At 36.4% G+C, this 57,671-nt stretch carries 61 protein-coding genes, 1 tRNA gene and 3 riboswitches (2 of these 65 cut by a window edge); of the genes, 36 read left to right on the plus strand and 26 right to left on the minus strand.

What is annotated here, in order from left to right; all coding sequences use genetic code 11:
* Together I6751_RS12255 and I6751_RS12260 are read right to left on the minus strand one after the other, a co-directional pair.
* Nucleotides 1-1,160, minus strand: partial view of a homocysteine S-methyltransferase family protein gene (locus tag I6751_RS12255; protein WP_196590894.1) — the 5' end (the start) only. The gene continues 1,234 nt to the left of window position 1, outside the view; only the first 1,160 of its 2,394 coding nucleotides appear in the window; its start codon is at nucleotides 1,158-1,160; its stop codon lies off the left edge, out of view.
* Between the two features lie 39 nt (nucleotides 1,161-1,199).
* Nucleotides 1,200-1,874 (minus strand): methionine synthase, encoded by a 675-nt coding sequence (locus I6751_RS12260; protein WP_196590893.1) that lies wholly within the window; start codon nucleotides 1,872-1,874, stop codon nucleotides 1,200-1,202.
* Between the two features lie 366 nt (nucleotides 1,875-2,240).
* Between I6751_RS12260 and I6751_RS12265 the strand changes: the two genes are divergently transcribed.
* The 10 genes from I6751_RS12265 (at nucleotide 2,241) to I6751_RS12310 (ending at nucleotide 11,603) form a co-directional block, all read left to right on the plus strand.
* Nucleotides 2,241-2,999, plus strand: coding sequence for a ParA family protein (locus I6751_RS12265; RefSeq protein ID WP_196590892.1), 759 nt, complete (start codon nucleotides 2,241-2,243; stop codon nucleotides 2,997-2,999).
* Complete coding sequence (locus I6751_RS12270; protein WP_182187388.1) at nucleotides 2,992-3,903, plus strand: ParB/RepB/Spo0J family partition protein; 912 nt, start codon at nucleotides 2,992-2,994, stop codon at nucleotides 3,901-3,903. The genes I6751_RS12265 and I6751_RS12270 overlap by 8 nt, the downstream gene beginning before the upstream one ends.
* 126 nt (nucleotides 3,904-4,029) lie before the next feature.
* Nucleotides 4,030-4,536, plus strand: coding sequence for a DUF4446 family protein (locus I6751_RS12275; protein ID WP_182187387.1), 507 nt, complete (start codon nucleotides 4,030-4,032; stop codon nucleotides 4,534-4,536).
* A 486-nt stretch (nucleotides 4,537-5,022) separates the two neighbouring features.
* Nucleotides 5,023-6,237 carry an SAM-dependent methyltransferase gene (locus I6751_RS12280; RefSeq protein WP_196590891.1) on the plus strand — a complete coding sequence of 405 codons (1,215 nt, stop codon included), beginning with the start codon at nucleotides 5,023-5,025 and terminating at the stop codon, nucleotides 6,235-6,237.
* Nucleotides 6,238-6,829: 592 nt separating this feature from the next.
* Nucleotides 6,830-7,198: a ferritin family protein gene (locus tag I6751_RS12285; protein WP_182187385.1), complete on the plus strand. Its 369-nt coding sequence runs from the start codon at nucleotides 6,830-6,832 to the stop codon at nucleotides 7,196-7,198.
* Nucleotides 7,199-7,237: 39 nt separating this feature from the next.
* Nucleotides 7,238-8,053, plus strand: coding sequence for a family 1 encapsulin nanocompartment shell protein (locus tag I6751_RS12290; protein WP_182187384.1), 816 nt, complete (start codon nucleotides 7,238-7,240; stop codon nucleotides 8,051-8,053).
* Between the two features lie 81 nt (nucleotides 8,054-8,134).
* Nucleotides 8,135-8,509, plus strand: a complete 375-nt coding sequence (locus I6751_RS12295; RefSeq protein ID WP_196590890.1) for a desulfoferrodoxin — start codon at nucleotides 8,135-8,137, stop codon at nucleotides 8,507-8,509.
* Nucleotides 8,510-8,575: 66 nt separating this feature from the next.
* Nucleotides 8,576-8,658, plus strand: a riboswitch (ZMP/ZTP riboswitch).
* Nucleotides 8,659-8,738: 80 nt separating this feature from the next.
* On the plus strand, nucleotides 8,739-9,977 hold the full coding sequence (locus I6751_RS12300) for an L-lactate MFS transporter (RefSeq protein WP_196590889.1): 1,239 nt from the start codon (nucleotides 8,739-8,741) through the stop codon (nucleotides 9,975-9,977).
* Nucleotides 9,978-10,168: 191 nt separating this feature from the next.
* Nucleotides 10,169-10,852, plus strand: coding sequence for an ABC transporter ATP-binding protein (locus tag I6751_RS12305; protein ID WP_196590888.1), 684 nt, complete (start codon nucleotides 10,169-10,171; stop codon nucleotides 10,850-10,852).
* 1 nt (nucleotide 10,853) lies between these two features.
* Nucleotides 10,854-11,603: an ABC transporter permease gene (locus I6751_RS12310; protein ID WP_196590887.1), complete on the plus strand. Its 750-nt coding sequence runs from the start codon at nucleotides 10,854-10,856 to the stop codon at nucleotides 11,601-11,603.
* Nucleotides 11,604-11,710: 107 nt separating this feature from the next.
* On the opposite strand, the gene thiE is transcribed toward I6751_RS12310, so the two are convergent.
* The 4 genes from thiE to thiS form a co-directional block, all read right to left on the minus strand.
* Complete coding sequence (thiE, locus tag I6751_RS12315) at nucleotides 11,711-12,373, minus strand: thiamine phosphate synthase (protein ID WP_196590886.1); 663 nt, start codon at nucleotides 12,371-12,373, stop codon at nucleotides 11,711-11,713.
* Nucleotides 12,374-12,593: 220 nt separating this feature from the next.
* Entirely contained in the window at nucleotides 12,594-13,706 is a 1,113-nt protein-coding gene (gene thiH, locus I6751_RS12320) for a 2-iminoacetate synthase ThiH (RefSeq protein ID WP_196590885.1), read from the minus strand.
* A 1-nt stretch (nucleotide 13,707) separates the two neighbouring features.
* Complete coding sequence (locus I6751_RS12325; RefSeq protein ID WP_414153172.1) at nucleotides 13,708-14,505, minus strand: thiazole synthase; 798 nt, start codon at nucleotides 14,503-14,505, stop codon at nucleotides 13,708-13,710.
* Entirely contained in the window at nucleotides 14,502-14,708 is a 207-nt protein-coding gene (thiS, locus tag I6751_RS12330; protein WP_182187377.1) for a sulfur carrier protein ThiS, read from the minus strand. Before thiS ends, I6751_RS12325 begins: the two co-directional genes overlap by 4 nt.
* A gap of 69 nt (nucleotides 14,709-14,777) precedes the next feature.
* Nucleotides 14,778-14,886, minus strand: a riboswitch (TPP riboswitch).
* A 315-nt stretch (nucleotides 14,887-15,201) separates the two neighbouring features.
* Between thiS and I6751_RS12335 the strand changes: the two genes are divergently transcribed.
* The 9 genes from I6751_RS12335 to ilvN (I6751_RS12375) all read left to right on the plus strand — a co-directional run bounded on the left by I6751_RS12335 (nucleotide 15,202) and on the right by ilvN (I6751_RS12375) (nucleotide 24,314).
* Complete coding sequence (locus I6751_RS12335) at nucleotides 15,202-15,993, plus strand: transporter substrate-binding domain-containing protein (protein ID WP_182187375.1); 792 nt, start codon at nucleotides 15,202-15,204, stop codon at nucleotides 15,991-15,993.
* Between the two features lie 75 nt (nucleotides 15,994-16,068).
* Entirely contained in the window at nucleotides 16,069-16,734 is a 666-nt protein-coding gene (locus tag I6751_RS12340) for an amino acid ABC transporter permease (RefSeq protein WP_196590884.1), read from the plus strand.
* Complete coding sequence (locus I6751_RS12345) at nucleotides 16,727-17,461, plus strand: amino acid ABC transporter ATP-binding protein (RefSeq protein ID WP_182188768.1); 735 nt, start codon at nucleotides 16,727-16,729, stop codon at nucleotides 17,459-17,461. Before I6751_RS12340 ends, I6751_RS12345 begins: the two co-directional genes overlap by 8 nt.
* Nucleotides 17,462-17,596: 135 nt before the next feature.
* Nucleotides 17,597-18,475, plus strand: a complete 879-nt coding sequence (locus I6751_RS12350) for a DMT family transporter (RefSeq protein WP_182187371.1) — start codon at nucleotides 17,597-17,599, stop codon at nucleotides 18,473-18,475.
* Between the two features lie 148 nt (nucleotides 18,476-18,623).
* On the plus strand, nucleotides 18,624-19,154 hold the full coding sequence (ilvN, locus tag I6751_RS12355; RefSeq protein WP_196590882.1) for an acetolactate synthase small subunit: 531 nt from the start codon (nucleotides 18,624-18,626) through the stop codon (nucleotides 19,152-19,154).
* 43 nt (nucleotides 19,155-19,197) lie between these two features.
* Complete coding sequence (gene ilvB, locus I6751_RS12360; RefSeq protein ID WP_196590881.1) at nucleotides 19,198-20,853, plus strand: biosynthetic-type acetolactate synthase large subunit; 1,656 nt, start codon at nucleotides 19,198-19,200, stop codon at nucleotides 20,851-20,853.
* A 146-nt stretch (nucleotides 20,854-20,999) separates the two neighbouring features.
* The gene (ilvC, locus tag I6751_RS12365; RefSeq protein WP_182187365.1) at nucleotides 21,000-22,004 is read left to right on the plus strand and encodes a ketol-acid reductoisomerase; all 1,005 of its coding nucleotides are present in this window, start codon (nucleotides 21,000-21,002) and stop codon (nucleotides 22,002-22,004) included.
* A 121-nt stretch (nucleotides 22,005-22,125) separates the two neighbouring features.
* Nucleotides 22,126-23,817 (plus strand): biosynthetic-type acetolactate synthase large subunit, encoded by a 1,692-nt coding sequence (gene ilvB, locus I6751_RS12370; protein WP_196590997.1) that lies wholly within the window; start codon nucleotides 22,126-22,128, stop codon nucleotides 23,815-23,817.
* Nucleotides 23,814-24,314, plus strand: coding sequence for an acetolactate synthase small subunit (gene ilvN, locus I6751_RS12375; protein WP_182187363.1), 501 nt, complete (start codon nucleotides 23,814-23,816; stop codon nucleotides 24,312-24,314). The genes ilvB (I6751_RS12370) and ilvN (I6751_RS12375) overlap by 4 nt, the downstream gene beginning before the upstream one ends.
* 161 nt (nucleotides 24,315-24,475) lie before the next feature.
* Here ilvN (I6751_RS12375) and I6751_RS12380 read toward each other — a convergent pair whose 3' ends face one another.
* Nucleotides 24,476-24,997: an LptA/OstA family protein gene (locus I6751_RS12380; RefSeq protein WP_196590880.1), complete on the minus strand. Its 522-nt coding sequence runs from the start codon at nucleotides 24,995-24,997 to the stop codon at nucleotides 24,476-24,478.
* A gap of 199 nt (nucleotides 24,998-25,196) precedes the next feature.
* On the opposite strand from I6751_RS12380, the gene I6751_RS12385 reads away from it, so the two are divergent.
* The 4 genes from I6751_RS12385 to aroB are packed head-to-tail and all read left to right on the plus strand — an operon-like array spanning nucleotide 25,197 to nucleotide 28,969.
* Complete coding sequence (locus tag I6751_RS12385) at nucleotides 25,197-26,204, plus strand: deoxyguanosinetriphosphate triphosphohydrolase (protein ID WP_182187359.1); 1,008 nt, start codon at nucleotides 25,197-25,199, stop codon at nucleotides 26,202-26,204.
* 31 nt (nucleotides 26,205-26,235) lie between these two features.
* Complete coding sequence (gene aroC, locus I6751_RS12390) at nucleotides 26,236-27,384, plus strand: chorismate synthase (RefSeq protein WP_196590879.1); 1,149 nt, start codon at nucleotides 26,236-26,238, stop codon at nucleotides 27,382-27,384.
* A complete protein-coding gene (locus I6751_RS12395; protein WP_196590878.1) occupies nucleotides 27,381-27,887 on the plus strand; it encodes a shikimate kinase in 507 nt (168 codons plus the stop codon). The genes aroC and I6751_RS12395 overlap by 4 nt, the downstream gene beginning before the upstream one ends.
* Nucleotides 27,884-28,969 (plus strand): 3-dehydroquinate synthase, encoded by a 1,086-nt coding sequence (aroB, locus tag I6751_RS12400; protein WP_196590877.1) that lies wholly within the window; start codon nucleotides 27,884-27,886, stop codon nucleotides 28,967-28,969. Before I6751_RS12395 ends, aroB begins: the two co-directional genes overlap by 4 nt.
* An 80-nt stretch (nucleotides 28,970-29,049) precedes the next feature.
* On the opposite strand, the gene iadA is transcribed toward aroB, so the two are convergent.
* Entirely contained in the window at nucleotides 29,050-30,240 is a 1,191-nt protein-coding gene (iadA, locus tag I6751_RS12405) for a beta-aspartyl-peptidase (protein ID WP_196590876.1), read from the minus strand.
* 272 nt (nucleotides 30,241-30,512) lie between these two features.
* A complete protein-coding gene (locus tag I6751_RS12410) occupies nucleotides 30,513-30,722 on the minus strand; it encodes a DUF1858 domain-containing protein (RefSeq protein WP_196590875.1) in 210 nt (69 codons plus the stop codon).
* A 155-nt stretch (nucleotides 30,723-30,877) separates the two neighbouring features.
* Between I6751_RS12410 and I6751_RS12415 the strand changes: the two genes are divergently transcribed.
* Nucleotides 30,878-31,678, plus strand: a complete 801-nt coding sequence (locus tag I6751_RS12415; protein WP_196590874.1) for a prolipoprotein diacylglyceryl transferase — start codon at nucleotides 30,878-30,880, stop codon at nucleotides 31,676-31,678.
* Nucleotides 31,679-31,725: 47 nt separating this feature from the next.
* Complete coding sequence (locus I6751_RS12420; protein ID WP_182187339.1) at nucleotides 31,726-32,070, plus strand: ASCH domain-containing protein; 345 nt, start codon at nucleotides 31,726-31,728, stop codon at nucleotides 32,068-32,070.
* 80 nt (nucleotides 32,071-32,150) lie between these two features.
* Here I6751_RS12420 and I6751_RS12425 read toward each other — a convergent pair whose 3' ends face one another.
* From I6751_RS12425 to I6751_RS12470, 10 genes are all read right to left on the minus strand, one after another.
* On the minus strand, nucleotides 32,151-32,405 hold the full coding sequence (locus I6751_RS12425) for an SHOCT domain-containing protein (RefSeq protein WP_196590873.1): 255 nt from the start codon (nucleotides 32,403-32,405) through the stop codon (nucleotides 32,151-32,153).
* 404 nt (nucleotides 32,406-32,809) lie between these two features.
* Nucleotides 32,810-33,919, minus strand: coding sequence for a rod shape-determining protein RodA (rodA, locus tag I6751_RS12430; RefSeq protein ID WP_196590872.1), 1,110 nt, complete (start codon nucleotides 33,917-33,919; stop codon nucleotides 32,810-32,812).
* Nucleotides 33,920-34,065: 146 nt separating this feature from the next.
* Nucleotides 34,066-34,623: a phosphodiesterase gene (gene yfcE / locus I6751_RS12435; protein ID WP_196590871.1), complete on the minus strand. Its 558-nt coding sequence runs from the start codon at nucleotides 34,621-34,623 to the stop codon at nucleotides 34,066-34,068.
* Nucleotides 34,624-34,651: 28 nt separating this feature from the next.
* A complete protein-coding gene (ribH, locus tag I6751_RS12440) occupies nucleotides 34,652-35,116 on the minus strand; it encodes a 6,7-dimethyl-8-ribityllumazine synthase (protein WP_182187329.1) in 465 nt (154 codons plus the stop codon).
* Between the two features lie 44 nt (nucleotides 35,117-35,160).
* Nucleotides 35,161-36,309: a bifunctional 3,4-dihydroxy-2-butanone-4-phosphate synthase/GTP cyclohydrolase II gene (locus I6751_RS12445; RefSeq protein ID WP_231037872.1), complete on the minus strand. Its 1,149-nt coding sequence runs from the start codon at nucleotides 36,307-36,309 to the stop codon at nucleotides 35,161-35,163.
* A gap of 125 nt (nucleotides 36,310-36,434) precedes the next feature.
* The gene (gene ribE, locus I6751_RS12450; RefSeq protein WP_196590869.1) at nucleotides 36,435-37,088 is read right to left on the minus strand and encodes a riboflavin synthase; all 654 of its coding nucleotides are present in this window, start codon (nucleotides 37,086-37,088) and stop codon (nucleotides 36,435-36,437) included.
* A complete protein-coding gene (gene ribD, locus I6751_RS12455; RefSeq protein WP_196590868.1) occupies nucleotides 37,073-38,200 on the minus strand; it encodes a bifunctional diaminohydroxyphosphoribosylaminopyrimidine deaminase/5-amino-6-(5-phosphoribosylamino)uracil reductase RibD in 1,128 nt (375 codons plus the stop codon). Before ribD ends, ribE begins: the two co-directional genes overlap by 16 nt.
* A 185-nt stretch (nucleotides 38,201-38,385) precedes the next feature.
* Nucleotides 38,386-38,499, minus strand: a riboswitch (FMN riboswitch).
* A 186-nt stretch (nucleotides 38,500-38,685) separates the two neighbouring features.
* The gene (locus I6751_RS12460; protein ID WP_196590867.1) at nucleotides 38,686-38,925 is read right to left on the minus strand and encodes a Txe/YoeB family addiction module toxin; all 240 of its coding nucleotides are present in this window, start codon (nucleotides 38,923-38,925) and stop codon (nucleotides 38,686-38,688) included.
* Complete coding sequence (locus I6751_RS12465; protein ID WP_196590866.1) at nucleotides 38,926-39,156, minus strand: type II toxin-antitoxin system Phd/YefM family antitoxin; 231 nt, start codon at nucleotides 39,154-39,156, stop codon at nucleotides 38,926-38,928.
* A gap of 213 nt (nucleotides 39,157-39,369) precedes the next feature.
* Complete coding sequence (locus I6751_RS12470) at nucleotides 39,370-41,403, minus strand: DUF4357 domain-containing protein (protein ID WP_196590865.1); 2,034 nt, start codon at nucleotides 41,401-41,403, stop codon at nucleotides 39,370-39,372.
* Nucleotides 41,404-41,647: 244 nt separating this feature from the next.
* On the opposite strand from I6751_RS12470, the gene I6751_RS12475 reads away from it, so the two are divergent.
* From I6751_RS12475 to I6751_RS12485, 3 genes are all read left to right on the plus strand, one after another.
* Nucleotides 41,648-42,250 (plus strand): class I SAM-dependent methyltransferase, encoded by a 603-nt coding sequence (locus I6751_RS12475; RefSeq protein WP_196599107.1) that lies wholly within the window; start codon nucleotides 41,648-41,650, stop codon nucleotides 42,248-42,250.
* 175 nt (nucleotides 42,251-42,425) lie between these two features.
* A complete protein-coding gene (locus I6751_RS12480; protein WP_196590863.1) occupies nucleotides 42,426-44,147 on the plus strand; it encodes a methyl-accepting chemotaxis protein in 1,722 nt (573 codons plus the stop codon).
* A gap of 295 nt (nucleotides 44,148-44,442) precedes the next feature.
* A complete protein-coding gene (locus tag I6751_RS12485) occupies nucleotides 44,443-46,263 on the plus strand; it encodes a sensor domain-containing diguanylate cyclase (RefSeq protein ID WP_196599108.1) in 1,821 nt (606 codons plus the stop codon).
* A 26-nt stretch (nucleotides 46,264-46,289) separates the two neighbouring features.
* On the opposite strand, the gene I6751_RS12490 is transcribed toward I6751_RS12485, so the two are convergent.
* Entirely contained in the window at nucleotides 46,290-46,523 is a 234-nt protein-coding gene (locus I6751_RS12490; RefSeq protein ID WP_196590860.1) for a (2Fe-2S)-binding protein, read from the minus strand.
* Between the two features lie 321 nt (nucleotides 46,524-46,844).
* On the opposite strand from I6751_RS12490, the gene I6751_RS12495 reads away from it, so the two are divergent.
* On the plus strand, nucleotides 46,845-47,291 hold the full coding sequence (locus I6751_RS12495; RefSeq protein WP_196590859.1) for a nuclear transport factor 2 family protein: 447 nt from the start codon (nucleotides 46,845-46,847) through the stop codon (nucleotides 47,289-47,291).
* Nucleotides 47,292-47,661: 370 nt separating this feature from the next.
* Nucleotides 47,662-48,627 (plus strand): alpha/beta hydrolase, encoded by a 966-nt coding sequence (locus I6751_RS12500; protein ID WP_196590858.1) that lies wholly within the window; start codon nucleotides 47,662-47,664, stop codon nucleotides 48,625-48,627.
* 64 nt (nucleotides 48,628-48,691) lie between these two features.
* Here the strand turns inward: I6751_RS12500 and I6751_RS12505 are convergent, their stop codons facing one another.
* Nucleotides 48,692-49,210, minus strand: a complete 519-nt coding sequence (locus tag I6751_RS12505; protein ID WP_196595520.1) for a hypothetical protein — start codon at nucleotides 49,208-49,210, stop codon at nucleotides 48,692-48,694.
* A 312-nt stretch (nucleotides 49,211-49,522) separates the two neighbouring features.
* Here I6751_RS12505 and I6751_RS12510 point away from each other — a divergent pair, with 312 nt between their 5' ends.
* Nucleotides 49,523-50,170: a CatA-like O-acetyltransferase, family 3 gene (locus I6751_RS12510; RefSeq protein WP_196590996.1), complete on the plus strand. Its 648-nt coding sequence runs from the start codon at nucleotides 49,523-49,525 to the stop codon at nucleotides 50,168-50,170.
* A gap of 249 nt (nucleotides 50,171-50,419) precedes the next feature.
* The gene (locus I6751_RS12515) at nucleotides 50,420-51,235 is read left to right on the plus strand and encodes a helix-turn-helix domain-containing protein (protein WP_196590855.1); all 816 of its coding nucleotides are present in this window, start codon (nucleotides 50,420-50,422) and stop codon (nucleotides 51,233-51,235) included.
* A gap of 416 nt (nucleotides 51,236-51,651) precedes the next feature.
* Here the strand turns inward: I6751_RS12515 and I6751_RS12520 are convergent, their stop codons facing one another.
* From I6751_RS12520 to I6751_RS12540, 5 genes are all read right to left on the minus strand, one after another.
* Nucleotides 51,652-52,263: a DJ-1/PfpI family protein gene (locus I6751_RS12520; RefSeq protein ID WP_196590854.1), complete on the minus strand. Its 612-nt coding sequence runs from the start codon at nucleotides 52,261-52,263 to the stop codon at nucleotides 51,652-51,654.
* Between the two features lie 294 nt (nucleotides 52,264-52,557).
* On the minus strand, nucleotides 52,558-53,106 hold the full coding sequence (locus tag I6751_RS12525) for an isochorismatase family protein (RefSeq protein WP_196590853.1): 549 nt from the start codon (nucleotides 53,104-53,106) through the stop codon (nucleotides 52,558-52,560).
* A gap of 105 nt (nucleotides 53,107-53,211) precedes the next feature.
* Nucleotides 53,212-53,604 carry a winged helix-turn-helix transcriptional regulator gene (locus I6751_RS12530; RefSeq protein WP_196590852.1) on the minus strand — a complete coding sequence of 131 codons (393 nt, stop codon included), beginning with the start codon at nucleotides 53,602-53,604 and terminating at the stop codon, nucleotides 53,212-53,214.
* A 243-nt stretch (nucleotides 53,605-53,847) separates the two neighbouring features.
* Nucleotides 53,848-53,923 (minus strand) — tRNA-Thr (locus I6751_RS12535).
* 173 nt (nucleotides 53,924-54,096) lie between these two features.
* Complete coding sequence (locus I6751_RS12540) at nucleotides 54,097-54,525, minus strand: OmpH/Skp family outer membrane protein (protein WP_182187262.1); 429 nt, start codon at nucleotides 54,523-54,525, stop codon at nucleotides 54,097-54,099.
* Between the two features lie 199 nt (nucleotides 54,526-54,724).
* Here I6751_RS12540 and I6751_RS12545 point away from each other — a divergent pair, with 199 nt between their 5' ends.
* From I6751_RS12545 to metA, 4 genes are all read left to right on the plus strand, one after another.
* Nucleotides 54,725-55,387 carry an HAD family hydrolase gene (locus I6751_RS12545; RefSeq protein ID WP_196590851.1) on the plus strand — a complete coding sequence of 221 codons (663 nt, stop codon included), beginning with the start codon at nucleotides 54,725-54,727 and terminating at the stop codon, nucleotides 55,385-55,387.
* Nucleotides 55,388-55,408: 21 nt separating this feature from the next.
* Complete coding sequence (locus tag I6751_RS12550; RefSeq protein ID WP_196590850.1) at nucleotides 55,409-56,593, plus strand: iron-containing alcohol dehydrogenase; 1,185 nt, start codon at nucleotides 55,409-55,411, stop codon at nucleotides 56,591-56,593.
* 77 nt (nucleotides 56,594-56,670) lie between these two features.
* The gene (locus tag I6751_RS12555; protein WP_231037852.1) at nucleotides 56,671-57,555 is read left to right on the plus strand and encodes a radical SAM protein; all 885 of its coding nucleotides are present in this window, start codon (nucleotides 56,671-56,673) and stop codon (nucleotides 57,553-57,555) included.
* Nucleotides 57,556-57,586: 31 nt separating this feature from the next.
* Nucleotides 57,587-57,671: the 5' portion of a homoserine O-acetyltransferase MetA gene (metA, locus tag I6751_RS12560; protein WP_196590849.1), read on the plus strand. Its footprint extends 875 nt past the window's final position; only the first 85 of its 960 coding nucleotides appear in the window; its start codon is at nucleotides 57,587-57,589; its stop codon lies off the right edge, out of view.

Below are 57,671 nucleotides of genomic sequence, written 5' to 3' on the forward strand. Positions count from 1 at the left end.
GTATCAATAGATAAAGGAACGTCGACTATTTGTGCTATTTCTTTTATTGCTTTTTCCATAGCTGCAGCTTGATTAATGCCGCCCACACCCATATTTACATCGAGAATATCGGCACCGGCGTTAGTTTGTTCTACAGCTTCTTTTTTTACTGAAATGAAAGACTGGTTTTTTATTTCAGCAGCGAGTTTTTTTCGACCGGTTGGGTTTATTCTTTCACCGACGAGACGTGTCGGGAAATTTGAACCTATGAATACAGTTTTTGTTCTGCTGGTTAAAACTAAGTCATTGGGAAATTGCTGATGCCGTATCGGTTCAGCAATATTTTTGATGGATCGATTGATAGCAGCTATATGATCAGGTGTTGTACCACAGCAGCCACCAATAAAAGTAGCTCCGGCAGCTATAAGCATGGGTGCCCACTTGGCCATATCGGCAGGTGTCATCGGGAAAACAGTTTTTTTATTTATCAAATGCGGCATGCCTGCATTAGGTTGGACACTTATGGGGCAATGTGTATTTTCTGACAGAATTTTGATGATAGGAATAAGTTCTTCAGGTCCGGTGGAACAGTTGGCACCTATTATATCAGCTCCCATAGCTGTCAATGTAATGGCTGCAGTCTGCGGGTCGGTACCAGTTACGGTTCGGCCATCTTCGGAATAGGACATTTGGCAGAAAATGGGCAAAAGAGGTGCTGCGGCTTTAGCTGCCAATAAGGCGGCACGCATTTCCTGTATATCAATGCAGGTTTCGATGAGAATATAATCTGCACCCCCTTCAGCTAAAGCTTGTGCCTGTTCAAAGTATATGTCATATACTTCATCAAAACTAATATCACCTAACGGCTCAATAAATCGACCTAATGGTCCCATAGCGCCGGCAACTTTACCATGTCCCTGCATAGCAGTTTTTGCATTTTTTACTCCGGCTTTGTTTAAAAGCCGGATATCGTTTTCTAATCCATAGTGGGATAATTTTATACGATTGGCACCAAAAGTATTGGTTTCAATAATAGTAGAACCGGCTGCTATATATTTTTTATGTATATCTATTATAGCTTGAGAATTTTTTACGTTTAGCAGCTCTGGGCAGGTACTGGGTTGTAAAATTCCTTGTGATTGCAGGATGGTTCCCATAGCACCGTCAAATAGATTGATCATGTGGTTTACCTCTTTGTTGCACGTGAAACATGCGATAAATTATTTATGGAATTTTATTCGAGAAAGGCAGTTTTTTTGTTGACAATTATTGCATGATGGTTTTTCAGGAGAAAAATTATCTGTTTGTGGAATTAGCCCAATTATTGCAGTAACTGATTTCCTTGGTATGAGCATCATGGAAGAAGTATGAGAAACATCGATGGCAGCAGCATTTGCCAGTTTTAGCATCTGGGGTTGGCAGCTTATATTCCAGTCACCATAACCGGGACTGAATCTCCATATACGTTTATATCCCATGGAGGTAATAAAAGGATCAATATTTTTTTCTAAATTGTCAGCAGTTTGTTCTACGGCAGTTGTGGCTGCGGCATCTAAAAGTAAAGCATGGGTGTATTTACCGGTTTGGAAGGTGGTTTCAATTATATGTTCTATGTTGCTGCCAATCGTAACAGCAAGAACAATAACCTTATTACAGTGGTTGAGATGCTGACGAATTTTATTGCCGTTTAGTGTAAAGGGGTTAGCTGACAATATGGTATAAGTAAGCGTGTCATAATCATATATTTCCCAGCTGCCGTGTGGCTCGGCCGTATAAAGCATTTCAGTACAAGCATCATGGATAGCTTTGCTGCTGAAATCGGCAGCTGCCAGTCCGGCATAGCGACGCGTTTGTGTTTCATCAATTTTTTTTAAGGGAGCGTTGTATATAGGCATAATATCACCTCACAGGCAGAAATTAGATTATTTATATATTATATAGTATAACAATTTTATGAAATATAATATATTTTAGCATGAAATATATTTTTTGGTAATGATATAAAAATTTTAGTATGATAATTGTTCGAATAAAGCAGGAAAGTAAATCTATATTGTGGAAATTGTTTCTATTACAATATAAACATGAAAGATTATTGATTATTGCATGTATTTATTTCATACGGCATTAATTGAGTACTGATCTGTAAAAATGCAGACTAATATGTTTGGGTTTTACTATTTGCATAGTAAATAATAAATGAGTATGAAGGTAACCTGCTGTAATAAACTATATGATATTTATGATAGGAGAGTGATTATATGGCTAAGATTATCGCTATAGCCAATCAAAAAGGCGGTGTTGGAAAAACAACAACGGCGGTAAATTTGAGTGCAGCAATTACCGGTCTGGATAAAAAGGTCATATTAGTTGATACTGATCCGCAGGGAAATGCTACAAGCGGATGTGGTATTGACAAGGGTCATATCAAACAATCATTGTATGATTTGTTGCTGCGTGATGCGGATGTTAATGATGCTATATTGTGTACTAGTGCGGGTAATTATCTTATACCAGCTATGATAGATTTGGCGGGGGCAGAGGTAGAATTGGTATCAATGTTTTCACGTGAAACACGTCTAAAAAAAATATTAAGTAAAATAAAAATGAAATGGGATTATATTTTAATTGATTGTCCACCGTCATTAGGATTGCTGACTATAAACGCCTTGGCAGCCGCAAATTCTGTCATTTTGCCATTGCAATGCGAATATTATGCGTTGGAGGGAATGACACAGATTTTGAACACGATAAATCTGGTTCAAAAAAATCTTAATGAAGAACTTTCGTTAGAAGGAATAGTATTGACCATGTATGATGCCAGAACTAATTTATCGGCACAAGTGGCTCAGCAAGTCCGAAGCCATTTTCCCAATAAATTGTACAATGCAGTAATTCCACGTAATGTGAGATTAAGTGAAGCACCTTCTTACGGTTGTTCAATAATTGAATATGATCCATTGTCAAAAGGTGCAGCGGCATACAAGTCATTAGCCAAAGAGGTGATAAAAAATGGTTAAAAAAACACATAATGGTTTGGGAAAAGGACTAGATGCACTTTTAAAAGATGTGAAGATTACTGATGATACAAGTATAAGACAGATAGCTGTCAGCAGGATTGTTCCTAATCCTTTTCAACCGCGTATGGATTTTGCTGACGCAGCTATTGAAGAATTGGCTCAGTCCATAAAGAAGCATGGTGTGCTGCAGCCAATTTTGGTGCGAAAACGAGAAAATATTTATCAAATTATAGCAGGTGAACGACGGTGGCGGGCTTGTAAGAAAAATAATATGGCGGAAATTCCGGCTATATTATGTGATTATAATGATAGTGAGACAGCACAGATAGCACTTATTGAAAATTTACAGCGAGAAAATCTTAATGCTATAGAAGAAGCAGCAGCTTATGGGCAATTGATTAAAGAAACAGGAATAAAACAAAGTGAGATAGCACAATATGTGGGGAAGAGCCGTAGTCATGTAGCTAATTTTTTGAGACTGTTGCAACTGCCGGAAATGGTGCAGCAGTTTATTAAAGAAGGGGCATTAAATATGGGGCAGGCAAAACCTCTTCTTTCGCTTAATACTGAAAAACTGCAAATAAAGGCAGCTGTATATATCATAGCTAAATCTTTGTCAGCGAGAAATGTAGAAATGCTGGTGAAAAAATTATTAAATAATCCCGAGTATCTTTCTCAAAAGTTGGTTAATAATATACAAGCGAAAGATGTTTTCATAAATGATACAGAGGATAAATTGACAGCATTTTTGGGAACTAAAGTCAATATAAGGAAAGGAAAGAAAAAAAGTAAAATAGAGATTGAATTTACTTCAGTAGAAGAACTTAATCAGATAATTGAGACATTATTGCCAGTGGAAAAAAAATATATACAGGAAAAAAATAATGGAGATTTTTTTGTTTAATCTTTGATAATAAAAATATTTTTATGGTATAATATGGCGTACTTATTAATAAATAATTGATATAAGGAATATTTCAAATGAATATATAAGTATACCTTATGTCATTGTGAGAGGATGAAGCAATAAATGATGTACGGGACAATAAATGGCCTGAATAATGAAATGCTATTATATATTATAATTGCAATGGCTGTATTGATTTTACTGGCATATGTGATCGCAGTGGTATTGGTGGTAAGAATCAACAATATGAAAAAAACATATAAACAAATGATGACGGGGAGTAATTCGGTTGATCTTGAAAAAATGCTGATGGAGCATATTGATAAAGTAGAAAAAGTAATGGAAGAAAATGCTGAGATAGAAGCGGACAATAGACATATTCATAATGTTTTAAAAACGGTTATACAAAAAGTTGGGATAGTAAGATTTTCAGCATTTAAGGATGTTGGGGGTGATTTGAGCTATGCAGTCGCTCTCTTGGATGAAACAAATACAGGGATAATATTGTCAAGTATATTCAGCCGCAGCAGCTCAAACACATACTTAAAGCCAATCGACAGAGGAAATTCTACATATAAGCTTTCTGACGAAGAACAGGAAGCTTTAAATAAGGCAATGATGTGTCATTAAATGAATAAGTGGCAGGGTCGGATATTTTGTCCGGCCTTATTTTTTTTTGCTGATTGGTTGAAAAATAAATACAAAATAATGGCGTAATATATGATATTGCATCACGAAGACGATTGCTGTTGAGGGATTTGCAGAAAATATTGAAGATTGTTTTATTAAAATGAATTTGTATTACTCCAGGAAGAAAGTATGCAGTATATAATTACAGTATGCTTGTAATATTGAAAATATAGTGATAAACTTATAATTAATAATATATATACTACTATTATAAGTAAGAGTAATGTATTATGGTTTTTACAAAAAACAGTATGCATCCGGGGTATGGTTAGTTTAACCATGAGTAATGCTTATTAAAGTCAGGCTTGTTTATTTTTAAAATGTTATTATCTGGATATGGGCTAATTTTGTTAATCGGTTTGGTGGGTGAAATTATATGTTATACTGCCCGGCCGATGAATTGAATTAATCAGTGAGGCGATGTTTATGTTAAAAAAAGCTGCGTTGAAGGCTGCGCTCAGCCATTGGAACAAGGGCGGATTTAGTGTTAGATTCTGGGATGGTGAAGAAAAAAGTTATGGTACGGAACCCCCAAAATTTACAATAATTTTTAGTCGGGAACCTAATTTGAAAGATGTTAAAAATATAAGCTCGGATTTAATATTGACATTAGGTGAAGCTTATATGGATGGTAGTATAGATTTTGAAGGTTCTATCGATGATGTTATTGCGGTGATGTTTCAAAATCAGGAACATGATATAAAAAAACATGCTATTGATGACTTACGGAAAAAGCTGTTTGCAGGAATTGAAGAACAGAAAAAAGAAAAGATTGAAGAACAAGAAAAGAAAAATATACACAGTCATTATGATATCGGCAATGACTTTTATTCTGAATGGCTGGATGAAACGATGTCCTACTCTTGCGCTTATTTTAAGCATACCACTGATACATTAAAGGATGCCCAATTAAATAAAATAGATCATTCTTTACAAAAACTATTGCTTAAAAAAGATGAAACATTATTGGATATTGGCTGTGGCTGGGGTTGGCTGGTGATTCGTGCGGCGCAAAAATACGGAGTAAAAGCTACAGGTATAACTTTGAGTGAAGAACAGTATATTGGTGCCACGGAAAGAATAAAGAAATTAGGGTTGTCAGACCGGGTAGAAATACTATTATTGAATTATATGGATTTAGATCCCAAAAAATATCAATTTGATAAAATAGTAAGCATTGGCATGTTTGAACATGTTGGAAAGGAATTTTTACCGTTATATCTGCATAAGGTCAACACATTATTGAAAAAACAGGGACTGTTTTTACTTCATTCCATAATGGGCTTTACTGAAGCACCGACAAATAGTTGGATGAAAAAATATATTTTCCCGGGCGGATATGTTCCGACAGTTCATGAAACAGTGGGATATTTCCCCGATTTTAATTTTTATTTACTTCATTTGGAAAGTTTGCGGCGTCATTATGCGCTTACGTTGGATGAATGGTATAAAAGGTTTATGGCTTGTAGGGATATTTTACCGGAAAAGTATGATGAAAAATTCAAACGAATGTGGAGACTGTATCTTTCCGGCTGTGCTGCTGCTTTTAGGACTGGAAATATTGATGTAGTGCAATTCCTTTTAAGTAAGGGTGTCAATAATACGTTGCCGATGACTAATAAATACATGTATGAAGAATAGAATGCTGCTTTGATCTATGATAGGCCATTATGATAAGAATTTATCATAATGGCCTTTTTTTTCAGTTGTTGCAAGATATTTTTATGGTTAAATTTAATTTTATTAAAAATATAGAGAAAATTTTTACCAAACTGTATAAATTATCCTCACTATCGGATATAATATATACAGAATCAATTGTTATTACGAAGGAGTTTTTGTTATTTTAAAATTATTTTCCGATGTAGAAAAACAAAAAAAAGAATTAGAAAATATATTATTATATGTGAGGACAGATGAAATTATTTATCGACAGAAAAATGAAATAAATTTGGCTAATAGGCTCAGGCTTTTAGAACAACAATTAAACTTAGCCATAAAAAATTTGGATGATGCATTGAAGATAAAATAATTTTATTTATAATGAATTTTACGGGTAATCATGTTTTTCGATATATTTATCATGAGTTGCAGCCTGTAGAAGGATTTTATTCATTAGCGAAGAATATACCTAACATTGAGTAAATGATTTAAGTGTATGGCATTAATTACACATACAAATAAATTCATTTAGTTTTATTAGTGAAACTTTTTATTGTGAGGAGGATTGGTGATGGCTGAATTTGCAAATCCCTTTAATGGGAATGTTAATCGTAAATTGACACAGGAGGAATTGGTACAGGCGGTTCGTTTGGATATTTCTTCGGAACTTGAGGCAATATATCTTTATGATGCCCATGTACAGGCTACAGACAATGAGGCAGCTAAAAAGATTCTTGCGGATATACGCGATGAAGAAAAAGCACATGTGGGTGAATTAATGACACTGCTGCGTATTCTTGATCCTCAAGAGGCAGATCATTTTGCATCCGGTGAGGCTGAAGTTAAGGAATTAATGGAAGAGCTTGCAAAAGAAAATGCACAGAAACCAGTTAGCCATGGTAATGAGGCAGAAACTACTATAGGCAGTTTGATAAAATGAGCAAGCTATTTTAAACAAAAAATTGGGAGGGATGTTTATATGGAATATTTGTCTAGAGATGCGGCAGCATTGAGTACTGAACTTTGGCAGCAAATAGATCAGACTGTTGTGGAAACAGCCAGCAGAATCTTAAACGGACGAAGATTTATTCCGGTTTTTGGACCACTGGGTATAGGAGTTACTGATATTGCTGTTGATGATGCAGATAAATTGGAAGAAGTTGCTAAAAATGGCGTAATGATGACTTCTGGTCGAAAATTAGTTGAACTTCCAACATTGTATGAAGATTTTACTTTATTGGCAAAAGACATGCAGTCTTCACTCCATGCGGGGTATCCCATTGATTTATCAAGGGTGATCAGTGCGGCGGAAGGCTGTGCATTAAAAGAAGACAGGCTTGTTTTCTTTGGTAATAGTGATTTTGCTATTGATGGATTATTTAGTGTCGCAGGGGCTAATACTATTAAAAAATCAGATTGGAAAACAGGTGAAAATGCTTTCAGTGATATATCTGGTGCCATTAATATATTGGTGGGAAAAGGTATATATGGAGCTTATTGTTTAGCATTAAGTCCCGATTTATATTTGCAGTTGCAACGGTTACAGCCAGGTACGGGAATGTTAGAGGCTGATCGGATAAAAAAATTATTGAATAAGAAAATATATGTTTCACCTGTCTTAGGTAGGGAAAAGGCTGTATTAGTCTGCGCCGACAGTCGTAATGTGGATTTGGTTGTCGGTCAGGATATGAAAACAGCTTATTTGGAACAAATCGACTTAAATCATAAATTCCGCATTCTGGAAACAATTCGTCTTAGAATAAAAAGGCCGCAGTCTATAGTCATTTTTCAGTAAGGGTATAAAATGAATTAGTATCAGTAAAAAGCATTTTATATATAAATTATGTATTTTTATGTATATGGAGGTATGATGAAGATGGAAAAGGTTGTTTTTTATCGTTGTGAAAAATGTGGTAATATAGTAGCTTTGATTAATAATGGCGGGGGTACGCTTTCTTGCTGTGGTCAGCCGATGACAAAGCTCAATCCCAATACGACCGATGCTGCCCAGGAAAAGCATGTTCCTGTAGTGACTAAAAAAGATGGGAAAATCGAAGTTGCGGTGGGAGCTACATTGCATCCGATGCAGCCGGAACATTATATTCAGTGGATTGCTTTGGCCGCTGATTCACGTGTGCGCATTCAATTTTTGCAGCCGGGCGAAGAACCTAAGGCTGAATTTTGTACTGCACAAAATGGTACTGTGTATGAATATTGCAATTTGCATGGATTATGGAAGACCGATTTCTAATTTTGTGGCAAAGTGTTGACACAGGAAAAGCTGCTTGTTATAATATGCACATATCAGCAATTTAATATTGCAGTACAGGACTGACGGATAATGTGGAATAGACCACATGGACTGTATTGTAGTTTAAGCCGACCGTCTGGGCAAGAGAATTATTATGCCTGGGCGGTTTTTTGCGTTCGGTAATAGTTCTCTTTGATATATCTTTTATTGAAAAAGGAGAAGAGATATTATGCGAAATCGTTGGCTTATTGCTTTAGCAGCAATTGGAATTCATATCTGTATTGGCAGTGTTTATGCTTGGAGTGTTTTAACGAAACCAATAATGCAGCAAATGGGATTATCCCTTAAGCAAACAACATGGGCGTTTTCTCTGGCAATTTTATTTTTGGGTTTGTCAGCGGGTTTCTTGGGAAGTTTTGTGGAAAAATATGGACCTAAAAAAAGTGGTTTGACGGCAATGATATTTTTCGTAAGTGGGATGTTTGGTACGGCCTTAGCAATTAAAATGAATAATTTATCATTGTTATATATTTTTTATGGAGTAATTGGCGGTGTTGGGTTAGGTATTGGCTATATAACTCCCGTCTCTACTTTAGTTAAGTATTTTCCCAATAATCGTGGATTTGCCACTGGACTGGCAATAATGGGGTTTGGTTTTGCCAGTCTTATTGCCGGGCCGTTAATGCAGTATCTTACGGCACAGTACGGATTAATCAATAATTTTTTGATATTAGGCTGCATATATATGATCATAATGGCAGTATCAGCTGCTTATTTGAAACCACCGGTAAATAATGTTTCCGAAAGCAGTTTGGCGGTTATAAGGGGCAGCCGGGGTATTTCCGCTAATGAAGCTTTAAAAACATGGCAGTTTGGAGCATTATGGTGGATATTTTTTATAAATATTACCTGCGGGATAGGCTTGCTGGCAGTAGCGTCACCAATGGCACAAGATGTAGTAAAAATGACACCTGCAGCTGCTGCTTCAATGGTGGGAATTATTGGGTTATTGAATGGACTGGGCAGAATTTTTTGGTCGACGCTTTCGGATTATTTGGGGCGCGGTTATACATATGTGGTGTTTTTTGCAATAGAAATAGTCGCGTTCTGGCAATTGGCACAGGTTAGCAGTATGATGGCTTTTGAGGCATTGATTTTTTTGATTATTACTTGTTATGGCGGAGGATTTTCTTGTATGCCGGCTTATTTGAGTGACATATTTGGTACCAGACAGCTTAGCGCTATTCATGGACGAATCTTAACGGCATGGGGAATAGCAGGGGTAGTAGGCCCATTTCTTGTATCTTGGCTGCGGGAATCCACTAATAGTTATTCAATAACGCTTTATTTCTTCTCAGTTTGTTTTATATTGAATCTCATTATTGCATTGGTATTGAAATATAAAGGGAAAAAATTGCAGTCAGGTAATTTAGCAAAAATCAAGGAAAAAATGATAAAAGCTTTGTAATAAATATTTGAGTAAGGGTGCTGCTCGGAACTTTGCGGGCAGCATTATTTATGATATTAAGTAATATTATAAAATAAGAGAGTATAGTATTTTGTTTAATATAATAGAATAATGGTATAATAATAGTCGGATTATTTGACGAATTTTTATGATAAAACTATCTGCGATAAATTAAGGATTAGGTGACATAAGTGAATATTATCGAATGTGACAAGGTCGCTTTTGTAAAAAATGGCAACACTATTTTGCAAAATGTATCTTTTGTAGTTGGTGAAGGAGATATAGTGGGGATTACCGGCCCATCCGGCTCAGGAAAATCATCACTCCTGCGTTTGGTAAATCTGTTGCAAAGTCCTACGAAAGGAAATATTTTTTATAAGGGGAAAAATATTTTAGATTATAATCCTATGCTGCTGCGGCGGGAAATCGGTTATGTACTACAAAAACCGTATATTTTTGCGGGAACAGTATATGAAAATCTGGTTTACTCGTATACTGTGAGAAATCTGCAGCCAGATAAGGCGGAGATGCTGGCTTTTATGGATAAAGTGAATCTCACGCCTGATTTTTTAGACAAAAAGCGTAATGAGATGTCAGGGGGAGAACAGCAAAGAGTGGCTTTTGTCAGATCTTTATTAGTAAAGCCGGAAGTGTTGCTGCTTGATGAGATAACAGCCGCATTGGATGAAGCAAATACGGAAATCTTGGAAAATTTTATTCGTCAACAGACTGAAACAAAAAATATTACAATTATTTTTATTACACATAATATCGAACAACTTAGGCGTTTAGCACAAAACGTAATTTGTATAAAAGATGGACAAATTGATTTTCAAGGTACAGCACAAAAATATTTTTCTTCCAGGGAGCAGTGAAATGAGTAATTGGGCATTGGCATTGACATATATATTGCCGACAATAGCGATAATTATTTCCTATCGAGAAAGACTGGGTTTGGAAAGAGATATTATAATTGGCAGTATAAGGGCTGTAATCCAGCTTTCAATAATAGGTCTTATTCTGAAGTTCATATTTAGTTTAGATAATGTTTTTATCACTAGTTTAATTTTATTGATAATGGTTTATAATGCTACTTTAGTGGCAGCTAAAAGAGGTGAAAAAATAGTTCATGCTAAAAGAATATCTTTCGTATCAATATTATTATCTCTTATAATTACGTTAGGAGCACTGATATTGGTAAAAGCTATTTCTTATACACCTGGTGAAGCCATACCGATAAGTGGTATGGTAGTCGGAAATTCAATGATTGCGTTAGGTGTTTTGTATAAAAATTTAGCTGACAGTTTTTTTGACAGACGTGACGAAGTTGAAGTTAAATTATGTTTAGGAGCAAAGCCACGTGAAGCAGCCAGGGGACTTATCAGAAATAGTATTAAATTGGCTATGGCACCAACGGTTGATTCAATGAAGACTATGGGAATAGTTCAGCTGCCGGGTATGATGACAGGGCTTATATTGGCAGGAACAGCACCAGAAATAGCTATTAAATATCAAATTATGGTAATGTTCATGATAACCGGTTCTGTTACTATAGCCGGATTTTCAGCCAGTTATTGGGCTTATCGCAGCTTTTTTAATGATAAAGCCCAATTGTACGATATATAATATATTTGATGAGGACGAACGTAATTATATAAATAAAGCGGACATCAAAAATTGAGTTTTTATTTTTGATGTCCGCTTTATTTATCAATAGATACTTGAATATTTTGTTAATCAAACATGTGAGAAAAAATTTTTCCCCGTAGACGTTTGACCTTTTCTTTTATATTATCAGTAGTTACAATATCACTTACAATAGCTATGGTTTTTGTCCCTGCTTGGATGATTTCGTCGATATTTTGTTCTTTTATTCCACCAATTGCTACCAAGGGCAATTGAGAATGCTTTATGGAGTAATTAAGATATGTCAAACCTACTGGTTCGGCATTGGGTTTAGTAGATGTGGAATGAATGGGACCGACACCGATATAGTCAATATATCTTTTTAATCCATTGGCATGCTCGAGTTGCTCAGAATTATGCGTTGATAAGCCGATTATTTTATCATTACCAAGTATTCTTCTGACAGTTCGTGCAGGTAAATCAGATTGGCCGATATGTACACCATCAGCATCAACAGCTAGTGCCAAATCAATAAAATCATCAATGATAAAAATACCACCGGCTTGTTTTATCATATCACGCAAGATGAGACATTCCTCATATCGCGAAAGTGCATCTTTTTCTTTTTCGCGATATTGAATGAATTTTATGCCTCCATCAAGCATTTCACGGACAACCTCAATATTATCACGGCCATTTGATAGATTTTCAGCAGTTATTCCGTAAATTCCTGTATTAAAGAAAGTTTCCATACCTGCTCTTAAATTCATATAAATATCCTCCTGGGTGACTTGATAGTATATGATGATAAATTGTATAATATTTTTATATTTCGCGTACAGGAGAAATATTCCTGCATATATTTTGATTTAATACAATCATTTCACGTTTATCGTGTTAATGATAAAAACGGTGAAATTTATTTGCAGAAAAATATATTCATTATTTATGCAGGCAGAATTAAAAAATACTGCTTTTGATCAATTGTGGTTAAATCAAGGTCTGCCAATCTTTATACACCGGCTGATAACCTTGCGCGTAAAGCATTTTAGCCATTTGCGGGATAGAACGTTCATCAGAAATTTTAAACTGTCCGCCATCATCCCCCTTTGTATGGCCACCTACAGCCACTGTAACGCCGCCGGATATTTTTGTTATGCCTATTTTAATAAGATTATCACGCATTTGTGGCTTTTCACGGGTTGAAAGTGTCAGCCCGGCCCTCGGCAGGAATATTCTCAGAGCCGTTATATATTGGACAAGGTCATGATCATTAACTAATGAGAGTGGTTTATAATCTGCTGAACAAGGACAAATTCTCGGTGTAGAAACAGCTATTTCTACTTCTTTGTATTTATGTTGGAGATAGTCGGCATGAATACCTGTAAAAAAGGCTTCTTCGCGCCATTCATTAAGTCCCAGTAACGCTCCAATATTTACATTTCTCATGCCGGCCCGACAGGCACGTTCCGGGGCATCAAGGCGAAATTCATAATTTGCCTTTGGCCCGCCTGGATGAAGTGATTGATAAACTTTTTTGTTATAGCATTCCTGAAACATGGTCATACCATCTACACCGGCTTGTACGGCACGATTATAATCGGCTTGGGAAAATGAATATACTTCAATGGCAATGCTGTCAAAATAATCATGCAGAACCTGTACAGCTTCCAGAATATAATCCACTGGACTGTATTTTTGTGATTCACCGGTCAATATCAATATGTTGCGTAAACCGGTTTGGGCAATATTGGCGGCTTCTATTTTTATTTCATCCATGTTTAAACAGCGGCGGCTAATGGTATTTTTGTGATTAAATCCACAATAAACGCAAAGATTATCGCAATAATCAGCAATGTACATTGGTGTGAATAGCTGCATGGTATAGCCAAAGTTTTTGATTGTTTCATAACGCGAACGCTGTGCCATTTCTTCCAAGCAATCTTGTGCCGCAGGAGATAATAGTACAAGAAAATCTTTGCGTGTTAGATGCTCCTTGGACAATGTCTGCTGTACAGTCTGCGGTGTGACATGGGCAAAAAAATCTTTAAAATCAAGATGATTGTAAAATTGTTTTTCTGCTAAAAAATTTTCGGAAGACATTTTAATTTGCCTCCTTACGTAGAAAACCAGTAAGCGGTGATGAAGCACTTGCTCTTATGGATGATGTGCGTCCCATACCGGCAAGAAAAGCAATCCTTCCAGCTTTAACGGCTAAAGAGAAAGCGGCTGCCATTTGCTGGGGGGCATTTGCAGTGGCAACAGCCGTATTAGTTAAAATAGCGGCGGCGCCCAATTCCATGCATTCAGCAGCTTCAGATGGTTTGCCGATACCGGCATCCACAATTATAGGAAGATCGATTTCGTCAATGATTATTTTTAGTAATTCTTTGGTACGCAGCCCTCGATTTGAACCGATCGGAGCGGCTAACGGCATTATGGCAGCTGCCCCTGCGTCAGCTAAATGTTTGGCGGTCATTAAATCAGGACTGATATAAGGTAGCACAGTGAATCCTTCTTTAACCAGTAGTTGAGTTGCTTTGAGTGTTTCTTGGTTATCTGGCAGAAGATAGCGGTTATCAGCGATAACTTCAATTTTTATCCAGTCACCGCAGCCCATGGCTTTAGATAAATGGGCAATGCGAATAGCCTCATCGGCAGTTCTGGCACCGGAGGTATTTGGCATTAAAATAACATCATCAGGAATATAATCGAGGATGTTTTCTGATTGGGAATGTTCATTGGCACGTCTTAATGCTACTGTTACCACCGCTGCATCACCGGCGTGGATGATAGCAGGCATTTTTTTGTTATTGGGAAATTTTCCTGTACCAATGAGCAATCTGCTTTTAAGAATTTTTTTCCCGATTATTAGTTTATCATCATTCATCATTTGAATCATTTTGAACCGCCCCCCATAAAAGTTACGATTTCCAGAGTGTCATTTTCTTTGAAAAATGTTGTAGACCAAGCTGTTTTATCTACGATCATTTCGTTAAGTTCAACGACGGCACGTCCATTACTGAGTTTGCGCTCCTGCATTATAGTGAGAATAGTGGTCTTGTCAGTAACTGATGTAGATTTGCCATTAATTAATATTTGCAAAATGATAAATCTCCCTTTTAAATTTAGAATAAAAAAACGCCTATCCTGATAAGGATAGACGCATACTTGTTAGTAAGTCGAAAAGCTCCCTCCGCAGGCATTATCCCGATCAGGTAAAAGGTCAGGTACTAACAGTCCTTTCTCAGCCACTTGCATAGAGGCTCCCTTGCTGATATTCTATTAGGATCATTGTAAAGCGATTAAATGGTTTTGTCAAATACTTATACTGGAGAATTAAAAAATAATAGGAATTTTTGCTATTATTTTATTGATAAACTTCATTATTTTAGGGATAATTGCAATATGTTTTTATAAATTTAAATAAAAAAATAAATTTTTATAGAAAATATTAAATATAAGTATTGACCTTTATAAACCTCTATGATATTATAATGCCAAAGATAGTTCGATTGAGGCAATGCAGCCGAAAAATACTAATTAATTAAGTGTTTTTCGGCTTTTTTTATGCAAAGTATACTAAGGAGGAGTTTTAATGAAAGTAAAAAAAATCATGGCGGCATTAGCTGTATCAGCACTTGCCGTGGTAATGCTGGCCGGCTGCGGCAGTACGGAAAAAGAGTCGGCATCAAGTACTGAATCATCGGCAGATAAAGTTTATACAATTGCCTGTGATGCTAAGTATGCACCGTTTTCAATGGAAGTTGATGGAAAATATAAAGGCATTGATGTTGAGCTATTAGATGCAATTGCTAAAGAAGAAGGTTTTAAATATAATTTAAAACCAATGGATTTCAGCGGAATTATTCCGGGACTTGTATCAGGACAGCTTGATGGTGCTATAGCAGGTATCACAATTACTGATGAACGCAAAAAAACAGTGGATTTTTCTGATCCTTATATCAAATCAGGTTCATCTATAGTAGTAAACAAGGATAATACAAGTATTAATAAATTAGCTGATATAACAGGTAAAACGGTAGCCGTAAAAAAAGGTACCACTGGGGCTAAGTTTGTTGAAGATAACAAGGATAAATACAATTTAAATATAACTTACTATGATGATTCACCAGGAATGATGATGGCAGTTGCTAATGGTAATGCAGACTTTTTATTGGAAGATTATCCGGTCATTTCTTATCAGATAAAAATAGGTGAACAAGCCAAGCTTCGTGTCGCAGTTGAAGATGTTAATGATAATCCACCACAGTACGGTTTTGCAGTTAAAAAGGGAAGCAATGCTGATTTACTTAAAATGTTTAATGAAGGATTAAAGAAGATCAAGGACAATGGGACATATGATAAAATTATAAAACAATATCAGTAAAACATAGTAAATAAATAGTGAAATCCGGCGGATGGAGGAATCCATCCGCTGCTTTTTACTTATGAGGGATAAAATATGAATGACTATTTTTCTTTATTAATTGAATGTTTACCATCCTTACTTGCTGGCCTTAAAATTACGATGATAATGGCTGGTGCTTCACTTATTTTAGCATTTATCGTTGGCTTGATTTTGGCGATATTTGCATTGTCAAAAATAAAAATATTGGAAATTTTTTATACGGCCTATGTTTATATAGTGAGAGGCATACCAGTAATGATCTTTGGGTTGTTTTTGTTTTTTGGCGTAGGCGCATTGCTCAATATAAAGTTTGATCCGCTGCTGGCCAGTATTATTACTTTGACAATTAATGCCAGTGCATATTTGGCAGAGATTTTCCGCGGTGGGATAAAGGCTGTTGATATAGGGCAAATTGAAGCAGCCAGGAGTTTGGGACTTGGCTATTTCCGTACTATGGCCTTAGTAGTTATTCCACAGGCTGTAAAAATAATGATTCCGCCAATAATAAATCAGTTTATTACTACGCTCAAGGATACTTCAATCCTTTCGGTTATCAGCGTACGTGAATTGACAATGAATTCACAGATAATAATTGCCCGCAATTATCGTCCTTTTGAGGTTTATTCCTATGCTGCTGTTATGTATCTGATAGTAATAGTTCTTTTGTCAATTTTGGCCAAATATGTGGAAAGGAGTCTGCAGCATGGAAAAAATAATTGAAGTAAAAAATTTGTTTAAATCTTATGGAGATTTATCAGTGTTGAAGGATATTTCCTTTTCGGTGGAAAAGGGAGAAGTGCTGTGTATTATCGGACCTTCCGGTTCGGGTAAAAGTACATTGCTGCGCTGCCTGAATCGCTTGGAAGAGATACAGTCTGGTGACATAGAAATATTTGGGACAAATCTTACTAAAGTAAAAAATATAAATAAGTTTAGGGAAAAAATTGGCATGGTATTTCAGTTATTTAATCTTTTTCCCAATTATAATGTCGAAAAAAATATAATACTGGCTCCGGTTCAGCTGGGAATTTTAAATAAACATCAGGCAGCCGAAAAAGTAGGAGAACTGCTTCAAAAAGTCGGTCTGGAGGAAAAGAGAAATGTTTATCCTGATACTTTGTCCGGTGGGCAAAAACAGCGTATCGCCATTGCTCGTGCATTAGCGATGAATCCCAGTATAATGTTGTTTGATGAACCAACGTCGGCGCTTGATCCGGAAATGGTCGGAGAAGTTTTAAAAGTAATGCGTTCTTTGGCAGAATCAGGTATGACAATGGTAGTTGTTACACATGAGATGAATTTTGCCAGAGAAGTTGCCAATCGGGTAATATTTATGGCAGATGGTTATATTGTGGAGGAAAATAAACCGGATAAAATATTTACAAATCCGGACAATGAAAGAACACAGGCATTTTTAAGCTCGGTATTAAAACCGTTGGATAGCTGATATGGTTATTGTTTGTCCGGTTAAAGAATATGAAATCGCCAAATGAATTATACGTAATTATTGCTGATGAATATGGGGCGGTTATGTGTTACAATATAGCAATGTATTATTTGTTTTAAAGGAGAATCATATTTTATGAATGACCGGTTAAAAGGATTTTTGCTCATTATTATGGGAACAGTATTATGGGGTGCTGCCGGTGTAGTGGTACAGTATTTACTGCAAGAAAAAATGTTTGCAGCGGGCTGGCTGACAATAATCAGACTTATTTGCGGTGGGGCAGTTTTGCTGACGGTCGATAAGATGATTTATCATAGTCAGCTTTCGTCTATATGGTGGAGCCCATATAAAAAGGATATAATTATTTTTAGTGCATTTGGAATGCTAATGACACAATATACATATATTTGTGCTATTAGCTATAGTAATGCGGCTACGGCAACAATTTTGCAGTATCTTATGCCTATAGTTGTTTTATTGTATGTTTTAATAGTCGAACGGCGCAGGCCGATGATAAGAGAAAGTTTATGTCTGATTATGGCACTAGTGGGAACTTTTTTATTGGTTACGAAGGGAACTTTTAGTCGTTTAGCGATTTCGCAAACTGCACTGTTTTGGGGATTGATTTCAGCTTTTGCGGCTGCCATATATACGCTGCAGCCAAGAAAAATGCTGCAAAAGTACCACTCTTCATTGGTTGTTGGCTGGGGAATGTTCATAGGAGGAGTATTGCTGTCATTTTTTCAGTCACCATTCGCCTTTCAGGGGATTTTTGATTTTAAGGCGGCTGCAGGGGTGTTGTTTGTTGTAATTTGTGGTACGGTGATATCTTTTTGGTCATATATAGAAAGTACTAAATATTTATATCCCACAGAGGTCGCCGCGATGGCATCTATTGAGCCTTTTTCTTCTGTGGTATTGTCGGTTATATTTATGAATGTGATTTTTGGCTGGCCGGAAATAATTGGCAGTATATTGATTGTTGGTACAGTATTTATATTAGCACAAAAATAATATTATAATAATTTTGATAAAATAAATCCAGAAAAAAGACATTTTGTTTTAATTTATTGTCTTTTTTCTGGATTTATTTTATTTTTTAATGTAAAATCATATATTAATATAAACTTATAGATTAAGTGAATTGGCAGGGTGAATAATTATGAAGCATGTGCTTTCAGTTCTAGTGAATAATCAGCCAGGTGTGTTGTTACGTGTAGTCGGTATGTTTTCACGACGTTCGTTTAATATCGATAGTTTATCGGTAGGAGTTACACAGCCAAATAAGTATTCAAGGATTACAATTTTTTTCCAGGGAGAATCCTACATTGTTGATCAGATCATCAAACAGTTGGGCAAAATTCCTGATGTGGCAGCAGTACAATTACATAATCCTGAAACAGCTGTGTATCGGGGAATGACACTCATAAAAATAAGGGCTAATGATACTAATCGGCTGGATGTATTAAAAATAGCCGAACTATTTCGTGCCCATGTAATTGATGTACAAAAAACAACGTTGATTTTTGAAATAACCGGACAGGACGAAAAAGTATCGGCATTGCTGCAATTGTTGACACCGTATGGGATTTTAGAGGTGATACGGACCGGACAAGTAGCATTAGAACGGGGAGAAAAGACTATTTTTAACTGTGCAGGGAAAACAGCCTTTTACAGCAAAAATTTGCTTTAATCAGGTTAATAATAATGTATTAAAAATATTGAGGTAGATATATATGGAAGGATCAGCAGCAATTATTAAATGTCTTAAAGAGAATAATGTAGATACAGTATTTGGATATCCGGGCGGGATGATATTACCGCTTTTTGATGCTTTGGGACGTGACGAAAGTATTAAATTTATTTTATCTACACATGAACAATCAGCAGCTCATGCAGCTGATGGATACGCACGGGCCAGTGGTCTGCCAGGAGTATGTATAGCAACGTCGGGCCCGGGTGCAACTAATTTAGTAACGGGAATTGCTACGGCATTTATGGATTCGGTTCCTATGATAATAATAACCGGACAGGTAGACAGCGATTTACTGGGGAAAGATTCATTTCAGGAAACAGATATCTTTGGTATAACGATGCCGATTACAAAATATAGTTTTCGTCTTAGGAAGGCAGATGAACTAGTCGTTGTATTGAGAAAAGCATTTGAATTGGCCAATGCAGGACGCAAAGGCCCGGTATTAGTGGATATTCCTAAAAATTTATTTTTTTGCGATGTGCCATATCCAAAATATAATTTACAAAAACGGGAAACAGACCGGCCGGATGCCGATTTTCTGATCTGTGCGGCAGAGGCACAAAAGAAGATATTGCAGTCACATAAACCTATTATAATAGCAGGCGGTGGTGTAATATTTGGACAGGCGTCTGATGAATTGAGAAAATTTGCCGAAAAATATAATCTGCCGGTAGTGGTGACATTAATGGGAATAGGATCATTCCCTGCTGATCATGAATTATACATGGGATTTGCCGGTTTGCACGGCAGAAAATCAGCTAATTGTGCAGTGGCTGAAGCTGATTTAGTAATTGCGATAGGCAGTCGTTTTGGTGATCGGCAGACAGGAAATATTACTGAGTATGTAAATGACAAACATTTTATTCATATAGATATTGATCCTGCTGAAATAGATAAGAATGTACACAGTAGTATCGGACTAGCCGGGGATATTAAAATTATATTAGCATTGCTGATGCAGCAAAAAGCAGTGGATGATTTGGCAAAATGGTGGAATAGGTTGAATGAGCTGCGGAAAGAAGATGACTTTGAATATACAGGAGCATACGATGTTCCAAATGTAATGCATCATATTTCACAAACAATAAATAGGGGAGATTATGCGGTAGTTACCGATGTTGGACAGCATCAGATGTGGGCAGCGCAGCATATTGAAAGATTCAAACCGCGTACCTGGTTTACATCTGGTGGACTGGGTACTATGGGATTTGGTCTGCCGGCAGCTGTGGGAATTCAGATTTACTATAAACATGATAGGCGTGTTATACATATTGCAGGCGATGGTGGTATAAAGATGACTGGTAGTGAGTACTACACAATTGCAGCATTAAATTTACCAATAATATCAGTTATTATTAATAATGAATCACTTGGTATGATTCGTCAACTGCAAAAAGTGTTTTATGGTACGAGATATTTTTCCAGTGAATTCAAATACAGAATGAATTACGCCGAGTATGTTAATAGCTTTGGAATTGATACTTATGATGTTCATAGTATGGATGAATTCGTTGAAGCGTTAAGTAATGCAATATCTGAGAATAGGCCGAAGGCAATAATTGTCAATATTGATAAAGAGTTTGTTGAACCAATGACGAAAATGGATTGTGGAATAAATACATTTATTAAATTTTAACAAATGTATTTATGTAAAATTTATTATAGATTAATATTGACAAAATTGATTTTGAAGTGTATCCTGTATACAATGTTCTCTTGTAACATTGTAAATCAAAGATTGGCAACTGTAGTGCCGATCAAAATTTGGGAGATGTTTTATTTATGGCAAAGGTTTATTATGATCAGGATGTTAATTGGGGTTCAGTAAGTGACAAGAAAGTTGCCATTATTGGATACGGTAGTCAAGGCCATGCACATGCTTTGAATTTAAAGGAAAGTGGTATTGATGTAACCGTAGGACTCTATAAAGGCAGTAAATCCGTGCAGAAAGCCAAGAATGCAGGACTTAAAGTGGCAGAAGTCGCTGATGCTGTCAAAGGTGCGGATATTACTATGATTCTTATTCCTGATGAAATCCAAGCCGAAATATATAAAACCCAGATTGGACCTAATCTAAAACCAGGTAGTGCTCTTGCTTTTGCCCATGGTTTTAACATTCACTTTCAGCAGATAAAACCCCCGGCAGATGTAGATGTATTTATGGTTGCACCGAAAGGACCGGGACATCTCGTTCGTCGTACATTTGTTGAAGGCGGTGGTGTACCGGATATTTTTGCAGTCTATCAGGATGCCAGTGGTAAAGCTTGGGATATAGCACTTGCTTATGCACGCGGTATTGGCGGAACCAGAGCTGGTGTGATCAAAACGACTTTTCAGGAAGAAACTGAAACAGATCTTTTTGGAGAACAAGCTGTGCTATGCGGCGGTATTACCCATCTGATAACAGCCGGTTTTGAAACTTTAGTCAAAGCAGGTTATCAGCCGGAAATAGCATATTTTGAATGTTTTCATGAAATGAAACTTATAGTAGATTTAATGTATGAAGGCGGTATGGCAAATATGCGTCAGTCAATCAGTGACACTGCAGAATATGGCGATTATACAGCAGGTCCCCGCTTAATTACCGATAAAACTAAAAAGGAAATGGAAAATATCTTGACTGACATACAAGATGGCAGCTTTGCTACTAAATGGCTTTCGGAAAATAAAGCAGGACGGGCACAGTTTTATGCAATGCGCCGCAGACATGCAGAACATCAAATTGAGAAAGTCGGTGTTAAACTTCGTAAGATGATGTCATGGCTGGGCAAAAAGCAAGAAGATTAATAGTTTAACGATAGATATATTTAGGAGCGGCAGGATGGACTAATTAGTCTGTCTTACCGCTTTTTCATACTAATTGATTATTTATTGTAAAACTTAAGTAAAGGAGGCAAACTTTGTGCGTTTGAATGGAGCCGGAATTGTTATTGAAAGTCTTAAAAATGAAGGCGTGGAATTTGTTTTTGGTTATCCGGGCGGGGCAGTTTTAACCTTATATGATGAAATTTATAAGACAAATTTTCCACATATATTGACTAAACACGAACAAGGTGCAGTACATGCAGCTGATGGGTATGCCAGGGCAACTGGTAAAGTTGGAGTATGCATCGCTACATCAGGGCCTGGTGCTACAAATTTGATAACGGGGATAGCTACAGCGAATATTGATTCGATACCATTGATATGCATTACCGGGCAAGTAGCTACACCGCTTATTGGGCGGGATTCTTTTCAAGAAGCGGATGTATGCGGTATAACAGCGCCGATAACAAAGCATAATTACCTTGTGCGGCATATAAAAGATCTGCCGCGTGTGTTAAAGGAAGCTTTTTTTATTGCACGAACGGGGCGGCCGGGTCCTGTTGTGGTTGACATTGCCAAAGATGTTTTTGCCGCTGAAACAGAATATAAATATCCGGCTGAGATATGTCTGCGCGGCTACACTGGTAAGTATATAGGTGATGAGAAGAAAATAGACAGAGCTGTAGATATGTTGCGGACGGCTGAAAGGCCGATTATTTTTATCGGCGGAGGAGTGATCACGTCTGAGACCAGCCAACTTGTACGCGAAATGGTCCAAAAAATGAATATTCCCATGACCAGTACATTGATGGGATTAGGAGCAGCTGATGCTGATAGTGCCGGCTATTTGGGAATGGCTGGAATGCACGGCTCGTATGCGGCAAATATGGCTATCATGAAATGTGATCTGTTGCTGGGAATAGGTGTGCGTTTTGATGATAGAGTCACCGGTGTGATCAGTGAATTTGCACCGAAAGCAAAAATAATTCATTTTGATATTGATTATGCGGAAATTAATAAGAATATTGCTGTAAATTTAAGTGTAGTCGGTGATTTGCGTTGGTCGTTACCGTTGTTTCAGGAAAAATTGTGCCCATATAATGATATAATAAAAGAAAACATACAAAAATGGTACGAAAATGTGGTAAAGATACATACAGCCAGGCCATTTAAGTATAAAAATGATAAGAATAATATTTTAGCACAGGATGCTATAAAAAAATTATCAGATATAGTTACACATAATACTGCCATTGTAACCGATGTCGGACAGCATCAAATGTGGGCCGCGCAATTTTTTAAAGTATACGGACCGCGTAATTTTATAACTTCAGGCGGGCTGGGAACTATGGGATTTGGTCTTCCGGCAGCAATAGGTGTAAAATTAGGCCGGCCGGATAAGAATGTAATATTGCTTTCCGGTGACGGCAGTATTATGATGAATTGCCAGGAATTAGCTACACTGGCCGATTATAATATCAACATTAAAATAATTGTAATTCATAATCATGTACTGGGAATGGTGACACAATGGCAAAGAATGTTTTACGGTGAACGTTACTCACAGTCGTTATTAAATAGTAAGGCTGATATTGTTAAAATAGCACAAGCAATGGGAATTAAGGGGTTTCGCATAAAGGTGAAAGAGGAACTGATAAACGGTTTACAGCAACTCCTGCATGAACAAGGTCCTGTTTTGCTGGATATTATTGTTCCTGCCGAAGAAGATGTGTTCCCAATGGTTCCCGGCGGCAAGCGACTTGATCAGATGGTAATGGGAGAAGACGGCTTATGAAATATCAAATCGCCATTCTGGCAGAAAATAAACCAGGTGTATTGACGCATGTATCCGGACTTATAAGTCGCCGGGCTTTTAATATTGAAACAATAAATGCGGGATATACTGAGGATGCCGATGTAACGCGGATAAATATTGTAGTAGATGCCAATGATGAAACGGAACTCAATAAAGTAATCCATCAAATGGCTAAATTGATTGACGTAATAAAAATAGTTAATATAAGTGAACTGGCATCAATAAACAGAGAATTGGTTATGGTGAAAGTTAAGGTGACATCTTCTGCAATACGGGCTGATATTGTTAATATTGCCAGTATATTCAGAGCTCATATTGTCGATGTAGGGCACGAAAATGTGGTGATTGAACTGACAGGAGAGCAGGATAAACTGGCAGCACTGATCGATATGCTTAATTGTTATGAAATTTTAGAAATAGCACGTACCGGGCCAATCGCTTTATCACGCGGTATAATTCCTGTGAAAAATATGTAAAAAAAGGCTGCCGCACGCAACCATTTTCATTCATAAATATGCAATAATGCCATTTCCTTTGCTCACCCGCAGAAAAACGGGTAATACATAGTGGCGGTGAGTGCATTTTTAGGAGGTCAATGCTATTCGTGTGACAGCCTTTATTGATTTTGTTGGATTTATTATTGTGATGCGGAATTGCCGGTATCATTTATAAATTTTTTATCAATGACATTGTATTTTACATCACTATATTTTGTGGTTTTTCCATTTTGCTGAACTATTACATTGCCGGTAAAATCGACAATTTTGGTTTCCCAGTTAAAGGAAGCTTGATCTGAATCAATGGATAAATCACCGTAGGTAAAATGTGTGCCGCCTTTTACGGTTATGGTTTTATTGGACCATGACCCATAAAGATCATCACCAGTAAAATTTATCGGTGTGGCGTTGTCATCCCCATTATAAATACAGGTTATATTTTTTTGTGCCCATACTTCCAAGGATGTAAGATTTACCTGAGCCCGATCAGCAGTTATATTATATCTGCCGGTTTCAACACGAACATTGCCATTTAGTTTATATGTTCCCGATAAAATATCGAATGTGGTGTTATCGGCTGTGACTTTGGGAGCAGCAAAGACAGTATATGTACTAAATAGCATTATTGCCAACAGAAACAGTGACGTTTTTAATATACGCATAGCAATCCTCCATCAAGTAAAAAATTAAATTTTATAACACATATTATAACATATATGTTATAAAGATGACAAAGTGTCAATATAGATGGTATATGGTTTTAACTGGTGTATTTAATTAAAAATGCAGGAATTAACATAGATAAGTTTAATATAAAAGTTAGTAATAATGTTTTTGTGGATAGATTAAGGTGGTGCTGACATGAATGTCCGAGAACGGACGGAAGAATTGGAATACAGGATATTATCGATTGATGCAGCAAAGAGCCGTGAGGCAAACCGTGCGAAAGAAGAGGCAAAATGTCCTTTTCGTACGGCTTATCAAAGAGATCGTGACAGAATATTGCATTCTAAATCGTTTCGTCGTCTTAAACATAAAACTCAGGTATACATTACGGCAGGCGATCATTATCGAACACGCCTGACACACAGCTTAGAGGTAGCACAAATATCAAGGACTATTGCGCGGGGATTGCGATTAAATGAAGATTTGACAGAGGCGATAGCATTAGGACATGATGTAGGACATACTCCATTTAGTCATGCGGGTGAAGCGACAATGAATTCGTTAGTAGGACATTTTTCTCATAACGAACAAAGTCTGCGAATGGTAAAATATTTGGAAAAAGATGGGCAGGGGTTAAATCTGACAGATGCCGTAGAAGATGGGATTTTGAATCACACCGGGAAAAAGGCACCGTGGACTCTGGAGGGGCGTATCGTTAAAATAGCTGATAGGATAGCTTATTTATGTCATGATTTTGATGATAGCCTGCGTTCCGGATTGCTTCATAGGAATGATTTACCGCAGATAGTCGTTGATACATTGGGGGAAAATCATTCCAGCATGATAACCGGAATGGTTAGTGATATGATATTGTCATCCGAAGGTAAACATGATATTTTATTATCAGGTCATATGCAAAACGTAATGCAGGCATTTCGGGATTTCATGTTCGAAAAAATTTATTATTCTAAAATATTGGCTAAAGAAAGAGAGCAGGCTTGTTTTATAATCGAACAGTTGTTTAAATATTATACAGAGCATTTTGATAAGATGCCCTTGGAATTTAAACAAAGAGAAAAACGCTGGGGCAAACAGCAAACAATTGTTGATTATATTGCTGGATTAACGGATAGTTATGCAGTCGCTGAGTTTAATATGATTTTTGTCCCTCCAGTATGGAATCAGTGGATGGCAACGCATTAAATAATAATATAATGTAGAAGGGATTGTTTTTATGTTACGGTTTTTAACGGCAGGAGAATCGCACGGACAATGTTTGACAGCTATTTTGGAAGGGATACCGGCTGGATTAAAGATAGATATCAATAAAATAAATAATAAACTGGCTCGTCGTCAAATGGGATATGGCCGCGGCGGACGTATGACGATTGAAACTGATAAAGTAGATATTTTATCAGGAATTCGCTTTGGTGAAACTATGGGAGATCCGATTACTTTGCAGGTAAAAAATCGTGACTGGGGAAATTGGATTAAAGAGATGTCGGTAAACGGGCAGCCGTTTGGTGATAAAGTGACAGCAGCAAGGCCGGGACACGCGGATTTAGCAGGAGTACATAAATACGATAGGAAAGATATTCGTGATATTTTGGAAAGAGCCAGCGCACGGGAAACTGCTGCTAAGGTGGCTATGGGATCAGTATGCCAGCAATTTTTGGAAACTTTGGGAATGAGAGTCTATTCACATGTGGTAAACATCGGCGGAATAAAAGCAGACAGAAATAAGATCGATTATACACAAATAGCAGTTAATGATTCGGATTTAAATTGCATGGATGGTGATGCTGCAATTAAAATGCGGGAAAAAATACGTATTGCCGGACAGAATGGAGATACATTGGGCGGCATGTTTGAAATTATCGTAGAAGGGGCACCGGAAGGACTTGGGTCTCATATTCAGTGGGATAAACGACTCGATGGCAAACTGGCACAGGCAATTATGTCAATTCAAGCTATAAAGGCAGTTGAAATAGGAGCAGGAATGGAATATGCCAATAATCCAGGCAGTAAAATGCATGATGAATTATTTTATGATGATAAAAAACAAGTGTATCGTAAGACTAACCATGCCGGCGGTTTAGAAGGCGGTATGACAAATGGTGAAAATATCATTGTTCGTGCGGTTATGAAACCTATCCCAACGCTTATGATGCCGCTGCATTCTGTTGACATAGAAAGCAGACAGGAAGTTATGGCTTGTAAAGAACGCAGCGATGTATGTGCCGTGCCAGCAGCATCCATAGTAGGAGCGGCAATGACGGCAATAACCATAGCTGATGCGGTATTAGAGCAGTTCGGTGGTCATGCAATGACTGATATTAAAGCTGCGGTGGCAAGTTATAAAAGTAGATTGGCAAAACAATGAAGAATATAGTTTTGATAGGTTTTATGGGAACAGGGAAAAGCTGTGTTGGTAAATTGCTGGCGGAAAAACTTGGCTTTTCATTTATTGATACTGATTTGCTGGTCGAACAACAGGTTCAGATGACTATTCCACAGATTTTTCAGCAGTATGGTGAAGCTTATTTTCGAGAATGTGAAAAAAAAGCGGTAAAACAAGCGGTAATGCAGTCCAGCACAGTTATAGCTACCGGTGGCGGTGTGCCATTGTTTGAGGAAAATCGTGATATTTTGCAAATAAATAGTGCTGTTATTTGTTTGCGTGCTGAGGTTAAAACGATAATGCACAGGACAAAAGGACGTAATAATCGACCACTGCTTAATTCACAAGAAGAAAAGATTCAATCACTGCTGGACGAACGGAAGCCTTTTTATGCTCAGGCGGATTTTTTAATTGATACAGATGCTCTGTCACCATTACAAATAGTTAATGAGATAATACTATATCTGCGGAGGATGAAGAATTGAAAACGGTGCGGGTTGAACTGGGAAAAAATAGTTATGATATTCATATTGGTAATAATTTAAATAAAACGATAGAAAAATTTTTTTTACAAGGTAAATTTTCCCATATTGCGCTTTTGGTATCTGACAGTAATGTGGGTCCGCTATATGGTGATAAAATAAAAAGGGTGCTTGAAAAGGCCGGTTTTTGCGTGGTGATGTTTTTTATTAAAGCAGGAGAATCATCTAAGTCATGGGATGTAGCAAAGCAGCTTTACACTGAAGCAATTAAAAGTGGTTTAGATAGAAAATCTCCGATAGTTGCCCTTGGAGGCGGAGTCGTTGGGGATATAACAGGATTTATTGCAGCTACTTATATGCGTGGAGTGCCATTTGTACAAATTCCGACAAGCTTATTGGCTTATGTTGATTCATCAGTAGGTGGAAAAGTTGCTATTAATCATTCAATGGGAAAAAATTTGATTGGTGCTTTTTATCAGCCTGAAGCTGTGTTTATAGATCTTGATATGATTAAAACCATGCCAAACAGGGAAATATCAACCGGATTGGCGGAAGTGATAAAATATGGATTAATTTATGATAAGGAATTTTTTGCATATATAGAAAGTCACGTTAAGGAAATTTTTGCTTTAAATAATGAGGTGCTCACATATATTACAGCCAAATCGTGCGAAATTAAGGCTGCTGTGGTAAGCAAGGATGAAAAGGAAATGGGATTGAGAGCAATCTTGAATTTCGGGCACACTATCGGACATGCTATTGAAAGGGAGACTAAATATGATGTTTATAATCATGGTGAAGCAATAGCTATTGGAATGGTAGGGGTATCAATAATAAGCCGTGAATTAGGATTACTTGATCCGACAGTAGTACAGAAAATTCATCATATATTGGAAATATGCCATTTGCCGCAAACATGTCATGCGTGTACTGAAGATGGGATTTATCAGGACCTTTTTCATGATAAGAAAACGATAGGAAAGAAAATAAACTGGGTATTATTGGATGAAATAGGTAAGGTACATCTGTCTGATAATGTCAGTGAACTAATAGTACGTAAAGCAATAAAATCTATATTGGCGTAAAAAAAGTGTCGTTTGAACATTAAAAAATATATTGGAATTTGTTCAAACGACACTTTTTATTTATAAAAATGGTTTTAGGATTATAGACTATTTTGTTCAAATGTACCGAATACGATAGCTTGTCCGTTATCTACCATATGTTGGCCGCGAGCCCATACATGTTTCAGCTGAAAATCTTTGTCTACAACAGTGAAATCGGCATCAAACGATTCTTTTACCTGACCTTTTTGTGATAATTTAAGAATACCGGCGACATTGCTGGTGACAAATTTTATAGCGGTATCTGGAGCAATTTTTTCTGTTTTTATCATGTCACGAATTTCCTGCAGCATGGATTTTTGACTGGCTACGCCTACACCGATGGTATTGCCGGTGGCATCGAACAATGGTACACTGCCGTTGCCATCGGAACTCATAGTGATATTGGTAGTAGCAACGCCGTTTTCTAAAGCACGCTTAGCAGCTTGACTGGGTTTTACTGCCTGTACTGAACCGGATTCCGGACTTACGCCGGAAGTTATGTCCATAATACCACCTTGTTTTGCCCACTTAATACCTTCAATTAAAAGTTGTTGATTACGATTGATATGAGTAGGAATAAATTGTGATTTTGGTATTTCACTATTAGCCGTTATTTCAAAAAGCATACTGAGCCCTGATTTACCGTCTCCTATATGCATATCTACAATACCGGCTTTGGAACTGAGCATACCGCCGACGCGTGCCTGTGCGGCCAGATTTTTATATTCCTGACAAGTCGGCTGCGCTGAACGATGATCGGACATGGCAATTTCACCAGTGCCGATTATTTTATCAATTATAATTATATCACTACGCACACTGCCGGTTATAGTGGGAGTAGGAAGTTCATAGGCACCGGTATACATATAGGCCGATATTCCTTCGGCACATAGGCCGCGTGTTTTGGCTAAAAGATTGATGACACTGCGAGTTGTGCCGTCTGTACCGAGACAACCGACGACGGTAGTAACGCCGGATGTAGTGATTTGTGATAAAAGAATTTCCGGTGTTCTGGTTGCAAAACCGCCTTCCCCGCCACCACCGGTTATATGTACATGACTGTCAATGAAGCCCGGCATGAGGATACAGTCTGTTAGATCAACTATTTGACAGGGATAATTAGTTGGTGCCGTAGCAGTAGGACAGACAGCAGCAATTTTATCGCCGGCAATAAGTATGTTTTGTATTCCTATATCCCGCGGGGCAAATACTCTGGCACCGCATAATAGAGTAAAAAATGGTTTTGTCATAATGAGACTCCTTTCAATTTAAAAAAATAGTAATATGAAATGCATTACCCATATTGAAGCTAATGCATTGATAATACAGAGTTAGGTTTTTTATAATTATATGCAGATTTTTTGCTGGCAGACTATGTATGCGATGTTATCCGGTTTACGGAAGATAGTTACCATACAATGAATAAAATTAGACAATTAAGGGAAATCGTTTATCAAATAAAAATACTCTTGCCATAGATTTTATATTACGGCAAGAGTATTTTTACGAATAACAGTACTAGTTAAGCTTGGGCATCGGCATCGGCAACTTCATTGAGATTTGCCATTAATTTTTCGATATCAATACCATGTGCCATGGCACCTTGTTCAATATTTTCAAAATGGGCGGCAGCGCAACCAATGCAGCCCATGCCGGACATAGCAAATACATCGACTGTTTCAGGATATTTTTGTACTACTTCCATAATGCTCATATCTTTAGTGATAGTCACAATCATTACCTCCCTAATAAGTAATAAACTACAATATTATTATACCACATTTCATATTTCGTTTGCCAAATTTTTCTATTCGAGTTAAAATATTACAATAATAGTTTATAAAGTTTATCTATTTAATGAGAAAGGCGGTATCAAGCTGTACTGCTATGTTTTTATTAGGACCTGTACATATATATTGGTATGGATTAACCATTAGCCTGGCTATAGTTATTGGATTATTGATAACATGGGGTAATGTCAAAAAACATCATGAGGATTTTTCTGTAGTTATTGATATACTGCTTTGGTGTATACCATTGGGGATAGTGTTTGGGCGTGGTCTGTATGTTATTTTTCATTGGCAGATATTTAGTGACAGGCTCTTGAACATTTTTTTGCTCAGTGGCGGTGGCTTATCAATATATGGAGCTTTTATCGGTTTTTTATGCGGCACGGTATTTTATTTATATCTGACGGGAAGAAATTTCTGGTACTGGATGGATATATTTTTACCCGGGATGATTGCCTGCCTAATTGTTTATCAGATAGGTAATTTTTGTATGCAAAATACGATAGGGACACCTTTACCGGTAAGTTACGACAATGATCATAGTATTGCAGAGTACATTGATTTTAAACAGAGGCCTACCGGTTTTGAGGGATATTTATATTTCAGGCCGGTGGCTTTATATCAGGCAGTGGTATTGGGTGTTATATTTTTAGTGTCTTTATTACTTACTGCGGTGCAGTTGAAATATTCACGAATTCAGCAGGGAAATATATTTTTATCATGCATGGTGTTGATTGCTCTATGCCGTTTTGTTTTCGGGTTTATGTATCTTTCAAGCAATACATCAGTAATTTTGCATTCGGGTCAATATTTTGCGCTGATATTAATAGCGTGCTGTCTTATTATTTATTGGTTGCGGCGGCGCGCTTTTCAAAGGGAAAAAACATATCATTATTAAATATTATACATAGAGGATATTATTATCCTACGATAGGAGAGATAATTATGATGGCATTAAATTTTCAAGCCCCCAAGCATGAAAAACTTTTAATGGCTAGAAAGAAAAATTGTACTATATGGTTGGGAGATGTAAGTAAACAATATCCGGAAAATTCATTGGTTTGGATAACTACCGGGGCAAAATTTCAATACAAAAAGAAATTATTTGTGGCTTTTTTAGATAAAGTCCAAGTTAAAAAAATGTCTGAATTGACATCAGAAGATCTTGATCACCAAAATCCGGAAATTGCGACACGTGAAGATTTGATTGCTGACTTTGAAGGTATTTATAAAAAAAGAATTACTATGGATGATACCGTTACCGTTATATATTTTTCAGAAGTATTATAATATGATAAATAGTGCCCTTGGTTATAAATACCAAGGGCACTATTATTGATATATTTGAACTAGTTATATAAAAACAACATTTATTCCAGTTCTTTTTTCATCCGCTGGAACTCTTCACTGCTGATTTCACCTTTGGCATAACGTTGTTTTAATATTTCCATGGCATCATTTTGTTGGTTAAAGTTATGGTAATTGCCACGAAATGCAGCTTTGAAAAGCCAAATTGCTGCCATGATTATGAGAATAGTGAATGCCAGGTGAGTTATCAGGCCGAAGCCTGCTCCCAGCCAGCCCATACCGCCGCCGAACGGTCCGCCAAAACCATATCCCATCATGTTGATGCACCTCCTCTTTCTTAGATGATATCATTATATAATGATATTGTGAAATTTTTGTGGAAAAAATATGGAAATTTGATGAGTAAAATAGTAAACAATAAATGTGCCATATTAATAATAAAAAATATCAAGAATTATCTTGAATCTGTTTTATAAATATAATTGTATAAAATATAGATGCAGTGGTACCTTTTATTATTTTTCACTTTAGGGGAAGATGTTGTCGCACGTAATCCATTTTTCATTCATAAATATGTAATATTTTGTTATTGTTGTCCGTTATTAGAAATGGTTGTAAATCATATAGTGATGGTGGGATGCATTTTCGAGGACAATGCCGTTCAGTAACAAATAATATTTATAAATTGATAAGTGACACATGATGTGTAATTATTCTAATATTAAAACATGAGCTGTTGCCGATTGTTATAAATATTTAACAATAATCCCGCTGCCAGTACATTGGTTATCAGCGAGCTTACCCCGTAACTGATAAAAGGAAGCGGAATACCTGTGACAGGCATAATACCGATAGTCATACCTACATTTACTAATACATGGAAGGCCAGCATTGAGTTTATTCCAACGGCCAAAAGCATACCAAGATTATCACTTGCCTCACGGGCAATTTTTATTCCGCGCCATAGGATAAATAGAAAAATCAGCAAGACTATCGCTGCTCCGATAAAACCAGTTTCCTCCCCGATAACGGCAAAAATGAAATCAGTATGATTTTCTGGAAGAAAATTAAGCTGACTTTGTGTGCCATGGAAGAGCCCCTTTCCATATAAAAGACCTGACCCGATAGCTATTTTTGATTGAATTATGTGATAGCCGGAGCCCAAAGGATCAATATTAGGATTTATAAATACCATAATGCGCATTTTTTGATACTCTTTTAAAAAATGCCAGATAATTGGCAGACATGAAAGTCCGGCACCAAATATAACGCCGATTATTTTCATGTTGACACCGGCAGCAAATATCATTCCGAAAAAAATTGCCAAAAAAACTAATGCTGTTCCGAGGTCAGGCTGGGTGACGACAAGTGCAAATGGAATTACCATATATAAAGCAACTGGCAGTAATTCCTTAAAAGTATTTAGTTTGCCAACACGATTTTCAAGTAAAACAGCCAGAGAGATTATCATTATTAGTTTGGAAAATTCTGAAGGCTGAAAGCTGATCGGGCCAAGTTGAATCCAACGTTGCGCTCCTAAGGCTGAATGTCCGGCAATATCAACGGCTAAAAGCAAAAGTGCATTGAAGATGTACAGCTTGTTGCCCAGTGGCTGCAGCATTCGATAGTCAAATTTCATCATTAAAAAAACCAAAACTGCACCTACTAGTGCGAATATGCTTTGCCGCTGAACGTACCAATAACGTTCGCTGCTGGGGGTATTTATGTGAGTGGCACTGCCTATAATGACGATGCCGATTAATATTAAAATAATGATTGCTATGATCAAAGGGACATCTATACGGCGGAAAAGTCTGCTGTTGGTAAACATTGTGCCCTAATTGCCTCCTGTATATTGTTGTTTATGGTGGAATGTAAAATAAACTTGCTGAATTAAGTTTCGCTTTATATTCTAAGACAAAAGCAGTGGAATGTAAATATCCCGCTGCTTTTTATAATGCGTAGGTTTAGTAAATTTTATTTATCCAGTGAAAGTATGGTTTTACCGGTATCAATATCAACAATATAAATTTTGGTGTCGGTTAGAATGGCGACAGTTTGACGATGATCAGTACGTTTACTTAAAGCGGGTGAACCGGGGTTAAGAAATATAGTATTTCCCCGTTTTTCCAATACGTTAATATGGACGTGACCGCTTATAAATAAATCGGCTTTGAAATGAGCTGCCATAGAATCCTTTTCTTGGTCACTCATTACATGATGACCGTGTGTAGTGACGATTTTAAAACCGTCGATTATGACATAAGTATATGGAGCTTGAATAGGACTATTCAAAACTAATGTATCAACTTCACTGTCACAATTGCCCTTGCAGATGATTGTTGGCATAGGCAGACTGTTTATTTTTTCGGCAAGTTTAGCCGGATTATAATCCGGTAATATAGGATTGCGTGGTCCATGATAAAGAACGTCACCGGCGTGAATTATCATGTCAGCATCTTTGAAAAATTTATCATAAGCAAGTGTGAAACGTTCGACGCAGCCATGTGTGTCGCTTATAATACCGATTTTCAAAAGTATCAGCCCCTTTAAAGATAGTAGATTATAATTTTTTCAATAGATCAGCCATTTCGATGGCACTCATGGCAGCATCAGAACCCTTGTTGCCAGCCTTGGTACCGGCACGTTCAACGGCTTGTTCAATATTTTCCGTGGTCAGCACGCCGAATATTGTCGGTACGCCGGTTGAGAGTCCAACTGCTGCGACACCTTTAGAAACCTCATTACAGACGTAATCATAATGCGATGTCGAACCACGAATGACAGATCCCAGACAAATGACAGCGTCATATTTATTGCTTTGGGCCATTTTTTTGGCGATGAGAGGAATTTCAAATGCACCGGGAACCCACGCTACAGTAATAGCCGATTCATCACTATCATGACGTGTTAGTGTATCAAGTGCTCCAGAAAGTAATTTACTGGTTATAAATTCGTTGAAACGGGCGACAACGATGCCAAATTTTAACCCCTTTGCAGATAGATGACCTTCAATTATTTTTGCCATATCATTATTCCTCCAATATATTATAAATAATTATTTTATCGTTATCAGGCATTTTTGAGAAGATGTCCCATTTTTTCCTTTTTAGTTTCCAGATATTTGGCGTCAAAAGCGTTGGCGGGAATTTCCAAAGGTACTCTTTCAACTATTTCCAAGCCGTATCCTTCAAGTCCTGCTCTTTTTTCAGGATTATTGGTCATCAATCTGATGCTGGTCAACCCGAGATCGGATAAAATCTGGGCTCCAATACCATAATCACGCATATCTGGTTCAAATCCTAATAAAACATTGGCTTCTACAGTGTCCTTACCTTTATCCTGCAAAGCATAAGCGCGTATTTTATTAGCAAGCCCGATACCGCGGCCTTCCTGACGCATATAAAGGACAACACCTTCACCCGTTTTTTCAATGCGGCGTAAGGCCGTTGCCAGTTGGTCACCGCAATCGCAGCGCATTGAACCAAGTACATCACCGGTAAGGCATTCGGAATGAACACGCACCAGAACATTTTTTTTGCCGCGCACATCACCCTTTATGATAGCGATATGGCATTTACCATCAAGCTGGCTTTCATAAGCAATTATTTTAAACATGCCGTATTTACTGGGAAAGTTAGCTTCAGCAGCTTTTTTTATAAAGCATTCGGTGTTTTTGCGATATTTTATTAGTTCGGCTACCGTGATGAAAGATAAATTATTTTCCCTGGCAAATTTGTATAGTTCAGGTGTACGAGCCATATGTCCGTCCGTACTCATTATTTCACAGCATATACCAGCTGGTTTCAAACCGGCAAGTCTGGCAAGATCAACAGTCGCTTCAGTGTGACCGGTACGGCGCATCACACCGCCTTCGACAGCACGCAGTGGGAAAATGTGGCCGGGACGGCGTAAATCGGTTGGTTTGGTATTTGACTCGACCATTTTGCGAACAGTTAGTGCTCGTTCAAAAGCCGAGATACCGGTGGTGGTGTCAACGTGATCAACAGTTACGGTGAAAGCTGTTTCGTGGTTATCTGTATTGTTGGCAACCATGGGGGTCAGTTCAAGCTTATCAGCAAGCGCTCCGTCCATAGGCATACAGATAAGTCCTTTGGCATGTGTGGCCATAAAATTCATTATTTCTGGTGTTACTTTTTCTGCCGGGGCAATCAAATCCCCCTCATTTTCCCGATCTTCATCGTCTACGACAAGAACCATTTTACCATTTTTAAAATCATCTATTGCTTTTTCTATAGAATCAAATTTTATTTCCACAAAGAGCCCTCTTTTCAAGTTATTTTATTATAAAATAGTTTTTTATTGTAAATATTGGGCGTAACAATTTAATAAAAACCATTTTTTTGTAAAAAATCAGTATTTAAGGCAGATATTGCTGGTGTTTTGTCGGTATCTACAGATAATAATTTTTCTATGTATTTGCCTATTATATCTGTTTCAACATTAACTATTGCACCAATTTTTTTTTGCCCGATAGTGCTTACTGCTGCAGTATGAGGAATAAGTGAAACCACAAATTTATGTGCATCAACATCGACTACCGTTAAACTAATACCATCGATAGCAACCGAACCTTTTTTTACGATATAGCGCAGTAGCTGTGGGGTGGCAGACAGGGTGACTATTATAGCATTATCTTCAGATTTTTTCTGTATAATTTTACCAGTGCCGTCGATATGACCGCTCATAATGTGACCGCCTAAACGGGAAGTTATTTGCAAGGCCCGTTCTAAGTTGACAGGACTGCCGGTTTTTAACTCGGATAGTGATGTTTTTCGCACTGATTCCGGCATGACGTCAGCTGAGAAAAAATGAGCGTTACAGTCAGTAACGGTAAGGCAAGTACCATTTACGGCAATACTGTCACCAATATTGACATCCGTTAAAATTTTTTTGGCATTGATGACAAGTTGCACTGATGCAGTTCCAAAGTGCATTTGCCGGATGCTGCCGATTTCTTCAATTATTCCTGTGAACAATGTGGTGTGCCTCCCTTATTTAAATTACCGCTTATGAGAAAATCACCGTCAAGGTTTTTTATCACGGGAGATGTGAGTGTGAGTGCGTCAGCAAGATTTTTGATACCGGGTCCCTCAACTGCCGATTTGGCCGATTTGCCACCCACAATTTTAGGAGCGATGAAAAAATAAGCTTTATCGGCAAGTTTTTCTTCTACTATATTGCCTATTAAAGTCGCACCGCCTTCTATCAGGATACTGCAGATTTCTCTTTGTGCCAGTTGCTTAAAAAGATCAGTCAGATTAATTCCGGCAGTCTCAGCAGCATCTGCGATGATAACATCAACGTTCTTTTTTGCTTTTAACGCGGCAATTTTAAGCGGTGAAGCCTTTGCGGTTACGACCACCAGCGTTAAGGCTGCATTATCATTTAATACTGCTGCATCCAGAGGGATACGTCCTGTGCTGTCGGCTATTATTCGGATTGGATTTTTACCGCCTGCTGCTAAACGGGTGGTTAATGTGGGATTATCTGCTATAATTGTGTTGATACCGACCATTATAGCATCATTTATATCGCGAAGGTGATGACCATAAGTACGTGATGCTTCGTTGGTTATCCACTTTGATTGACCGCTGGCGGTTGCTGTTTTACCGTCAAGACTCATAGCACTTTTAATGGTGATAAAAGGAACCCCTGTTTCTATCCATTTGAAAAATACTTCATTAAGTTTTGCTGCTTCGTTTTCTAAAACTCCGGTCACGACTTCTAAACCGGCATCGTGCATTTTTTTTATGCCACGGCCTGATACTTTAGGATTAGGATCAGTTATTGCTACAACGACGCGTTTAATACCGGCTTTTATCACAGCATCACAGCAAGGCGGTGTTCGCCCAAAGTGAGAACAGGGTTCTAAACTAACATAGAGTGTGGCACCTTGGGAAAGTTCACCGGCAGCTTGCAGGGCATGTATTTCAGCATGTGGTGTTCCGGCTTTTTTATGCCAGCCACAGCCGATAATACGATTATTCTTTACGATGACAGCGCCGACCATCGGATTAGGACTTGTCCGTCCAACAGCATTTTTAGCTAAATTGATTGCTGTTTGCATATATCGCTCGTCATCATTCATTTTAAAACACCTCCATTATATCTATTATACAAAGATTGACATCATTGAGATATTATTTATTCAACCGATTTGACAAATAAAAAAGGCTGCCAAATACACTACGTATTCAACAGCCCGTGTGGCGGAATAAAATATTTTAAAGGAATGAATTTTTGTGATAATTTTATTAAACCCACTTAAAATCACACAATCTTTTTCCATCCAGACTATAACTGTCGGCTTCGGAATTACACCGAATCTGCCAAAGGCTCGCGGGCTTTACCGCCGGTAGGGAATCTCACCCTGCCCCAAAGACTGCTAATCAATTGTCTGTTTATATTATACTAAAGTTGTTGAAAAAAGCAATACAATTTTAGTATTGTTTAATTGATTACTTTAGCAGCCATAGATGATCAATATTGAAATATTGTGAAAACAGCCATCAATGAAATATATTTGTTATTGCAGTAAATATTCAGAATCAGCGGAAAAGTCATTAATTATAGCTAAATATGTACGATACGGACAATTTTTTTATTGTCTAATATATAATAAATGAGATGGTGCTGCGAGCCAATGCGGAGTGAATAATAACCTGATAAATCACCCAAAAGACGTTCATATGATGCAGAGTCAGCAAATGGATCATTTCGTAGATTATCGATTATGGTTTGGATTTCTTTGTTGGATCCTTTTAGTTTATTGAATGCGGCAGAAATTTTTTTATAGCACTGTATTTTATACAATTACCATTCCACCTCATTTTCATTAAAAAAATCTTTGTCAGAGGCCTTTTTGGCTTCCATCAAGTCTTTTTTTACATCTGGTGTGGAAAGAAGATATAATGTTTCCATCAGATCTTTGTAATCCTTGGCACTCATTACCACGACAGCACCATTTTTTGTTTTGAGTGTGGTAATTTTATTATGTCTGGCTATTTGTTCAAAAATATTTTTAATATTTGTTTTATCATTCATAACCGTGTCACCTCTTATATTTATTTTAACGCACTAATATGCATACGTAAATGAAAATTGACAATAATATATATAGAAAAACATATATTGGAAAATGTGAAAAACTGTCGGAGAAATATATAAATGTGCAATATAAAGTCAATAGTCTGGAAAGTATTAGTTTTCATCACATAATAAGCGTTTTTCTGTAATAAAAACTATAAGAACAGAAAGTTAGTTTTTATTGCGCAGACTTTCATTGATAGATATACCGTTGCTGTCTTTCCAATACAGCCAGCCGTTATTAGATCCGCCTAAGATGAAGTCGGCTGCAGCACTTGGGGTTTTGAAAGTAAAATCTTGTGAAAACAAATACTTGCCATCCTTGTTGATGAGAATTTCTTGTTCCAAATATTCATCACGTTTTTCTCTTAAGGCTTCGCTGCTGGGTTTTTTATCGAAACGTACCTGGCTGTCAGCATAAACAGTTATACTGTTATTTTTATTTAGATGACCACGGGCAATGATTCCCTTTGCCTTTAAAAATATATCACGTTTTTGTTCATTGATACCCAAAGTATAGGTCGTTTTCACATATGGAAAAATCGTTATGATTTCATTTGTTATCTTTTGGGTTCGTTTATTGATATCTGTGGGGCGCCAGTTTTTTTTATTCAAAATATCTTCGTTTAACCGGAGATGTTTTGTACTTTTTAAGACGTCTTTTTTTGCTTCGAAATCCTTGTTACCCATTTTGCTGTTATCTGTTATTGCCGCCAGAGTCAAATTACCTAAACGATTGGCTATATCGATATATTCGTCATCGTCCAAACCGGATACCTCTTTCCAATAGACATTCGGGGTTTGCGGCATTATGTGCTCGATATTCAGCATTTCTAAATCGACTGATACTGGGTTATTATGCGTTTCGATTTTGTCTAGTATCCAACGGATATTTGCCAAAGAATAGGCATTAGCTGTCAGAAGATAATCACGCAACTGTTTATCATCCGGCATAAAAGAAGCTTTGCCTTTATTTATATTTATGAGATAATATATACAAATATCCACTATTTTATCATAATGCCCATTTTTAGCCAGTTGATTTTGTACATTTTTTAAAAATCCCGGGAAAAATCGTGAAATGGCGCTGGTATCCTGTCCATTTATATAGCGCCTTACCAGGTAAGTATTTATGATTTTCAGTACAGCTATAGTTTGTTCCTTGCTAATGCAGTTTTTCTGGTAATAATCCAATAAACACATGGTAAATGGTGCGGGCATGAGACTTTGCAGTTTACGATAGTCCTTTAGTACATCCCCTAACTCGTCAATAGTATTTTTTATGTATAAACGTTGAAAATATTTGGCATAATTAAGCATTTCTGCCAGGATGGCATTAAAGTCTGATGAGCTTAATCTTTCATTCCAATAATTTTTAAATTCTTCATATAAATCCCGTTCAGTGACAAGAATATAACTTTTACTGGCAAGATAAAGCCGGATAAATTCAGCAAGTTTTCTTGACTGCGGGAAAATATGTTCCAATTTTAACCAGTATTTGCTGTAAATAATTTCTTGTACGTCATTAGTTTTGTTCATCATAATGTAGTTGCGGATTAAATCAGCTGCAGTTAATTTTTCACCGGTTGAATTTATGCTTTCAAATATCTGCTGGGCATCATCAGTTTCATCAAGCTCGATTCGAACAATATACAATTCGCGCAGTGCATTTATCACACGCATGGATGAATATTTATTTACTAAATAGATCAGACGATTATAAATATATTTGTAGTTGTCCATGACGATGGATGAACCTTCATATTCATCCACCGTCCCTTCGGTGATATGTGAATAGGCATCATCGTCAGAAACTGCCGGTTGAAGACGATATTTGTATTTATCTTGGTTGGCATTTTCTAAATAATTAGTTACCAATATTTGGGAAAGCTCTGTTTCGCCTTTTTCTTCAGTAATGTTTTTCAGGGCATAGGCGATTAAAAACATTGTAATAAGGCGCTGCTGTCCATCGACAACAACTCTTTCTCGCACAATAAAGTCTGTATTGGTAATGACGTATACGATAGTACCAATAAAATGACGGTTGGTTTCACCCTTTAATATTCGTTCTATGTCAAATAATAATTGTTTGACCTGTTTGTTTTTTTTCCAGGTATAATTCCTTTGATATACCGGAATCACGTATTGTGAGCCATAAGCCTCTTTTATAAATTTCTCAAATAGACTCATTGGACTTGCTTCCATAATTTAATCTCCTAACTTAAAATAGCATATATAATTACATAATAAATGATATATTGATCATTGTTAAAAATATGTAATAGATTAAAAGTTCGTTGCAGATAGCAAATTTCCTGCCTTTTAAGCTGATTATCAGTATATATTGATTAATCATAATTTGATCGGTTTTAGTTTACGATTAAAAAAACATATCTGAAGGTAAAAAATCAATTATTGTAATTTCCTAAAAGGGGGCAGTGTGAATAAAATGATAACAAATCAAACAAAAGTTATAAAACAAAGATATAATCGTACAGCTCGTTTTTATAATTTTATGGATAAAATGATTTCAAAGCGACTGCGCAGACAGATCGTGGAATTGGCAAGCGGTAATGTTTTGGAAATCGGTGTAGGAACAGGGAAAAATTTGTCATATTATAAAAACTGTGTAGTGATTGGCATAGACTTTAGTTCTGGTATGCTGGCAAAAGCCCAAAAAGTGGTTAGACAGAGACAGATGCCGATAAAACTGTTGGAAATGGATGCGCAGAATATGATGTTTCCAGATAATAGCTTTGATACAGTGTTGGCAACCTGTGTGTTTTGTTCAGTGCCAAATCCTGTTAAGGGACTCGAAGAAGCACGGCGTGTTTGTAAACCTGATGGCAGAATAATTCTTTTGGAGCATGTACGAAGTGAAAATTTTTTTTTGGGCAGGTTGATGGATATGTTGAATCCATTGTCGTTACATTTGATTGGATCAAATATCAATAGAAAAACAGTTGAAAATGTTGAAAAGGCGAATATTAAAATATTACAGGTGAAAAATGTAAAGGGAAATTTGGTAAAATTGATAATCGGTACACCTTAAAAGATTGGCATAAAATGCGGTTGATGTTTTGTTTTTGACCAAAAAAATGTTTTACAGAAAACCAGATAACACAAAATTTACATTATGGATAAAAATTTTTGAATATTCACAAGGATTTAGACAAATAGAGTAGAATTATCTCAGATAAAACTAAATCATAAAGGGGTGGAACAACATGGAGGGTTTTAATAATCTCAGGGTAAGTCGTAAACTTTATTTATTGATCGGCATTCTTAGTTTGGGTATCATTATAGTGGGCATAATAGGCTATTTGAATTTAAAGGACAGCAGGCAGAAAGTTAATAAATTATATAATGAGGATGTTAAAATATCCGATATAGTTTATGAGAATCGCCTGGCCTTGAGACGGGCCCAGGCGGATATTTATCGACTGATGGTAACAAATGATGATAATGAAAATAAAATGCTGCGCAATGATATAGATAATCAAAGAAAAACCTTCGAAGATAATCTCGCTGTTTATGAAAATATGGATCTGAATCAGCAGGAGCGATCTGACCTTGATGAATTTAAGCAATTGGCGCAAAAATATAGTGATAGTACCACTGATGTGATAAATCTGGCTACGCAGAATAAAAATGAAGAAGCATATGTTTTGTTTCAAAAAGAATCAGATTCGCTATTTACCCAGATGTTTGACAAATTAATTGCAATTTCGAATAAAGCGAATGAAAGCGCTGATAAAACTAATCAATCAGTTGTAGAAATGATCCAAAGTGCTACAATAAAAGCATTGACAATTACAGTAATCGCAGTTGTCGTGGGCATACTTCTCGGCATAATGATAGTCAAGCAGATAGACGGTCGTTTAAATGATTCAATCCAATTTTTGGGAAAAATTGCAGAAGGGGATTTTTCCAATAATGTAAATGAGAATCATTTGGCAGATCACAGTGAATTTGGTGATCTGGCCAGGTCGATTAATATAATGAATAAAAATATCCGCACATTGATTCAACATCTGACAAATACTTCGGAGCAAGTGGCAGCATCATCAGAACAATTAACAGCAAGTGCAGAACAGTCAGCCACTGCATCACAGCAGATTGCTGTATCGATTACTGAAGTGGCTCAGGGGGCTGGCAAAGAATTAGAAATGGCTACGGCGACTGACCATATAATCGAAGAAATGGCTAAGGGAATACAACAGGTTACGGAAAGCACCGTTGGTGTGGCGCGTAAGTCGGAGTCAACTGCCAATTCGGCGATAGAAGGCAGTAAGGCTATTGAAAATACTGTGGCTCAGATGGTAAAAATAGGAGAAAAAACGGAAAGTACATCTAATGTCATAGATGAATTGGAAAAGAAATCCAAAGACATAGATAGTATGGTAATGTTGATATCGAGTATTGCAGATCAGACAAATCTTTTGGCGTTAAATGCTGCTATTGAGGCAGCCAGGGCCGGAGAGTATGGCAAGGGTTTTGCAGTGGTAGCTGAAGAAGTGAGAAAGCTTTCCGAACAATCGACCGCTGCTTCTAAAGATGTCCAGACGTTGATCCATGATGTACAAGTAAGAACACAAACGGCAGTTACATTTATGAAGGAAAGCAGGCATGAAGTTGGGCACGGTAAGGATTTAGTCGATATTGCAGGGCGAACTTTTACGGAAATTGTTGAAATGATAAAGAAAATTTCTGAAGAAATCACTACAATTTCTGCAACAGCAGAACAGTTGACAGCAGGAACTCAAGACGTTGTTAATACTGCTATGGATATAAAGGTGCAAAGTCAAAAGACATCGGAAGAAACTCAGACTATTTCGGCCGCTACGGAAGAACAGTCGGCTTCAATGGAGGAAATAGCTTCAGCCAGTACTCACTTAGCTAAGATGGCCGCTGGACTGCAAAATGCTATTCAAAAATTTAAGATATAAAAGTTCTATAATGATTTTTGATAATAAATTAAGTACCATGTAAATTATAAAGCATTTGCAGCAATTAATTAATAGGCAGTATAAAAATACGATAATATAAGGTCTTGCATCAAATTGTGTAAGACCTTTATTATCGATTATCAGGTAAAAACAATTATGACAGGAATTCTAGTAATGGCGAAATCAATTAACATTGATGTACAGTGTCGCGTCACCAAACTAAGAGAATTTATTTCTCAAGAAGAAATTGCCATTAAAATACTTCAGTGAATTTAAGATCGTGCGTTGGGAGGGTATGGAAACCATGTCCCATTTACTAAATCGATCAATAAAAAATCAAATAAGAAATTTGTTCATCTCTAGCTTGCTGGTGACAATGTGCATAATAAGTTTGATTATTTTTTATTATTGGAAAGTATCTATAGACGGAATTATGCAATATGCACAAGAAGAAACGGCGCAAGCTGTTTTACAGGGAATAAAAGATTTTGTCGATGTACCACTTAAGCTAAATGAAAATAACAGATATTTTTTGGAAAAAGGGTTGTTGGACACAAACAATGAAGATAACACTGCCAAATTTTTTGGCGGTGTTATGCGCAGTGCTGATGAAAATGTATATAGTTTTAGCTTTGGAACAGAAGCCGGTGAATATTATGGGGTGCGAAAAAATACAGATAATCAGCTTGAATTCATGAAAAGCAACAAACAAACGGATGGTCGCTCTGTTTATTACTTGTTGGATGATAACTTTAAGTTAAGGAATCTAACACAACAATTAGGAAAATTTGATCCGCGTACGCGCGATTGGTATATTGTTGCAAAAGAGGAGCAATACCCTGCCTTTTCAGACATATATCAGCATTTTATCATGAAGGATCTGGCTATATCGGCATCTTATCCTGTCTTTGATGAAGACAAAAATTTTATTGGCGTTTTAGGAACACATATAACGTTAAACAAACTTAATGACGAATTAAAGGACATAGTAAAAAATCGTCGGGCGAAAGTCTATATATTTGAAGAAAAATCAGGAAAAATTGTGGCTAATACGGAAAATGCCGCCAATTTTACAATCGACGAATCCGGGAATTTTCATCGAGATAGTATAGAAAATATAAAAGATGATATTATAAAAAAAGCATATTATCTTTATAAGGATTATAAAAAAAATAATACGAAAGAAGTTAAAAATGGAGAAAATTTTTATATAAAAATGACTGAATATAGAAATCATGGCATAAGGTGGATTATTGTGGTTGCAGTACAAGAAAATTATTATGTAGCTGCTATAAAAAAGAGTATTTGGATATCGGTAGCATTGTCTACGATTATATTATTGATTTCAATATATATGTCGGCTAAGAAGATAGACCAATATCTGTTGCCAGTTTATGATCTGATCGGAATTACAAAAAAATTTTCTGCGGGTAATTTTAGGGCAAAAGCTGAAACTTCTCAAAAAAATGAAATTGGAATTTTAGGTGAAGTATTTAATAATATGTCGGAACATTTGGCAATATTGATTAATAATTTGGAGCAAAAAGTGCAGGAGCGGACTAATGAACTGGAGAAAAAAAATCAGATATTGTCGGAGACTAAGGAAAAACTGGAACATTCCCTGCAGATAGATTTTTTGACGGAATTATATAATAGACGTTTCTTGATAGAAAATTTGGAAAAAATGATAAAAAATTATAATGGAAAAAGTGATGTGTTTTCCATTATAATGATGGATATTGATTTTTTTAAAAAAATCAATGATGAATATGGACACGATTGTGGAGATTTTGTATTGCAGGAGGTGGCAAAGTGTTTTCAGGAATGTATAAGAGAATATGGGTATATTTCTCGCTGGGGAGGAGAAGAATTTCTCATCTTATTGCCATCATCCGATAAAAAAAGAGCTTTTGGTATAGCTGAAAAACTCAGACATAATATTGAAAATCATAATTTCCGATGTGGAAAAGTTGATATAAAGGTAACTTTAACTTTAGGAGTTGCTGCTTATGATGGAAAAATGACATTAGATTCATTGATTAAACGCGCTGATATTGCTGTTTATGAGGGCAAAAAAAATGGCCGGAATCAAACTCGGCTGTATGAAAATGGATAGTAGTTCGCAAAACGGTACTATTATTTTCATTCGGTATGTTTTTTTAACTGTTCAGCTTGCAGCAAAAGTTCTTCAATCTTTGGGGTACAGCGGCGGCCGTGGCAGGGACCTGAGCCGGCACCGGTTGCTTCCTTTACTTTTTCTACGGTATCGGCACCAGCAGCAATAGCTTTTTTCATCGCAGCGCGGTTAATTACTTTGCAAAGACAGACCCTGGTCATTTTATCAAGAATTTTTTGTTTTAATGCATCATCGTCCATAAAAAATCTCCTTTGGAGAAACTTGTCGGTGTGAATAAATTTTTAAATATTGGCAGTATATATTAATATGCAGATTTTAGTTAAAATAAAATTATAAGTATTTTGGTTTATTTTATAGTAACTGAGAATCATTAGTCAAGTTTTATTGTTGGGATAGGTCACTTGATAATGATTCATGAATCATGTTACACTTTACTTAAGAAAATTTAAGGCACTGAATTTAGTAATAAGTCCTAGTCAATTATTTTGGCTGGGGTTTATTTTATTTGTAAGCCTTGAGTATTTATTAATAAAAATAATATAGGGGAGATATGTGTAATTATGACTGTAACCAATGGTATTTTAAATTTTGTTAATAAGCGGGAGATCCAGGACTTAGTAAGCAGATATATATTGGCATTAGATGAAAAATGTTTTAATAATAAAATATTTGAAACAATTTTTGCAGCTCAGGCCGGTGTAAAATTACCCTCGATTGATAGTGCTTGCGGTGATATCGATACAATAATGAATTTGCATAGGACTTTATTATCACAATTTGAATCTACACACCATATGAGCAGTGATTTACTAGTTGTTTTTATAACAAGTAAAGAAGCAGCTGTCAGATGTAATTTGTCTGTAATTCATCGATATAATAAAGTCGGTAAAGAAAAAAACGGAGAAGAATTTTTAATTGTCCGGGATGTTTTGGAGGGGAAGGTTAGACAAATAGGTAATAAATGGTATTTTTTCGATGTATGTATAAAAGTTATATATAGACAGTGATGAGATCAATCACAAAAGTGGTATAATTTTTATGTGACAAATAGATATTTCAAATACTTTTTGTAAATTGATTATATTGGGATTTTCAAGGGGAAATGGGATAGTAATGATAAAATGCCTCAATTTTTGAAATTTACGGGGATGAGAAGATATCGTCCGGATGTGGCATTATGATTTCGTACACCTTCGATCTTAATATAAAATATTGAAAAAATTGCGATTTATGACTGCCAGCTCACGAATGGCTTAGATGTATTTGATCCGCATCAGATTATTACTGGCAATAGGATGATAACCTGAACGGCTATGTGGCAGAAATTTGTTTTAGTTAGATAATTTTAGAATATAAATGATTCAGGTGATGGCATTAATGCGTATCTTTCATAAATATATAATTTTTTTTGTTGGTCTTATACTAGGGATTTTCATAGCAATAAATATAATAGGAATAGCCATTGGTAATATGTTATACCTTATGCTTAATAAGCAGCGGCTGGATAATTTAGTACCGGCATTGGCTGACTATTCCCAAAATGTCGCTCAAATCAAAGAATATGAGAATGAAAAAAAATGGAAACGGATTACTATAAATGCCGATGATGGTTCCAAGATGACTGGAACATACATAAAAAATGGTAAATCAGTCAATAAGGCTGTTATCATTTTACATGGATTATATCAAAATAGATCAATGTCGATAAATTATGTATCGCTTTATCAAAAATTGGGATTTAATATTCTATTGGTAGATTTACGCGGGCACGGAGAAAGTCAGGGGCAAATGACTTGGGGCAAAAGTGAGACTGCTGATATCGATGAGTGGATAGCATATCTCAAGAATCAGGAAAGCAATAGTATTATAGGAATACACGGCATATCACTGGGAGCCGCATATGCCGTGCTGCACAGCGGGGCATATGCAACGACAAAAGCTGATTTTTATGTAGAGGACAGTGCGTATGCTGATTTGGCTAGTATATATCAAGAAAAACTGCAGTCATTTTTACAGTTGAACGATAACGACGCTTTTGTTGTTAAAATATTGAGCTTTTATTGTCAGGTATCTATGTATTGGCATACTGGTGAAACGATGGCGGATCTGTCTCCGTTGAAAGCCATACGCAATGATAAGAAACCAATGTTGTTTTTGCACGGCGGGGCAGATATGCTGGTGCCGGCAGCTTCTATGCAAAAATTATATGATGCTTGCCCGGCATATAAAGAATTATATGTTTTCCCGGCCGCGCAACATGCTGTTTCCATTGCCAGTAATCCCGGTGAATATTACGATGCATTAAAAAAATTTCTGAATGATATCAAAGTAATTGATTTATGATTAATTTTACATTATCGCGTTCAATTAAGAGGATAAATAATATGAAGTTAACTATAAAAGCAGTTTAATCAGTAGTTGTATCTGGATGTATGGAAGATCCCTTGTCCGTATCTGATGTATCGGAACTGCCAGATGATGTTCCGGAAGAAGTATTTTCGGATGGAATTTGATCAGAAAATTGTTTGATTATATTTTGAACTTTAGCATCTTGTCCATAAGTGAGTACACTGTAGAGCCCTGAATCAGAAGTGCTATTATCAGGTAAATAATTTGCCAGAGAATTATTTTGCATCTGTAGAGAAGATATATATTCATCTACAATTTGTGTTACCGAAGACGAATCATTGGCAGAAGAATCATCAGAAGAGGGATCATTAGTTGAGGGAGATTTAGAGTCAGGCATTTTTCCTACTACAATATCATTGAGTGAATTTGTATCTTTGCCTGAAGAAGCAGAACTGCTTGTCGTATTTGCAGCTGCTGTAGTATTTTTATCTGTAGTTCCTGACGAAGATGCTGAAGTGGTGTTATTTGAGAGCAAATTTGATAATATACTATTAGATAAACTATTGATAATAGACATAAAGAAACCTCCTTTTAAAAATAGAACATTAATATTTTATCCTGTATATATTATCGTCGATTTGAAATAAAAGTTAAGTAAATTTTGATATATTCATAGTTGTAATGTAAAATAAAATTAAAATGATAAATTAATTTTTGGAAAATTGCTATTGTTTTTATATAAGTACATATGGAGGTGGCAACATGATCCTTTGTATTGCAAAAACTTCATACAAAGCAGGCACAGCGGCGATTGTATGGAGTGATGGAAGTCGCTGATTGCCGGCTTTGCTGCATTTTAGCAGAAATTAAAGCAAAGAAGGCAAAATATATGAATTACAAAATTATTGATATAGACAAATATTATCGACGTGATGTATTCCGGCATTTTTCACAAGATTGCAAGTGTTCTATTTCAATGACCAGTCATTTAGATGTTACAAACTTGGAAAGTTGTTCACGGAATACAGGAACAAAGTTTTATATTAATTTTCTGTATGTGTTGGCAAAAGCTTTAAATTCAAGGGAAGATTATCGTATGGGATACCTTTGGCGGACACAGCAGATTATTGTATATGACAAAATTAATCCAACACAATATATTTTTCATGAGGCGACAGAAAGCTGTACACCGGTCTATACGGAGTATCATAATAATTATGAATGCTTTTATAGTGGATGCGTAAAAGACATAGTAAAGGCAAAACAATCGCAAGAATACGCACTGGATATGGAAAATCATCCAAATTGGTTTGACGCCTCATATATTTCTTGGTTATCCTATGATTCACTGCATATTGAACTGCCGGATGGTTATCTTTATTTTATGCCAATTGTAAATTGGGGACGTTATCGTGAAGAGGACGGACGCTTGATAATGCCGGTGAGTGTGCGCTTAAACCACGCAGCAGCTGACGGTTACTTATTGGCAAAGGTATTTTTACTGCTGCAAGAAAAAATTGTGGAATTTACTCGGTAATAAAATTATGCAAAATTAATTATTGCTAAAAACATAACAAAAAGGAAGGGATCTGCTATGGATAAATGCAGACCCTTTCCTACAATTACATATATGCTGTATCAAAAATCGTACCGTGCCGACAGCAATTAGTCCCTTTACTCATCCGCAACCAATAGTTGCGTAGATGCAAAGCAGTATATATGGTGCAACCACATAAAGTCGGTTAAACTCTAAGCAAGTTGAATTTTATAAAGAGGAGCTTAAAGTATGAATATTGAATTAGCCAACAGATTTGTTGCATTACGCAGGGAAAAAGGATATTCTCAAGAGGTACTGGCCGAAAAAATGGGCGTAAGTCGTCAGGCAATCAGTAAATGGGAATGCGGTGAAGCGTCACCGGATACTGACAATCTCATATTGCTGGCTAAAATATACGATGTATCACTTGACTTTTTACTAATTGGCAACAGTAACACTGATAATAATAATAATACCGTTCCGCAGGGAAAAAATGAACCGTCAGATGATAATGATGCGTCATCTGTTTGTAAACACGCTGGTATCCACATGGAAGGTAAAAATGGTGAAGGGCTGCATATTGATAAAACCGGTATCCGTATGGAAGGCAAAAATGGTGCAGCGCTGCATATCGATATAACCGGTATACATGCACAGAGCGAGAATAATAAAGAATCATTGCACATACAAAAAGATGGTTCATCCATAAATGTCGATGGAAAAAATTACACTTGGGCAGAAGCCAAAAAAAAATGGAAACACAACAGACATACTTTTCCACTTATGTCCATTGTTGCTATCATTTATATAATGCTGGGCACATTTTACCATCTGTGGCATCCGGCTTGGATAATATTTATAGCGGTTCCATTGCTTTGTAGAATAGTCAAAATGGTGCGGGAACGAGACTGGGCCAGTTTTCCATACACACTTTGTGTTGTATGTGTGTATTTAATAATAGGATTTTTTTATCATCTGTGGCATCCGGCATGGGTACTGTTTTTGACCATTCCAATGTTTAATTATATTAAACGATACATTACTGAAAAGAACGATGCTGAATAATACAGCTATATAACTTTCCTGAGTATCAACTGTAAAATCTGAAAAATATTGATGCAGGGATAAAGCAATATTTACAGACAAAACTTAAAGAATCTTCTTTTTTTACATGGTGGTTTTTCCTTTTCAGGATATTATCTATTACTTTTTATATTAAATTTGCCCTATATTAATAAAGAGCATATACGCTTCATTTTTTTTAGCAATTTTATAAAAAAAAATAAAAAAATTTTCCACAATAAATAAAAATAGACAAACAGCAGCTAAAATGGCTCAATATTTCATAAAAGCAATAAATTTAATAGAATAAAATGTGGATTAGATTTATGGCAAGGAATAAAATAAAAAGGCTTCCAGGGGAAAAACTATGGAAGCCCTTTTGTTAGCGTTTTCTTATACCCAGCCATTTAAATAATATATTATTTAAATGGTATTTTTATTCCTTGCTGGATAGATTTATATATCCCATTTTTCATAAAGTAATAATAATCGTCAAGTTGTTTACCCTGCATAACACCCAATGCAGATAGCATTAATTTTGTAAATTCTAATGCTGCTGTCCCATTGGCAGTGATGATATTATTGTCAACTACAGCTTGTTCATTTATGTAATTTTCTTTATTGGTATACTTGTCTTTAGCATATGATTTTAGTTCGGTCAAAGTATTGCTGGTATGTTTTATATTGTTTAAAATTCCATTTATTCCTAAAAATACTGTAGCGTCACAAATTGCACCCATAGGAATTTTATTGGTTAAAGAGGTATTGACTAGTGCCATTACTGCTTCGGACTCTTTGGTTCTCCAAGAAAGACCGCCAACTAACACTAAACCTGAGAATTCTTTCGGAGTATTCTGCACTGTGTAGTCAATGTTAACCCGCAATCCACCAATAGAAGTACATATTCCTTTTTCAATACTTACATATTTGACTTCATAATCAGGATCGATACTTTTTATTGTTGAAGTTAAAAAGGCAGTTTCCCAATCGGCAAATTTTGGTAATATGACTACCCAAAGAAGTTTTTTCATAAATTTTCCGACTTTTCTTTTTGTTTTATGGCATGGACGTTTGCATAAATTAATTTTTAGATAGTGACAAGGGTAATAACTATAGGGCATCTTTGTAAAAAATGTATTTTATTTAACAAATTATCAATTAACGTTTTCCAAGAAGAATTGAAATAATTGGATAGCTATGCGGCCGGTTGATTTTCCTAGAGTAATATTTATTCTGACACCAATCCAGGAGTAATAGTTAATTTTTTGGTTACACATAATTGGTTATAGTTTCCTGCACATAATAATCTCATGTCTATTATACAATCATATGTTTTTTGTATATAGATAATCAGTTGCTGTAACAACATCTGCAAAAACTCCATTTAAAGAGGCCATTATACTATTATGGATAATTTTTGCAGCAATTTTTTCCCCCTTCCATTTTAAATCCATTGTTGTACAAGCGTCATCAACTACAATGATTTTATAATTGTAGTTTTGAGCCGCACGGACCGTAGTATCGATACACATATGGCTCATCATTCCGATAATTACAAGGTTAGTTGCTTGAAGCCCATCTAGTACATTTTTTAAATCAGTTTTAAAAAAAGCATTGGGATAATTCTTTGTCAGTATTACCTCGTCTTTTTGCGGCATAACGGCCTCATTAAATTCCAAAAGATAATCACCATTGGGATTTTCACTGATATTAAACATATGTTTTATATGAATTATTGGCTTATGGTCATTCCTGAATTTTTTTAATATTATAGCGGCTTTTTTTGCAGTTTTTTCAGGCTCGTGTAACCTATAAGCTCCTTTTGCAAAATACATATTCTGAATATCAATTAAAATCAATATTTCATTTTTCATTTCATAACATGCTCCTATTATTTCTAAGAATTATGTCCTCATTCCTTATATATACATGATATGAAATAAATGCGATGATGTAAATTACCCACTTTTTTGTGGGTATTATGACTTATTATAAATCTGATCAAGTATATCATTGGTAAATCCTTTTTCTATGAGTTCTTTTTTTTTACCATTTTCAAGCATGTAATCAATTCCAATGTCCTGCATTATTTCAAAAGCTTGTAAAAGTCTGGTTCCTTTGTTTTTAGTAAGAAAATATTCCACATGGAGAGGATAGCCTTTTGAACTTGACTTATCTACAATTTTAAACTTTTGAAGCTCTTTTAGTTGTTCAAGCAACATTTTTTGGGATATTCCTGCAATACTTTTCTTTAGTTCTGAGAGGGATTTTGAATTGTTTTTTAGTTTAAAGATTATTATTGGTTTCCATTTTCCCTTTATAATATCATGAATAATTTCCAGAGGGCATGTATAATTTTTTCTTATTTTCATAGACTGTCACCATACCGACCATATTTATGTGATTATTAAATGATAAACTATTTGGTAAATTTGGTATATGTTGTATTTTGTTATGTTTTTTAGTTAAAACTTTATTGTCAGAAACGGGTAATAAAGGATTAGAAGGTATAAAACATTAATCATATTAGGATAGTTTTGATTTAATACAAGATACAAAGATGGCAAAACAAAAAAGGCCTCCAAGGTTTTTCCCCGGAAGCCTTGATATACATATGGAGCTGGCAATAGGATTTGAACCTACGACCTGCTCATTACGAATGAGCTGCTCTACCAACTGAGCTATGCCAGCAATAACGTATATTATGATACTGGAAAGGGCAATTTTTGTCAAGAAAATATTAAAACGGCAATTCATGAGAAAAGTAACTGCTCTGGCAGAAACCTGTTTCAAGAACTGTCGTTTGTTGTCAAGTGATGTATTAATGAATATATCAGTGAGGTAAAAGTAATGATTTCATTTAATTATTGCGCATTTACCTTGGCAATAACATCTTTAGTAATATCTTCTGCACCATATATAGCGACAGAAGCATCTATCACATAATCAAGACCTTTTTCCTTAGCTACGGCTTCAACTGCTTTTTGAATGTTATCACGAATCGGTTTAATAAGTTCATTCTGGCGATCAGAAAGCTTCTGGTTTAATTGGTCGAAAAGTTCTTTTTTACCCTTGTCATCAAGGGAAGCAGATTTTTTGTTGAATTCGTCCTGAGTCTTTTGGCGTTCAAGATCAATGGCAGCATTGGTTGTTTGCATATCGGGATAGCTGGAAAGTACTTCACCAAGATTTATGGAACCTAACCCTGCAGCAGATGCCTGTGCCGGTGAATAGAAGGCATAAATGCTTATTGCAAAGACAGCCGCAAAAACAATGCTGAAAATTTTGTTCATGATACTGACCTCCATTTGTCAAATTATTACTTTATGATAATGAAACTATTACAAGTGTACGTTATAAGAAGGAATTTAGCAAGTGTTTTTTGCTGGTAAATAATAGGAGAAATGTTAAACATTTTTCTGGTCAAGGACAAAATGACAGGCAAAATAAAAAATGTTATAATATCAGTATATTTTTTTGAGGATGATAAGAATGAAAGCAGTAATATTTGATATGGACGGGGTAATTGTCGATAGCGAAGCCATCCATATTAAAACTAAGATGCAAACGCTGAGGGAATATGGTATAAATTGTACTCGGCAGGATTGTTTACCTTACTTTGGCCGGTCATCAAGGGCTTTTTTTAGTGATTTTATCACCCGGGCAGCTTCCAGTATTTCTTTAGATGAAATTGTCGCACGCAAACATCAGTTGTTTTTAGAATATATTGCAGATAATGATGCTGTACATCCGGTTAAAGGGGCTATCGCTTTAATTAAGGATTTTCATAATAGACAGGTGCCATTGGCATTGGCTTCTTCGTCGGTGCGGCGAAATATTGAAATGTTTCTTAAGAGATTTGGCATATACGATTGTTTTGATGTAGTTATGAGCGGAGCAGAACTGCTGCACAGTAAGCCAAATCCTGAGATTTATTTATTGACGGCAAAAAAACTGGGTATTAAACCGCAGGAATGTGCTGTGATAGAAGATGCTGAAGCGGGTGTGACAGCAGCGAAAAGGGCCGGGAATTATTGTGTGGCATATTGTAATCCTGATTATAGGGATTGCGGTCAAAATGTTTCGGCAGCTGATGTGCAGGTAGACTCATTGAATGATATTGATATTGACAGGCTGCTGGTGCAGAGGTATTGAGTTTTGGGAGGTATAAATATAATGAATAGTTTTGAATATTGTTGTCCGACAGAGATCATTTTCGGCAAAGATGCAGAAAAAAAAGCAGGTAGTAAAATAAAGTCATATGGAACCGATAAGGTTTTGCTGGTTTATGGCGGAGGCAGCGTAAAAAAAACGGGATTACTTAATGCTGTTTGTACTGATTTAAAAGAGCAGGGACTGGAGTATGCTGTCATAGGTGGTGTTAAACCAAATCCAGTGGTTTCATTTGTCCGTGATGGAATTAAGCTGGCGCAGCGTGAAAAAGTGAATTTTGTACTGGCTGTGGGCGGAGGCAGTGTCATTGATACGGCTAAAGCGATCGCTATTGGTCTGGCTAATAATTCTTATGACATATGGGATGACATCTGGCAAAATAAGGTTAAACCTGTTAAGACTACACCTATGGGGTGTATTCTTACTTTGGCTGCTGCGGGTAGTGAAACCAGCGATTCTGCTGTTCTTACCAATGAAGCCACAGGTCAGAAACGCGGCTTGGGTACTGTGCTGAACCGTCCTAAAGTTGCTTTTATGAATCCGGAATTGACCTATAGTGCGCCGAGGTTTCAGATAGCTTGTGGTATAGGGGATATACTTATGCATACTTTGGAACGTTATTTTGATAAAAACAGCGATAACTGTATGACAGATTTTATTGCGGAAGGATTGTTGAAGAATGTAATCCATTTCAGCAAGGATGCGTTGGCAAAAGATCATGATTATTTGTCAAGAAGTGAAATAATGTATTGCGGCAGTCTGTCACATTGCAATCTGACGGGATTAGGACGACGCAAGGATTTTAGTGTTCACAAGCTTGGACATGAACTCAGCGGAAAGTTCGATGTGGCACATGGAGCATCATTGACAACAATGTGGGCAGTGTGGGCGCGGTATAGTTATAAAACTGACGTGAAGCGATTTGCCCGGTTAGCGAAAGTATTGTGGGATATTAATGAAAGTGACGAGGTAAAGGCAGCGCTTGGCGGCATTGACAAAATGGAAGCATATTTTCATTCAATCGGGCTGCCGGTCAACTTCACGGAATTGGGTATCGGTGTACAATCAAATGAAATACTCGAATATTTGGCTGATATGTGCACTGACTATGGCAAGAAAACCGTCGGTAATTTTAAACCAATAACCAGACAGGATGCCATTAATATGTATAAAATGGCCAATCATTAAAAATATTGAATAAAGCTATAGGATAATTTGTATTATAGGGCGTGAGATAAATTATCGTAGAAGATAATAAGTGTTCATTGTGTCCGCGGCAATGTAAAGTTAAGCGAGAAAATGGTGAAACGGGTTTTTGTCGGGCCGGTAATGAGGCAAAAGTGGCATTGGTCAGTGTTCATAAGTGGGAGGAACCTTGTATATCGGGGAAGAATGGCGCTGGAACAGTGTTTTTTTCTAATTGCAATATGCGGTGTATATTTTGCCAGAATTATGCAATAAGTGCTCTGGGATATGGGATTACCGTTGATACGGGACGTTTGGCCGAAATATTTTTAGAGCAGCAGGCAAGGGGCGTGGAATGCCTTGAGCTTGTGACACCAACACAGTACGCGGCCGTGATAGCTGCAGCGTTGAAGACGGCCCGGACAGCAGGATTGAAATTGACTGTCGTTTGTAATACAAATGCTTATGAGACAATTGAAACGATAAAGATGCTGGCACCATATGTCGACGTATTTTTGCCGGATATGAAGTATTGGGATGAAACGATAGCACGAAAATATTCGCAGGCGCCAAACTATGCGGCAACGGCAACGGCAGCAATAAGGGCAATGTATGAAGCAGCGGGACCAGCAGTTATGGCAGGTAATATGCTGAAAAAGGGAGTACTGGTGAGACACCTGATTTTACCATGGCAGTATAAGGATAGCATAAAAATAGTGGAATGGCTGTGGAAGACATTTGGTGATAATATTTATTTAAGTTTGATGAATCAATATACTCCGGCATACAAAGCTGCGGAAATTCCTCAGCTGAATAGAAAATTGACTACATTTGAATATCAAAAAGTTATTGATGCGGCTTTGGACTTGGGAATAAAAAATTGTTTTGTACAAGAACGGGCCAGTTCTTCGAAAAGATTTATCCCTGAGTTTAATGGTGATAATGTTTTACCAACCGGTCATTGATATAATATAACTAAATTTTGGAAGTGAAGATATGCCGATAAAAATTCCTAATAATTTGCCGGCAGCGCAAATACTTGATAAAGAAAATATATTTGTAATGGATACAGATCGTGCGT

Origin of the sequence: Pectinatus frisingensis (genome assembly GCF_015732285.1) — a bacterium.
Classification (GTDB): domain Bacteria; phylum Bacillota; class Negativicutes; order Selenomonadales; family Selenomonadaceae; genus Pectinatus; species Pectinatus frisingensis.

Bases quoted from the DNA above. Each gene is read 5' to 3' on its own strand.
- I6751_RS12260 (WP_196590893.1), bottom strand. From the start codon at position 1,874: ATGCCTATATACAACGCTCCCTTAAAAAAAATTGATGAAACACAAACG.
- I6751_RS12530 (WP_196590852.1), bottom strand. From the start codon at position 53,604: ATGAAAATAAGAAAAAATTATACATGCCCTCTGGAAATTATTCATGAT.
- I6751_RS12310 (WP_196590887.1), top strand. From the start codon at position 10,854: ATGAGTAATTGGGCATTGGCATTGACATATATATTGCCGACAATAGCG.
- ilvB (WP_196590881.1), top strand. From the start codon at position 19,198: ATGGAAGGATCAGCAGCAATTATTAAATGTCTTAAAGAGAATAATGTA.
- I6751_RS12505 (WP_196595520.1), bottom strand. From the start codon at position 49,210: ATGTCTATTATCAATAGTTTATCTAATAGTATATTATCAAATTTGCTC.
- I6751_RS12265 (WP_196590892.1), top strand. From the start codon at position 2,241: ATGGCTAAGATTATCGCTATAGCCAATCAAAAAGGCGGTGTTGGAAAA.
- I6751_RS12420 (WP_182187339.1), top strand. From the start codon at position 31,726: ATGATGGCATTAAATTTTCAAGCCCCCAAGCATGAAAAACTTTTAATG.
- I6751_RS12350 (WP_182187371.1), top strand. From the start codon at position 17,597: ATGAATGACCGGTTAAAAGGATTTTTGCTCATTATTATGGGAACAGTA.
- I6751_RS12550 (WP_196590850.1), top strand. From the start codon at position 55,409: ATGAATAGTTTTGAATATTGTTGTCCGACAGAGATCATTTTCGGCAAA.
- I6751_RS12475 (WP_196599107.1), top strand. From the start codon at position 41,648: ATGATAACAAATCAAACAAAAGTTATAAAACAAAGATATAATCGTACA.
- I6751_RS12290 (WP_182187384.1), top strand. From the start codon at position 7,238: ATGGAATATTTGTCTAGAGATGCGGCAGCATTGAGTACTGAACTTTGG.
- iadA (WP_196590876.1), bottom strand. From the start codon at position 30,240: ATGACAAAACCATTTTTTACTCTATTATGCGGTGCCAGAGTATTTGCC.
- I6751_RS12425 (WP_196590873.1), bottom strand. From the start codon at position 32,405: ATGATGGGATATGGTTTTGGCGGACCGTTCGGCGGCGGTATGGGCTGG.
- I6751_RS12270 (WP_182187388.1), top strand. From the start codon at position 2,992: ATGGTTAAAAAAACACATAATGGTTTGGGAAAAGGACTAGATGCACTT.
- rodA (WP_196590872.1), bottom strand. From the start codon at position 33,919: ATGTTTACCAACAGCAGACTTTTCCGCCGTATAGATGTCCCTTTGATC.
- I6751_RS12385 (WP_182187359.1), top strand. From the start codon at position 25,197: ATGAATGTCCGAGAACGGACGGAAGAATTGGAATACAGGATATTATCG.
- I6751_RS12275 (WP_182187387.1), top strand. From the start codon at position 4,030: ATGATGTACGGGACAATAAATGGCCTGAATAATGAAATGCTATTATAT.
- thiE (WP_196590886.1), bottom strand. From the start codon at position 12,373: ATGAATTTAAGAGCAGGTATGGAAACTTTCTTTAATACAGGAATTTAC.
- I6751_RS12510 (WP_196590996.1), top strand. From the start codon at position 49,523: ATGAATTACAAAATTATTGATATAGACAAATATTATCGACGTGATGTA.
- ilvN (WP_182187363.1), top strand. From the start codon at position 23,814: ATGAAATATCAAATCGCCATTCTGGCAGAAAATAAACCAGGTGTATTG.
- ribH (WP_182187329.1), bottom strand. From the start codon at position 35,116: ATGGCAAAAATAATTGAAGGTCATCTATCTGCAAAGGGGTTAAAATTT.
- I6751_RS12395 (WP_196590878.1), top strand. From the start codon at position 27,381: ATGAAGAATATAGTTTTGATAGGTTTTATGGGAACAGGGAAAAGCTGT.
- I6751_RS12520 (WP_196590854.1), bottom strand. From the start codon at position 52,263: ATGAAAAAACTTCTTTGGGTAGTCATATTACCAAAATTTGCCGATTGG.
- I6751_RS12500 (WP_196590858.1), top strand. From the start codon at position 47,662: ATGCGTATCTTTCATAAATATATAATTTTTTTTGTTGGTCTTATACTA.
- I6751_RS12545 (WP_196590851.1), top strand. From the start codon at position 54,725: ATGAAAGCAGTAATATTTGATATGGACGGGGTAATTGTCGATAGCGAA.
- I6751_RS12280 (WP_196590891.1), top strand. From the start codon at position 5,023: ATGTTAAAAAAAGCTGCGTTGAAGGCTGCGCTCAGCCATTGGAACAAG.
- I6751_RS12540 (WP_182187262.1), bottom strand. From the start codon at position 54,525: ATGAACAAAATTTTCAGCATTGTTTTTGCGGCTGTCTTTGCAATAAGC.
- I6751_RS12380 (WP_196590880.1), bottom strand. From the start codon at position 24,997: ATGCGTATATTAAAAACGTCACTGTTTCTGTTGGCAATAATGCTATTT.
- I6751_RS12490 (WP_196590860.1), bottom strand. From the start codon at position 46,523: ATGGACGATGATGCATTAAAACAAAAAATTCTTGATAAAATGACCAGG.
- ilvN (WP_196590882.1), top strand. From the start codon at position 18,624: ATGAAGCATGTGCTTTCAGTTCTAGTGAATAATCAGCCAGGTGTGTTG.
- I6751_RS12325 (WP_414153172.1), bottom strand. From the start codon at position 14,505: ATGATTCAAATGATGAATGATGATAAACTAATAATCGGGAAAAAAATT.
- aroC (WP_196590879.1), top strand. From the start codon at position 26,236: ATGTTACGGTTTTTAACGGCAGGAGAATCGCACGGACAATGTTTGACA.
- I6751_RS12495 (WP_196590859.1), top strand. From the start codon at position 46,845: ATGACTGTAACCAATGGTATTTTAAATTTTGTTAATAAGCGGGAGATC.
- I6751_RS12415 (WP_196590874.1), top strand. From the start codon at position 30,878: ATGTTTTTATTAGGACCTGTACATATATATTGGTATGGATTAACCATT.
- ilvC (WP_182187365.1), top strand. From the start codon at position 21,000: ATGGCAAAGGTTTATTATGATCAGGATGTTAATTGGGGTTCAGTAAGT.
- I6751_RS12485 (WP_196599108.1), top strand. From the start codon at position 44,443: ATGGAAACCATGTCCCATTTACTAAATCGATCAATAAAAAATCAAATA.
- thiH (WP_196590885.1), bottom strand. From the start codon at position 13,706: ATGTCTTCCGAAAATTTTTTAGCAGAAAAACAATTTTACAATCATCTT.
- ribD (WP_196590868.1), bottom strand. From the start codon at position 38,200: ATGAATGATGACGAGCGATATATGCAAACAGCAATCAATTTAGCTAAA.
- I6751_RS12300 (WP_196590889.1), top strand. From the start codon at position 8,739: ATGCGAAATCGTTGGCTTATTGCTTTAGCAGCAATTGGAATTCATATC.
- I6751_RS12295 (WP_196590890.1), top strand. From the start codon at position 8,135: ATGGAAAAGGTTGTTTTTTATCGTTGTGAAAAATGTGGTAATATAGTA.
- I6751_RS12465 (WP_196590866.1), bottom strand. From the start codon at position 39,156: ATGAATGATAAAACAAATATTAAAAATATTTTTGAACAAATAGCCAGA.
- I6751_RS12445 (WP_231037872.1), bottom strand. From the start codon at position 36,309: ATGGTTCTTGTCGTAGACGATGAAGATCGGGAAAATGAGGGGGATTTG.
- I6751_RS12285 (WP_182187385.1), top strand. From the start codon at position 6,830: ATGGCTGAATTTGCAAATCCCTTTAATGGGAATGTTAATCGTAAATTG.
- I6751_RS12470 (WP_196590865.1), bottom strand. From the start codon at position 41,403: ATGGAAGCAAGTCCAATGAGTCTATTTGAGAAATTTATAAAAGAGGCT.
- I6751_RS12525 (WP_196590853.1), bottom strand. From the start codon at position 53,106: ATGAAAAATGAAATATTGATTTTAATTGATATTCAGAATATGTATTTT.
- I6751_RS12335 (WP_182187375.1), top strand. From the start codon at position 15,202: ATGAAAGTAAAAAAAATCATGGCGGCATTAGCTGTATCAGCACTTGCC.
- I6751_RS12480 (WP_196590863.1), top strand. From the start codon at position 42,426: ATGGAGGGTTTTAATAATCTCAGGGTAAGTCGTAAACTTTATTTATTG.
- I6751_RS12340 (WP_196590884.1), top strand. From the start codon at position 16,069: ATGAATGACTATTTTTCTTTATTAATTGAATGTTTACCATCCTTACTT.
- I6751_RS12515 (WP_196590855.1), top strand. From the start codon at position 50,420: ATGAATATTGAATTAGCCAACAGATTTGTTGCATTACGCAGGGAAAAA.